The organism is Streptomyces sp. GL_140 (assembly GCF_057834465.1).
This window is the reverse complement of sequence record NZ_CM174404.1, coordinates 8,045,510-8,101,228: the sequence shown is the minus strand read 5'-3', so window position 1 is coordinate 8,101,228 and position 55,719 is coordinate 8,045,510. Positions and strand designations below refer to the sequence as shown.

The 55,719-nt window shown below is 70.5% G+C and carries 54 protein-coding genes and 3 pseudogenes (2 of these 57 only partly in view); 20 read left to right on the top strand and 37 right to left on the bottom strand.

The window, feature by feature from the left end; translation table 11 throughout:
• The 3 genes from AC3IYJ_RS37685 to AC3IYJ_RS37675 form a co-directional block, all read right to left on the bottom strand.
• A protein-coding gene (locus AC3IYJ_RS37685; protein ID WP_489399012.1) for a chaplin crosses the window boundary here: on the bottom strand, positions 1-77 show its beginning. 163 nt of this gene lie to the left of the window's left edge; only the first 77 of its 240 coding nucleotides appear in the window; the start codon lies at positions 75-77; the stop codon falls past the left edge of the window.
• A gap of 250 nt (positions 78-327) precedes the next feature.
• On the bottom strand, positions 328-1,470 hold the full coding sequence (locus AC3IYJ_RS37680; RefSeq protein ID WP_489399011.1) for a HEAT repeat domain-containing protein: 1,143 nt from the start codon (positions 1,468-1,470) through the stop codon (positions 328-330).
• Positions 1,471-1,489: 19 nt separating this feature from the next.
• Positions 1,490-1,972, bottom strand: coding sequence for a MarR family winged helix-turn-helix transcriptional regulator (locus AC3IYJ_RS37675; protein WP_489399010.1), 483 nt, complete (start codon positions 1,970-1,972; stop codon positions 1,490-1,492).
• Between the two features lie 187 nt (positions 1,973-2,159).
• Here AC3IYJ_RS37675 and AC3IYJ_RS37670 point away from each other — a divergent pair, with 187 nt between their 5' ends.
• The gene (locus AC3IYJ_RS37670) at positions 2,160-3,581 is read left to right on the top strand and encodes an MFS transporter (RefSeq protein WP_489403046.1); all 1,422 of its coding nucleotides are present in this window, start codon (positions 2,160-2,162) and stop codon (positions 3,579-3,581) included.
• 143 nt (positions 3,582-3,724) lie between these two features.
• Here AC3IYJ_RS37670 and AC3IYJ_RS37665 read toward each other — a convergent pair whose 3' ends face one another.
• The 3 genes from AC3IYJ_RS37665 to tnpA form a co-directional block, all read right to left on the bottom strand.
• Complete coding sequence (locus AC3IYJ_RS37665; protein WP_489398780.1) at positions 3,725-4,939, bottom strand: IS110 family RNA-guided transposase; 1,215 nt, start codon at positions 4,937-4,939, stop codon at positions 3,725-3,727.
• 280 nt (positions 4,940-5,219) lie between these two features.
• A complete protein-coding gene (locus tag AC3IYJ_RS37660; protein ID WP_489399009.1) occupies positions 5,220-5,588 on the bottom strand; it encodes a hypothetical protein in 369 nt (122 codons plus the stop codon).
• Positions 5,589-5,747: 159 nt separating this feature from the next.
• The gene (gene tnpA / locus AC3IYJ_RS37655; protein WP_489399008.1) at positions 5,748-6,176 is read right to left on the bottom strand and encodes an IS200/IS605 family transposase; all 429 of its coding nucleotides are present in this window, start codon (positions 6,174-6,176) and stop codon (positions 5,748-5,750) included.
• A 23-nt stretch (positions 6,177-6,199) separates the two neighbouring features.
• Here tnpA and AC3IYJ_RS37650 point away from each other — a divergent pair, with 23 nt between their 5' ends.
• Positions 6,200-7,360, top strand: a complete 1,161-nt coding sequence (locus AC3IYJ_RS37650) for an RNA-guided endonuclease InsQ/TnpB family protein (protein ID WP_489399007.1) — start codon at positions 6,200-6,202, stop codon at positions 7,358-7,360.
• Positions 7,361-7,456: 96 nt separating this feature from the next.
• On the opposite strand, the gene AC3IYJ_RS37645 is transcribed toward AC3IYJ_RS37650, so the two are convergent.
• Entirely contained in the window at positions 7,457-8,179 is a 723-nt protein-coding gene (locus tag AC3IYJ_RS37645; RefSeq protein WP_489399006.1) for an SDR family oxidoreductase, read from the bottom strand.
• Positions 8,180-8,275: 96 nt separating this feature from the next.
• Here AC3IYJ_RS37645 and AC3IYJ_RS37640 point away from each other — a divergent pair.
• Positions 8,276-9,246, top strand: a pseudogene (locus AC3IYJ_RS37640) (AraC family transcriptional regulator).
• A gap of 72 nt (positions 9,247-9,318) precedes the next feature.
• Here AC3IYJ_RS37640 and AC3IYJ_RS37635 read toward each other — a convergent pair.
• The 4 genes from AC3IYJ_RS37635 to AC3IYJ_RS37620 form a co-directional block, all read right to left on the bottom strand.
• On the bottom strand, positions 9,319-10,011 hold the full coding sequence (locus AC3IYJ_RS37635) for a response regulator transcription factor (protein ID WP_489399005.1): 693 nt from the start codon (positions 10,009-10,011) through the stop codon (positions 9,319-9,321).
• On the bottom strand, positions 10,008-11,216 hold the full coding sequence (locus tag AC3IYJ_RS37630) for a sensor histidine kinase (RefSeq protein ID WP_489403045.1): 1,209 nt from the start codon (positions 11,214-11,216) through the stop codon (positions 10,008-10,010). Before AC3IYJ_RS37630 ends, AC3IYJ_RS37635 begins: the two co-directional genes overlap by 4 nt.
• A gap of 25 nt (positions 11,217-11,241) precedes the next feature.
• Entirely contained in the window at positions 11,242-13,464 is a 2,223-nt protein-coding gene (locus tag AC3IYJ_RS37625; RefSeq protein WP_489399004.1) for an MMPL family transporter, read from the bottom strand.
• Between the two features lie 276 nt (positions 13,465-13,740).
• A complete protein-coding gene (locus AC3IYJ_RS37620) occupies positions 13,741-14,067 on the bottom strand; it encodes a hypothetical protein (protein ID WP_489399003.1) in 327 nt (108 codons plus the stop codon).
• A gap of 185 nt (positions 14,068-14,252) precedes the next feature.
• Between AC3IYJ_RS37620 and AC3IYJ_RS37615 the strand changes: the two genes are divergently transcribed.
• Positions 14,253-14,684 (top strand): VOC family protein, encoded by a 432-nt coding sequence (locus tag AC3IYJ_RS37615; RefSeq protein ID WP_489399002.1) that lies wholly within the window; start codon positions 14,253-14,255, stop codon positions 14,682-14,684.
• Between the two features lie 113 nt (positions 14,685-14,797).
• On the opposite strand, the gene AC3IYJ_RS37610 is transcribed toward AC3IYJ_RS37615, so the two are convergent.
• Complete coding sequence (locus AC3IYJ_RS37610; RefSeq protein ID WP_489399001.1) at positions 14,798-15,067, bottom strand: hypothetical protein; 270 nt, start codon at positions 15,065-15,067, stop codon at positions 14,798-14,800.
• Between the two features lie 125 nt (positions 15,068-15,192).
• Positions 15,193-16,674: a hypothetical protein gene (locus AC3IYJ_RS37605; protein ID WP_489399000.1), complete on the bottom strand. Its 1,482-nt coding sequence runs from the start codon at positions 16,672-16,674 to the stop codon at positions 15,193-15,195.
• Positions 16,675-17,109: 435 nt separating this feature from the next.
• On the opposite strand from AC3IYJ_RS37605, the gene AC3IYJ_RS37600 reads away from it, so the two are divergent.
• The gene (locus tag AC3IYJ_RS37600) at positions 17,110-17,349 is read left to right on the top strand and encodes a hypothetical protein (protein WP_489398999.1); all 240 of its coding nucleotides are present in this window, start codon (positions 17,110-17,112) and stop codon (positions 17,347-17,349) included.
• A gap of 135 nt (positions 17,350-17,484) precedes the next feature.
• On the opposite strand, the gene AC3IYJ_RS37595 is transcribed toward AC3IYJ_RS37600, so the two are convergent.
• The 6 genes and pseudogenes from AC3IYJ_RS37595 to AC3IYJ_RS37570 all read right to left on the bottom strand — a co-directional run.
• On the bottom strand, positions 17,485-18,657 hold the full coding sequence (locus AC3IYJ_RS37595; protein ID WP_489398998.1) for an FAD-dependent oxidoreductase: 1,173 nt from the start codon (positions 18,655-18,657) through the stop codon (positions 17,485-17,487).
• Between the two features lie 49 nt (positions 18,658-18,706).
• Positions 18,707-20,272 (bottom strand): MDR family MFS transporter, encoded by a 1,566-nt coding sequence (locus tag AC3IYJ_RS37590; RefSeq protein WP_489398997.1) that lies wholly within the window; start codon positions 20,270-20,272, stop codon positions 18,707-18,709.
• 221 nt (positions 20,273-20,493) lie between these two features.
• Positions 20,494-21,759 (bottom strand): MFS transporter, encoded by a 1,266-nt coding sequence (locus tag AC3IYJ_RS37585; protein WP_489403044.1) that lies wholly within the window; start codon positions 21,757-21,759, stop codon positions 20,494-20,496.
• A 17-nt stretch (positions 21,760-21,776) separates the two neighbouring features.
• Complete coding sequence (locus AC3IYJ_RS37580) at positions 21,777-22,316, bottom strand: ArsR/SmtB family transcription factor (protein ID WP_489398996.1); 540 nt, start codon at positions 22,314-22,316, stop codon at positions 21,777-21,779.
• A gap of 114 nt (positions 22,317-22,430) precedes the next feature.
• Complete coding sequence (locus AC3IYJ_RS37575) at positions 22,431-22,865, bottom strand: sensor histidine kinase (RefSeq protein WP_489398995.1); 435 nt, start codon at positions 22,863-22,865, stop codon at positions 22,431-22,433.
• Positions 22,866-23,028: 163 nt separating this feature from the next.
• Positions 23,029-23,109: pseudogene (locus AC3IYJ_RS37570) on the bottom strand (histidine kinase); the annotation flags it as partial.
• A gap of 10 nt (positions 23,110-23,119) precedes the next feature.
• Here AC3IYJ_RS37570 and AC3IYJ_RS37565 point away from each other — a divergent pair.
• Positions 23,120-23,620, top strand: a complete 501-nt coding sequence (locus AC3IYJ_RS37565) for a GDSL-type esterase/lipase family protein (RefSeq protein ID WP_489398994.1) — start codon at positions 23,120-23,122, stop codon at positions 23,618-23,620.
• Positions 23,621-23,695: 75 nt separating this feature from the next.
• Here AC3IYJ_RS37565 and AC3IYJ_RS37560 read toward each other — a convergent pair whose 3' ends face one another.
• Positions 23,696-23,908 (bottom strand): hypothetical protein, encoded by a 213-nt coding sequence (locus tag AC3IYJ_RS37560; RefSeq protein WP_489398993.1) that lies wholly within the window; start codon positions 23,906-23,908, stop codon positions 23,696-23,698.
• Between the two features lie 218 nt (positions 23,909-24,126).
• The gene (locus AC3IYJ_RS37555) at positions 24,127-24,534 is read right to left on the bottom strand and encodes a hypothetical protein (protein ID WP_489398992.1); all 408 of its coding nucleotides are present in this window, start codon (positions 24,532-24,534) and stop codon (positions 24,127-24,129) included.
• Between the two features lie 341 nt (positions 24,535-24,875).
• Between AC3IYJ_RS37555 and AC3IYJ_RS37550 the strand changes: the two genes are divergently transcribed.
• Positions 24,876-25,235, top strand: a complete 360-nt coding sequence (locus AC3IYJ_RS37550; protein WP_489398991.1) for a hypothetical protein — start codon at positions 24,876-24,878, stop codon at positions 25,233-25,235.
• A gap of 142 nt (positions 25,236-25,377) precedes the next feature.
• Here AC3IYJ_RS37550 and AC3IYJ_RS37545 read toward each other — a convergent pair whose 3' ends face one another.
• Together AC3IYJ_RS37545 and AC3IYJ_RS37540 are read right to left on the bottom strand one after the other, a co-directional pair.
• Positions 25,378-26,139 carry an isocitrate lyase/PEP mutase family protein gene (locus AC3IYJ_RS37545; RefSeq protein WP_489398990.1) on the bottom strand — a complete coding sequence of 254 codons (762 nt, stop codon included), beginning with the start codon at positions 26,137-26,139 and terminating at the stop codon, positions 25,378-25,380.
• 10 nt (positions 26,140-26,149) lie between these two features.
• The gene (locus tag AC3IYJ_RS37540) at positions 26,150-26,905 is read right to left on the bottom strand and encodes a DUF4386 domain-containing protein (RefSeq protein ID WP_489398989.1); all 756 of its coding nucleotides are present in this window, start codon (positions 26,903-26,905) and stop codon (positions 26,150-26,152) included.
• A 119-nt stretch (positions 26,906-27,024) separates the two neighbouring features.
• On the opposite strand from AC3IYJ_RS37540, the gene AC3IYJ_RS37535 reads away from it, so the two are divergent.
• Positions 27,025-27,702, top strand: a complete 678-nt coding sequence (locus AC3IYJ_RS37535; RefSeq protein WP_489398988.1) for a TetR/AcrR family transcriptional regulator C-terminal domain-containing protein — start codon at positions 27,025-27,027, stop codon at positions 27,700-27,702.
• 76 nt (positions 27,703-27,778) lie between these two features.
• On the opposite strand, the gene AC3IYJ_RS37530 is transcribed toward AC3IYJ_RS37535, so the two are convergent.
• From AC3IYJ_RS37530 to AC3IYJ_RS37505, 6 genes are all read right to left on the bottom strand, one after another.
• Entirely contained in the window at positions 27,779-28,165 is a 387-nt protein-coding gene (locus AC3IYJ_RS37530) for a DUF6334 family protein (RefSeq protein ID WP_489398987.1), read from the bottom strand.
• A 229-nt stretch (positions 28,166-28,394) separates the two neighbouring features.
• Entirely contained in the window at positions 28,395-28,799 is a 405-nt protein-coding gene (locus tag AC3IYJ_RS37525) for an aggregation-promoting factor C-terminal-like domain-containing protein (protein WP_489398986.1), read from the bottom strand.
• A gap of 444 nt (positions 28,800-29,243) precedes the next feature.
• Positions 29,244-29,489, bottom strand: coding sequence for a hypothetical protein (locus AC3IYJ_RS37520; protein ID WP_489398985.1), 246 nt, complete (start codon positions 29,487-29,489; stop codon positions 29,244-29,246).
• A gap of 127 nt (positions 29,490-29,616) precedes the next feature.
• The gene (locus AC3IYJ_RS37515; protein ID WP_489398984.1) at positions 29,617-29,901 is read right to left on the bottom strand and encodes a hypothetical protein; all 285 of its coding nucleotides are present in this window, start codon (positions 29,899-29,901) and stop codon (positions 29,617-29,619) included.
• 162 nt (positions 29,902-30,063) lie between these two features.
• Entirely contained in the window at positions 30,064-30,249 is a 186-nt protein-coding gene (locus AC3IYJ_RS37510) for a hypothetical protein (protein WP_489398983.1), read from the bottom strand.
• Positions 30,250-30,706: 457 nt separating this feature from the next.
• Positions 30,707-32,287: an IS1182 family transposase gene (locus tag AC3IYJ_RS37505; RefSeq protein WP_489398982.1), complete on the bottom strand. Its 1,581-nt coding sequence runs from the start codon at positions 32,285-32,287 to the stop codon at positions 30,707-30,709.
• A 77-nt stretch (positions 32,288-32,364) separates the two neighbouring features.
• Between AC3IYJ_RS37505 and AC3IYJ_RS37500 the strand changes: the two genes are divergently transcribed.
• Positions 32,365-32,778 carry a VOC family protein gene (locus tag AC3IYJ_RS37500; protein ID WP_489398981.1) on the top strand — a complete coding sequence of 138 codons (414 nt, stop codon included), beginning with the start codon at positions 32,365-32,367 and terminating at the stop codon, positions 32,776-32,778.
• 571 nt (positions 32,779-33,349) lie between these two features.
• Here AC3IYJ_RS37500 and AC3IYJ_RS37495 read toward each other — a convergent pair.
• Together AC3IYJ_RS37495 and AC3IYJ_RS37490 are read right to left on the bottom strand one after the other, a co-directional pair.
• A complete protein-coding gene (locus AC3IYJ_RS37495) occupies positions 33,350-34,954 on the bottom strand; it encodes an ABC-F family ATP-binding cassette domain-containing protein (protein WP_489398980.1) in 1,605 nt (534 codons plus the stop codon).
• 323 nt (positions 34,955-35,277) lie between these two features.
• Entirely contained in the window at positions 35,278-35,718 is a 441-nt protein-coding gene (locus AC3IYJ_RS37490) for a hypothetical protein (RefSeq protein ID WP_489398979.1), read from the bottom strand.
• 149 nt (positions 35,719-35,867) lie between these two features.
• Here AC3IYJ_RS37490 and AC3IYJ_RS37485 point away from each other — a divergent pair, with 149 nt between their 5' ends.
• On the top strand, positions 35,868-36,287 hold the full coding sequence (locus tag AC3IYJ_RS37485; protein WP_489398978.1) for an epoxide hydrolase N-terminal domain-containing protein: 420 nt from the start codon (positions 35,868-35,870) through the stop codon (positions 36,285-36,287).
• 24 nt (positions 36,288-36,311) lie between these two features.
• Here AC3IYJ_RS37485 and AC3IYJ_RS37480 read toward each other — a convergent pair whose 3' ends face one another.
• A complete protein-coding gene (locus AC3IYJ_RS37480; protein WP_489398977.1) occupies positions 36,312-36,719 on the bottom strand; it encodes a phosphotransferase family protein in 408 nt (135 codons plus the stop codon).
• A 76-nt stretch (positions 36,720-36,795) separates the two neighbouring features.
• Between AC3IYJ_RS37480 and AC3IYJ_RS37475 the strand changes: the two are divergent.
• Positions 36,796-36,969: pseudogene (locus AC3IYJ_RS37475) on the top strand (sugar ABC transporter ATP-binding protein); the annotation flags it as partial.
• A gap of 93 nt (positions 36,970-37,062) precedes the next feature.
• On the opposite strand, the gene AC3IYJ_RS37470 reads toward AC3IYJ_RS37475, so the two are convergent.
• Positions 37,063-38,382, bottom strand: a complete 1,320-nt coding sequence (locus tag AC3IYJ_RS37470) for an ROK family transcriptional regulator (protein WP_489398976.1) — start codon at positions 38,380-38,382, stop codon at positions 37,063-37,065.
• Between the two features lie 184 nt (positions 38,383-38,566).
• Between AC3IYJ_RS37470 and AC3IYJ_RS37465 the strand changes: the two genes are divergently transcribed.
• From AC3IYJ_RS37465 to AC3IYJ_RS37440, 6 genes are all read left to right on the top strand, one after another.
• Positions 38,567-39,883 carry an ABC transporter substrate-binding protein gene (locus tag AC3IYJ_RS37465; RefSeq protein WP_489398975.1) on the top strand — a complete coding sequence of 439 codons (1,317 nt, stop codon included), beginning with the start codon at positions 38,567-38,569 and terminating at the stop codon, positions 39,881-39,883.
• A gap of 13 nt (positions 39,884-39,896) precedes the next feature.
• Complete coding sequence (locus tag AC3IYJ_RS37460; RefSeq protein WP_489398974.1) at positions 39,897-40,892, top strand: carbohydrate ABC transporter permease; 996 nt, start codon at positions 39,897-39,899, stop codon at positions 40,890-40,892.
• Between the two features lie 31 nt (positions 40,893-40,923).
• Positions 40,924-41,763, top strand: a complete 840-nt coding sequence (locus AC3IYJ_RS37455) for a carbohydrate ABC transporter permease (protein WP_489403043.1) — start codon at positions 40,924-40,926, stop codon at positions 41,761-41,763.
• A gap of 33 nt (positions 41,764-41,796) precedes the next feature.
• Positions 41,797-43,152: a GH1 family beta-glucosidase gene (locus AC3IYJ_RS37450; protein WP_489398973.1), complete on the top strand. Its 1,356-nt coding sequence runs from the start codon at positions 41,797-41,799 to the stop codon at positions 43,150-43,152.
• A gap of 369 nt (positions 43,153-43,521) precedes the next feature.
• Complete coding sequence (locus AC3IYJ_RS37445) at positions 43,522-45,702, top strand: discoidin domain-containing protein (RefSeq protein WP_489398972.1); 2,181 nt, start codon at positions 43,522-43,524, stop codon at positions 45,700-45,702.
• 236 nt (positions 45,703-45,938) lie between these two features.
• Entirely contained in the window at positions 45,939-48,377 is a 2,439-nt protein-coding gene (locus tag AC3IYJ_RS37440) for a glycoside hydrolase family 3 C-terminal domain-containing protein (RefSeq protein ID WP_489398971.1), read from the top strand.
• 30 nt (positions 48,378-48,407) lie between these two features.
• Here the strand turns inward: AC3IYJ_RS37440 and AC3IYJ_RS37435 are convergent, their stop codons facing one another.
• On the bottom strand, positions 48,408-49,361 hold the full coding sequence (locus AC3IYJ_RS37435) for an alpha/beta hydrolase family protein (RefSeq protein WP_489398970.1): 954 nt from the start codon (positions 49,359-49,361) through the stop codon (positions 48,408-48,410).
• Positions 49,362-49,510: 149 nt separating this feature from the next.
• Here AC3IYJ_RS37435 and AC3IYJ_RS37430 point away from each other — a divergent pair, with 149 nt between their 5' ends.
• Entirely contained in the window at positions 49,511-50,107 is a 597-nt protein-coding gene (locus tag AC3IYJ_RS37430) for a TetR/AcrR family transcriptional regulator (protein WP_489398969.1), read from the top strand.
• A 48-nt stretch (positions 50,108-50,155) separates the two neighbouring features.
• Here the strand turns inward: AC3IYJ_RS37430 and AC3IYJ_RS37425 are convergent, their stop codons facing one another.
• Entirely contained in the window at positions 50,156-50,569 is a 414-nt protein-coding gene (locus AC3IYJ_RS37425; RefSeq protein ID WP_489398968.1) for a hypothetical protein, read from the bottom strand.
• 3 nt (positions 50,570-50,572) lie between these two features.
• Positions 50,573-51,202 carry a TetR/AcrR family transcriptional regulator gene (locus tag AC3IYJ_RS37420; RefSeq protein WP_489398967.1) on the bottom strand — a complete coding sequence of 210 codons (630 nt, stop codon included), beginning with the start codon at positions 51,200-51,202 and terminating at the stop codon, positions 50,573-50,575.
• A gap of 196 nt (positions 51,203-51,398) precedes the next feature.
• On the opposite strand from AC3IYJ_RS37420, the gene AC3IYJ_RS37415 reads away from it, so the two are divergent.
• On the top strand, positions 51,399-52,862 hold the full coding sequence (locus AC3IYJ_RS37415) for an MFS transporter (RefSeq protein ID WP_489398966.1): 1,464 nt from the start codon (positions 51,399-51,401) through the stop codon (positions 52,860-52,862).
• Positions 52,863-52,935: 73 nt separating this feature from the next.
• Here the strand turns inward: AC3IYJ_RS37415 and AC3IYJ_RS37410 are convergent, their stop codons facing one another.
• Complete coding sequence (locus AC3IYJ_RS37410) at positions 52,936-54,492, bottom strand: serine/threonine-protein kinase (RefSeq protein ID WP_489398965.1); 1,557 nt, start codon at positions 54,490-54,492, stop codon at positions 52,936-52,938.
• Positions 54,493-54,791: 299 nt separating this feature from the next.
• Between AC3IYJ_RS37410 and AC3IYJ_RS37405 the strand changes: the two genes are divergently transcribed.
• Positions 54,792-55,719, top strand: partial view of a calcium-binding protein gene (locus AC3IYJ_RS37405; protein WP_489398964.1) — the beginning only. The gene runs 1,118 nt beyond the window's last position; 928 of the gene's 2,046 nt are visible here — the first part of the coding sequence; the start codon lies at positions 54,792-54,794; the stop codon falls past the right edge of the window.

The following is a 55,719-nucleotide window of genomic DNA, read 5'->3' as shown; positions in this document are numbered from 1 at the left end:
GAGGCCATCGAAGCCCCACCGACGACCACGGCGCCGGCGGCGAGGGCGAGCGCGAGGCTCTTCAGAACACGCGTCATGCGAAGTCTCCTTCATGTGTGTACACATCAACCACGGCACATCGCCCAGGACCTGCCGTGCGGCCCCGAAAGGGTCCGCACTTTCCCTTTCGTCATCTGAGGCGCTTCCGGCCTGGCCGCAGGCAGATCATTCGCTCGAAGGGACCGCTCCGTGCCGCCGGTTGGCGGCATCACAGGGGCTCCCGATCCCCGGCCGCCGTGGTCATGACGGCCGATGCGGATCTACTGCGCCCCGTGCTCGGGGTGGGTGTCAGCGGCCGTCGCGGCGCCACTCGTACCGCCACACCGCGTCGAGTTCGTCCTCGCGCGGGGTGCCGGGCGGCGCCGGTGGAAGGCGGCGTTCTGCTTCCACGCACCGCTCGTCGTTGTGCAGCGCGAGACCGTAGACGGCGGTGACCTGGACCCGGCGGTCCGCGTCGTCCAGCAGGGCGGCCATGGCATCGGCGAGGGAGGGATCGCGGTCCCCGCTCTCGGCCACGGTGAGGCAGGCGGCGCACCGTACCGCCGGGTCCATGTCCGTCATCAGCACCAGCAGCGCCTCACGAACATCGTCGAGGAAGGCGGGCGCCTCGAGCCATGTGCCGAACCCGCGCGCCACCGTGCGCCTTATCCCGGCATCGGCGTGACCGGCGTAGGGGATGAGGGCCGCGCCGGCGCGCGGATCGCAGTGTTCTCCGAGCGCGACCAGCACCTCGTTGAGCACGGCGAGGTCGTCTTCCCCGGTCGACCAGTCGGTGAAGAGACCCAGGGCAGGGCCGGCGAACGCGTCCTCGTCACTGCCGTCGAAGAGGTGGGTCAGCCGTAGCACCTCGGCTCCGAACAGCCGTTTGGACGGCTCCGGATGTGTGCGCAGTGCCTCGGCAGCCGTCCAGGTCTCCGGATCACGACGGTTGGCCAGGAGCATCGTGGCACTCCCCCATGCGGCGTGGTCCTGGCTGTGGTTCAACGCGCGTGCCATCAACTCCTCGAAGGCGGTACGGATGCCGAGCAGGGCCTCCAGGTCCGTGAGGATCGCCGCGTGCCCGTCGCGAACGGTCATCCCCCCGAGTGAGCACTCGTCGACGCGGCAGTACTCGTCGTCCTGGACCCGGGTACGCAGGAGTACGTCCTGGGAGCCCGTGAGGCGCCGGAGTTCCGCTTCGACCCCCACCTCGGTCCAGCGGCGCGCGAGCTCCTTCATCCGCAGCAGCTCGGGCTCGCTCCACCTCCCCCGAATCGTGTCGTGCAGCAGCGCCTCGACCAGCGCGGGCGAGCCCGAATCCACCGCTTCGCGGAGCGACGACAGCTCGTCCGGCCTGCTCGGGCCGGGATCCGCGCCGTGCTCACCGTCCGCTGCACTGCCCGTACCTGTACCCGCACCCGCACCCGCACCCGCACCCGCACCCACGACCATGTCCCTGTCCATTGGGCGCCTACGAGTCCTGTTCCTTGAGGTGGGTGTCCATGGTGGTGTTGAGGTCGGCCATGAACGCTTCGAACTGGTTCAGGACCTGGGGCGGGTAGTTCGACATCGCCGCGTCGAGGCGGTGGGCGATCGGGTCGAAGAACTCCTCCGCTCGTTCCTGGATGTGTCCTCCGCCGCGCAGGGTGACGATGCGCCGGTCGGTGTGTTCGCGGGCGCGGGTGATGTGTCCCGCGGCTTCGAGCCGGTTCAGCAGTGCGGTGGTGGCTCCGGTGGACAGGGAGATCCGCTCGCTGAGCCGTGCCGGTGACAGGGGTGTGCCGCGCTCCTCGGCGGCGGTGATCTGGAGCAGCGCGATGGCGTCGGTGGAGTGCAGACCGAGCCAGGCGGCGAAGCGGCGGCCGAGCTCGGTGTAGTGGGTGCCGTAGATCCTCAGTGCTTCCGTCAGCCGCTCGCGTTGTTCCGCGACGTCGTCGCGCTTGGCCTCTTCCACGGGACCCTCCACCCTTGTCGTCCGCCGCGCGGTCACATCGGCATCGCAGGTTGACAACCTACCTCCATCATTTTACCTTCACCATGGAATTACTTCACCATGGAGGTATTTACTCGTGTCCGCCCCTGCCCCCACCCCCGACACCGCCGTCGAGCCCTACCGATGGCGGTGGCTGATCCTCGCGGTGATGATCACGGCCGAGATCATGGACCTCCTGGACGCCTCGATCGTCAACGTCGCCGGACCGGACCTGGAGGAATCCCTCGGCGCCGGCTCCGTGGGACTGCAATGGGTCATCGGCGGCTACGCCCTCGCGCTGGGCGCCGGACTGGTCCTCGGAGGCCGGCTCGGCGACCGTTACGGTCGGCGCCGGATGTTCCTGATGGGCCTGGCCGCCTTCACCGCCAGCTCACTGATGTGCGCGCTCGCGCCGAACATCGAGTCGCTGATCGCCTTCCGTCTGCTGCAGGGCACCGCCGGAGCGATGCTGCTGCCCCAGGGCCTGGGCCTGCTGAGGGAGAACTTCTCCGGCCCCGAGCTCACCAAGGTCTTCGCGATCTTCGGGCCCGCCCTCGGCCTGGGCGGCATCATCGGCCCGGTCCTGGGCGGCTTCCTGATCGAGGGCGACTTCTTCGGCCTCGGCTGGCGGTCGGTGTTCCTGATCAACCTGCCCATCGGTGTCGCGGCCCTGATCGTCGCCGCGAAGTTCGTACCCGACAGGGCGGGCAGCCGCACGGTGCGGGTCGACATCGCCGGCGCGGCGCTGATCGCGGCCTCGTGCGCCCTGCTCGTGCTGCCGCTGAACCAGGGCCAGGAGGACGGCTGGCCGCTGTGGACATGGCTGAGCATGGCCGCCTCGGTGATCGGCTTCGCCCTGTTCGCCCTTCAGCAGCGCCGAACGGCCGCCGCGGGCCGCGAACCGCTGGTGACCCCCGCCCTGCTCCGCAAGCCCGCCTTCACCGTTGGGCTCGGCGGCATCGCCCTGTTCTTCGGCGGGCTGATCGGCACCCAACTCGTCCTGACCCTCTACCTCCAGATCGGCCATCGCTTCACCGCGGGCGAAGCGGGCCTCGGCAACCTGCCGCTGGCGGTGGGGACCGCGATCGGCGGCGCCGTCAGCGGCGCGTTCCTCGCGAACAGGATCGGCCGCCGCGTGCTCCAGGTCGGACCGCTGATCCAGCTGGCCGGAGCGGCCGTGCTGTGGTTCGAACTCGACGGCCTCGACACCGCCGCCTTCTCCATCTGGGACATCGTCCCCGGCACCGTCGTCGCGGGCATCGGCGCCGGCATGGTGATCGCCGCCCTGTTCAGCTTCATCCTCGCCGCGGTCGAAGACCATGAGATCGGCTCCGCCTCCGGCGTCCTGACGGCGGTCCAGGCGGTCGGCGGCTCCATCGGCGTCGCGATCTTCGGCTCGGTCTTCTTCGCGCGGGCCGAGAACGGTGACTTCACCACCGGCTTCCACCATGCGCTAATCGTCCAGGCATGCCTGCTGGTGGCGTTCCTCGCCATCACCTTCCTCCTGCCCAAGGAGTCCCGCCCCGAGGAGGAGCAGCACGGCATCGCCCCCGACGCCGCCGAATCCCACGCGACCCACCTCACCGTCTGACACCGTTCCGGGAACGAGGCCAGGGGCACATCGGTGTGGAGATGGCGACGATTCTGTCCTGCTACGGCCGGGGCCGCCCCGGGGGGGTGTCTCTATGTCTTTCGTCAAGGACGTGGTGCCGGGTATGAGGCTGTTTGGGATGGTCATGGGGCGAGGGTGGCGGCGGGGACTCTGGAGTCGTAGAAGGTGCCGTCTCGGAGCATGGCGAACAGGACACTGATGCGTTGTCGGGCGAGTCGTAGGAGTGCCTGGGTGTGGGTTTTGCCGCGGGCTCTTTGCCGGTCGTAGTAAGCGCGGGAGGCTGGGTCGGCGTTCATGCAGGCGAAGGCGGAGAGGAACATGGCGCGTTTGAGCTGGCGGTTTCCGCCGCGGGGTGCGTGTTCGCCGTGGATTGAGGTCCCCGACGACTTCGTGGTGGGGGCGAGGCCGGCGTAGGAGGCGAGGTGGGCGGCGCTGGGGAAGCTGGTGCCGTCTCCGACGGTGACCAGCAGGACGGCGGCGGTCCTGACTCCGACTCCGGGCATCGAGGTCAGGACCTGGTGAAGAGGGTGGGCCTCCAGCAGGCTGCTGATCTGCGCTTCCAGCGCACGGCGCTGGTCATGGACCGTGGCGAGCGAGGCGGCCAGGGACGGGATCACGATGTCGAGGGTGCCGGTTCCCGGGACCACGACGGTCTGCTCGTCGAGGGCGTCGAAGACGTCGTCGATCAGCCGGACGGCCATGCGTGGGGCCTTGGGGCGGATGAGTTCGACGAGTCTGCGGCGGCCGGCTTTCCGCAGTGCGGCCGGGGATCCGTGACGCTCGAGGAGCCAGGTGACGGCCGGGTGGTCCAGCCGCGGTCCCAGGACTCGTTCGAGGCTGGGGTGGAACTGGGTCAGCAGGCCGCGTATCCGGTTCGAAGTGCGGGTGGCTTCGGCGGCGAGGTCCTGGTCGAAGCCGGTCAGCACCGTGAGCTCGGCGGTGATCTGGTCGGTCAGCTCCAGCGACCGCAGGACGTGCGGCATGGTTCGGGCGGCGTCCGCGATCACCGCCGCGTCCTTCGCGTCGGTTTTCGCCTCGCCTGGATACAGGTCAGCGATCCGCCGCATCGAGAGCCCGGGCAGGTAGGCGACCTCACAGCCGGCGTCGCGGGCGACGGTCAGCGGCAGAGCGCCGATCGATGCGGGCTGGTCCACGATCACCAGCACCGTGCCGAACTTGGCCTTGAGTTTGTCGAAGACGGCCCGCAGCCTGGGTTCGCTGTTGGGCATCGGCTTGTCGAAGACCTTCTTGCCCGCCGGCGTCAGCCCGTGGCCGTGGTGGGCGCTCTTGCCGACGTCCATACCCAGGAAGACGCCCACATCGCCGGTGTCTAACATCGAACCCCTCCTGGGTGGTTGACCTGGCCGGCCACGGCGTTGGCACCGTACTCGCGCATCCACGTTATGCAGACCTGCCGCCCACGTCTCTGTCCGGCATTGCGCCGGACCGGGCGGTGGCCGGGTCTCTCATCAGCGGCTCCGACGGCACCCCACGGGCCCGGCGACACCACCCCCCAGGCCATCACTTCGACAGAGGGGACACAGTCATACCGGACCCGGAGGCCAGCGGCCCCGTTGCAGGACCGCGAAAAACATAACGGGGGACGGCGGGCCGACCTCACTGTCGCGGCGCCGTCGCCTGGCTCCGGCGGTGGATCGTGTGCAGGGCGAGGGCGGCGGTGAGGACTCCCGCAGCCACGAGTCCGTTGCGCGAGCGCCACGAGAGCACCGACCAGCTGGACCGGGCGGACAGCAGCGAGCCCGTACTGAGCCAGGAGCCGGCGGAAAGCAGCGAGAGGGAAGAGGCGATCGATCCGACACAGAGGGCGGAGCCCACCGAGCCGACCGACAGTACCGAGCCGACCGATCCGATCGACAGGACAGAACCGACTGATCCGATCGACAGGATCGAGTCCTTGGAGCAGAAGGAGAGGTAGGACCTGTCGTCCCGGCACCTCGGGTTCGCCGGTGCATGCAGTTCGGTCACAGGACTCATTGTGTCCCATCGCCGCCCAACGAGGGCACTGACCAGGCTGGGTGCGCAGAACAGCTGCGCCGCAATGCCGTGTTCAGCGGGATCTTGCGAGGAACCCCGGGCCTTCAGGGCCGGGAGGAATCGCTTCTCTGGGCTGCTCTGACCTGCGGCCTAGAGCGGACGTTTCTGCTGCTCGATGTACTCCTTGATGATGCCGAGGGGCACCCCGCCGCAGGATGCCGCGAAGTATGACGGGGACCAGAAGTGTGCTCCCCACAGGTACTTGCGGATGTGGTCGGGGAACTCCTGCCGGAGCCGACGTGCGGACACTCCCTTGAGGGATCCGACCAGCCGGGACAGGGCGACCTTCGGCGGGTAGTGCACCAGGAGGTGCACGTGGTCGCGTTCGCCGTTGAACTCGACCAGTTCGGTCTCGAAGTCCGCGCACACGGCGCGCATGACTTCTTCGCAGCGTGTGAGGATCTCGTCGGTGAAGGGGCCGCGCCGGTATTTGGGTGTGAAGACCAAGTGGGCATGGAGGGTGTAAACGACGGTTCTACCCCTGCGAATGTTGGGGTTTGGCTCCCAGCGAGGTGACATAGGTCAATGCTACGGTCATGGTGATGAAGCTCGTGACGCAGGTGAAGCTGTTGCCGGAGGCCGACCAGGCCGCCGCGCTGCGCTCCACCCTGCGCATGGTCAACGAGGCTGCCAACTGGGTGTCCGGCGTGGCGTTCGAGCAGGGCGTGCCGCGTGAGTACGAGCTGCGGAAGCACACCTACGCGGAGTTGAAGTCGCGGGGGCTGGGGGCGCAGGCTGCCCAGCACGTCATCAAGAAGACCCGCGACGCCTACACCACCCTCAAGGCCAGCATCAAGGCCGGGAACTACGGCAAGCCGGGTTCGAAGCGCCGGGTCAAGGTGGAGTCGAAGCCGGTCACGTTCCGGCCGGAGGCAGCGCAGCCGTTCGACGACCGGTGCCTGTCGTGGCAGTACGACGCCGGGACGGTGTCGATCTGGACGGTGGCGGGCCGGCTGAAGAACGTCCGCTTCGTCTGCTCGGCGGACGCGCTGAAGATGCTGCGTGAGCACCGCAAGGGCGAGTCCGACCTGATCGAACGCGACGGCGTGTTCTACCTGGTCGCGGTCTGTGACATCCCGGAGAAGCCGGTCAACGAGAACCCGTCCGGGTTCGTCGGCGTCGACCTCGGCATCGTCAACATCGCCACCACCTCCACCGGCTACCGTGCCGCCGGCCGGGGGCTGAACCGGCACCGCGCCCGGCAGCTCGAACTGCGCCGCAAGCTCCAGGCCAAGGGCACCAAGTCCGCGAAGCGTCTCCTCAAGAAGCGATCGCGCAAGGAAGCCCGGCACACCGCCAACATCAACCACATCGTCTCGAAGACCATCGTCACGACCGCTGAACGCACCGGCTCCGGTATCGCCCTGGAAGACCTCACGGGCATCCGCAGCCGGGTACGGCTCCGCAAGGACCAGCGGACCCCCTTGCACTCGTGGAGCTTCCACCAACTCGGCACGTTCCTTGAGTACAAGGCGCGCCGGGCCGGGGTGCCACTGGTGTACGTCGATCCGGCGTACACCAGCCGGCAATGCTCCGAGTGCGGCCACATCGACCGGCGCAACCGCCAGTCACAAGCAACGTTCGCATGCCGGGCCTGCGGGTTTTTGGCGAACGCGGACGACAACGCGTCCCACAACATCGCCCGCAAGGGCGCAACCGTGTGGACCGCGGGGCGTGAGTCACGCGTCCCTGCCACCCCATAAGGGGTGTCTGGACGGAGGAGCCAATCCAGCAGCCAGTTGGACGCTACCTCCAAGCCCGGTCCTTTAGGGCCGGGTCAAGTTGACTGCCTGAACAGGTCAGGCCAGCGCCGCTCCTCCGTCGAGGGTGAGCACCGTGCCGGTCGCGTAGCCGTTGCTCAGGAGGTAGAGGTAGGCCGCCGCGGCCTCCTCGGGACTGCCAACGCGCTGCACGGGGAGGCCGCTTCCCTGCGCTTGGAGGAAGGCCTCCGGCTCGGGCACGGTGCTGTCCCAGAGCTCGGTGCGGATCGCGCCGAGGCGGACCGCATTGACCCGCAGCGGGGCGAGTTCGAGGGCCAGGGCCAGCGTCAGACCCTCGACGGCTGCCGTGATGCTCGCGCCGAGCGAGGCTCCGGGGACGGGCCTGGTGGCGAAGGCGCCGGAGGTGAAGGTGATCGAGCCGCCGGAACGGAGCTTCGGCGTCGCGTACTTCGCGGCGAGCAGGGCACCCCAGAAGCGGCGCTCGAAGAAGGTCCGGGACTCCTCGGAGGTGAGGTCCGCGAGCGGCTTCAGCAGCAGGGACTCCCCCGCCGTGTAGACGAGGTGGTCGAACTCGCCGATCCCGTCGAAGAAGGCGGTGAGCGCGGCCTCGTCGGCGACGTCCAGCAGGATGCCTTCGGCCGGGCCGCCGAGCTTCTTCACCGCCATGTCGACCCGGTCCTGGTTGCTGGAGGCGACGACCACGTTCGAGCCCTGAGTCACTGCTGCCTGCGCGACGGCGAATCCGATGCCGGAGGTACCACCGATGACGACGACACGCTGGGTGTCCGATGTGTTGTTCATGGCCAGGACGCTATGTGTCCCCACTGAGACAGTTAATGGCCTGAAGTCTTGATTCCTTGTCTGATCGTCTCGGTCTCAGCGCGTTATGGTCACCGCATGGACATACTCAGCGACACGCTTGCGGCCCTGCGCACCGGACGCCCGTCCGTTGTCCGCACCGACGCGCAGGCGCCGTGGGGGTGCGCTTCCAGCCCATCGCGGGAGCCGGATTTCACGTCGTCGTCGAAGGACACTGCTTCCTCCTGCCGGTCGGCGGCGATCCGATGGCCCTGGGCCCCGGCGACGTCGTGTTCCTGCGGCGCGGCACCGGTCACGCCATCTGTGACGCGGTCACCAGCGATCCGGTCGCCTTCGAACCCGACCGCGTCGACACCTCCTCGCCGATCGGACGTTTCGCCGTCGAGGGCGACGGCGCTCGCAGCGTGCTGGTGTGCGGGTCCTACCACCTCGACATCGACCGGCCGCATCCGCTGCTCGGCGACCTCCCCGAGGTCATCCACCTCCCGGCCGTCCCCGGTCGCCATCCGTCGCTGCGCTCGGCGGTCGACCAGCTCTGCGCCGAGATCCACCGGCCTCAGCCGGGTTCGGACTCGGTGGTCACAGCGCTCGTCGATCTGCTGCTCCTCTACATCCTGCGGTCCTGGTACGCCGAGTTGCCCAGGGAGCAGACGCAGGGCTGGGCCTCGGCACTGAACGACCCGTTGATCGCCCCCGCGCTGAAAGCGATCCACGACGATCCGGCGCATCCGTGGACCGTCGAATCGCTGGGGAGCCGGGCCGGGCTGTCGCGCGCCGCGTTCGCCCGGCGGTTCACCACGGTGGTCGGCGAGCCGCCGCTCAGCTATCTGACGACCTGGCGGATGGCCAGCGCGGCGCGGATGCTGCGCGAGACGGCCGACTCGCTGAGCGCCGTCGCCGAGAACGTCGGCTACACCTCGGAATTCGCCTTCGCGAAGGCCTTCAAGCGGCACTTCGGCGCCCCGCCCGGGGCGTACCGGCGCGATCGGCGGACGGCGTCGGGCACGCTGCCGGTCCCGCTGCCAGTGCCGGTACCGGTCCCGGTCTGATTCTGTTGGGCCGGAGTTCGGTCGGGACCCCGCGGGTCGAGGGCACGGGGGTCGCGCCGGCCTTCGCCGCGCTCAGTCCCCTGCGACCACCAGCCCCGACTCGTAGGCAGCGATGACGAGTTGCGCGCGGTCGCGTACGCCCAGCTTGCCCATGATCCGGCTCACGTGGGTCTTCGAGGTGAGGGGGCTCAGCGACAGGGCGTCGGCTATCTCGGTGTTGTTCAGGCCCCGGGCCACGAGGGTGAGGACCTCCCGCTCCCGTCCGGAGAGCGGGTCCAGGGCGGCGGGGGCCGAAGTGGTGCCCGGGGAGCGCAGGACGCGGGCGATCAGGCGGGCCGTCGGGCCCGGCGAGAGCAGCGATTCGCCGCCCGCCACCGTGCGGACGGCCGCGAGGAGTTCCGCCGGCCTGGTGTCCTTGACGAGGAAGCCGGAGGCGCCGGAGCGCAGCGCTTCGAGCACGTTCTCGTCGGTGTCGTACGTGGTGAGGACCAGGACCTTCACCCCGGCCAGGTCCTCGGCGGAGGCGATCATCCGGGTCGCCTCGATGCCGTCGGTGCCGGGCATCCGGATGTCCATGACGACCACGTCGGCCCGTTCGGAGTGGGCCAGTTCCACCGCTTCCCGCCCGTTGCCGGCCTGTCCGACGACCTCCATGTCGGGGGCCGACTCGATGAGCATCGCGAAGGCCGCCCGTACGAGCGTCTGGTCGTCGGCGAGCAGTACCCGTATGACCCGGTCCTGACCTTCGTGGGGTGGCGTGGTCACGCGGATGCCTCCGAGGGGCGCAGTGGCTGGGATTGCAGGTGAGGATGGGACGGCTGGGGTGGCAGTGGCAGGCTCGCCTCGACTTCGAAGCCGCCGCCGGGGCGCGGGCCCGTGGACAGGGTGCCTCCGACGCTGCGGGCCCGCTCGCCCATGCCGACGATGCCGTAGCCCGGAGCCGTGGACCCGGAGACCGGGCCCCGGCCGTCGTCGCCGACGGTGACCCGCAGGGCCCCGTCCGCCACCGCCACCCGGACCCGGACGGTGGTGCCGGGGCCCGCGTGGCGTACCGCGTTGGTCAGCGACTCCTGGACGATGCGATAGGCGGCGGCCCCCACGGTGGGCGGGATGTGGACAGCGCCGGTGTCCATGGTCAGCTCCGCCCCTGCCGTACGGACCAGGCCCGCCAGCCCCGCGAGGTCCGGCAGCGGCCCTTGCTCGTCGGCGCGGAGCACGGTCAGAGTGGTACGCAGCTCCGCGCGCGCCTCGCGGCAGGTGTCGGCTATGGAGTCCAGCGCCTCGGCGATCGCCGCCCGGTCGAGCCGCTCCGGATCGACGGTCAGGACGTGGGCGGCGACGGAGGTGCGGACGCCGATCAGCGTGATGCTGTGGGCCAGCAGGTCGTGCAGGTCGCGGGCGATCCGCAGCCGCTCCGCCGCGATCTTGCGGTCGGTGTCCTGTCCGAGGCGGGCGCGCTCCTCGGCCAGGAACTTGCGGTAGTTGCGGATGGCAACGCCGAACACGAGGGCCGCCACCAGCCAGCCGGAGGTGCGCAGCAGGTCCAGGGCGCCGTGGGCACCGAGGAACGACATGGCGCTCACCGCGAGGCCCACGACGCACGCGCCGACGGCCACCGTTCGGCGGACGGTGCCCGTGGCGGCCACGGTGTACAGGGCGAGCATCGCGGCCGGCATGGGGGCGGCGTGGGCGTTGCCGAGGATTTGGTACGGGAGGATGCAGGCGACGACCACGATCAGCGCCCCGAGCGGATGGCGCCGCCGCCACGCCAGGAACAGCACCGCGCAGGCGAGCAGCGCCCAGCCGAGCGCGTCCGGCCGCAGCGCGGTGTCGGCGTAGGCCATGGCCCAGCAGAGCACGGCGACACCGGCCGCGATCGCCGCGTCGTTCCGCGCCGATCGCGAGGCTGCCAGGGGGTCTTGATGCAGTACGCGCAGTACGCGCTCGGCCGCGCTCGGGGTGTCGATCATTTCTGCCACCCGCACATCGTCGCTCTCATCGCCGGTCGCCGACCAGTTCCAGCGCGGGTGCGGCGGCCGGGACCGGGGTGTCGCCGGGCCGGCTTGGCCACCACACCTTGCCGCCGAGCAGCACGCTGGCGCTGGTCACGAGGTAGGTGCGGACGAGGAAGGTGTCCAAGATCACTCCGACCGCTACGATCGTGCCCAGCTCCACGAACATCACCAGCGGCAGCGCGGCCAGCACCGCGAAGGTCGCCGCCAGGACGATCCCCGCCGAGGCGATCACCCCGCCGGTGGTGCGCAGCGCGGTCAGCGCGGCCTGTCGCGGATCGGCGCCGTTACGGGTTTCCTCGCGGGTGCGGTGCATGAGGAAGATGCCGTAGTCGACGCCGAGGGCGACCAGGAAGACGAAGGTCAGCAGCGGCATCCCCGGGTCCATCCCGTTGTAGCCGAACACCGGCCCGAAGAGCAGCCCGCCGATGCCGAGCGCCGCGCCCCACACCAGGACGACGGCGCCGACCAGGAGCAGTGGGGCGACCAGGCTGCGCAGCAGCAGGATCAGGACGAGCAGTACGGAGACGAGGACGAGGGGGATGACGATCAGCCGGTCGTCGGCGTTGGCGGTGGCCAGGTCGAGTTCCTGGGCGCTGGCGCCGCCCACGTGCGCTCCGTCGAGTGCGGCCCGCAGCCGTCCGATGGTGGCGCTCTCCTGCGGTGACTGCGGCACGGCCTCGGCGGTGACGGCGATCTCCGTCCAACCCCCGCCGCTGCGGCCCCGTTCGGCGCCCGCGACACCTTCGACCTCGCGGGCCGAGGCGAGGATCCGGTCGGCGTCCGCGGTGGGGGCCATGACCTCGACGGGTTCGGTGCCGCGGTCCGGGAAGGCCTCGGCGAGCGTCTGCATCGCCACGATCGACTCGGGCCTGCTGGTGAAGCCGTCCCCCTTCTGGAGCGGCCCGGGCAGGTTGAACACACCGAGCGCCAGCGCGCCGAGCAGCACGACTCCCGTCACCAGTACGGCGACCGGCCGCCTGCCCGCCGAACTTCCCATCGAGGCGAAGACGTTGAGGCGGCGCGTCCTGGGTTCGCTGCCGTACACGGGGATCAGCGGCCAGAACACCCGCCGTCCGAGCAGCACCAGGATCGCCGGCAGCAGCGTCGTCATCGCGGCCAGCGCGCACACCACGCCCACCGCGCCGACCGGGCCGAGGCCCCGGACACTGTTGAGGTCGGCGGCGAGCAAGCAGGCCAGACCGGCCACGACGGTCCCGCAGGAGGCCAGCAGGGCCGGACCGCAGCCGCGCAGTGCGCTGCGCATCGCGTCGTACGGGAGGGGGGTGCGGCGCAGTTCGTCGCGGTAGCGGGCGATGAGCAGCAGCGCGTAGTCGGTGCCCGCGCCGAAGACCAGGACCGTCATGATCCCGGCGCTCTGGCTGTTCACGGTGACCCCGAAGCCCGATGCGAGGCCGTACACGGCGGCCCGCGCGCAGACCGCGCTCACCCCGACCACCGCCAGCGGCACCAGCCAGAGCACCGGGCTGCGGTAGGTGAGGATCAGGAGCAGGGCCACCACCAGGCCGGTCGCCAGCATCAGCGTCCCGTCCACCGATCCGAAGACCTCCTTGGCGTCGACCTGGACGGCCCCTTCGCCGCCGACCCACACGCTCAGCCCGTCGGCGCCGCCGCGCACGTGGGCCCGTACGCCGTCGACGAAGGCTTTCCGCGCGGCGTCGTCCGTGCCGGGCGCGGTCGTGGACACCGCGTACATGAGGGTGGCGCCGTCCTCGGAAGGAACGCCGGGGCCGTGGAGGCGGGGGCCGAAGTCCCGGGGGTCCTTCGAAGTGGCGAGCAACGCGGGGGACTTGGCGGAGCGGGGGTCGGCCGTGGCCGCCGGGCCAGTCGTACCCGCCGGGCCCGTGACCTCCTCGACCTGACGTGCGGTGGTGCCCCGGTCCGCGGCGGTCAGACCGCCGTCACGGTGGTAGACGAGCAGCACGCTCGTCACCTCGCCGCCGGGCAGCTGGTCCTTGAGCCTGGCCACCTGTGTCGAATCGGCGCTCGACGGCAGGTAGTCCGCCGTCCGGTCCCGCTGTACGTCCGCCAGCCCGCCCGCGAACGATCCGGCGACGGCGATCACGATCACCCACAGCGCCAGCACTCCCCACGGAACGGCCTTGCGGAATCCGCCCGTTCTCCCTGCTCCCCCTGTGGTTTCCCCTGTTCTCCCCGCTTGCCCGGCTCGCACTGTCTGCCCCATCTCGGGCCCCCTCCGCATGGACTCGGCCGGGTGGCCCCGATGGCCGCCCCGCTGCTTCCAGCGTCCCGTCTCCGCAGGGCCGTTCCCTCAGGCCGGCGCAGGAGATCACGGCTACTCCCCCGGGCGTCCCGGAACCTCCCGTACTCCCGCGGGAGTAGCGCCGCGACTACGCGGGACGCGGCCGGCCACGCGGACGCCGAGGGTCCGCAGGCTCGGCGTCCTGGTCGTGCTCCGGCCCGGTGTTCAGGCGCCGGCGAGGCCGGGGGACCTGGACACTCACCGGATCGTCGCCGCGTCCCCGACGAGCAGGACGGACTCCCACTCCGTCGCACGGTGGGACTCAGCCGCGGCGAGCAGAGGCAACCCCTCGGCCGGCTGCAAGGGGTCGGCCACGTGCGCGAAGCCGAGGGCGGCGCCGATGCGCTGGGCGACAGGAAGCTGCCCCTTGAGGGCATTGGCGTAACGGCTGTACGTCTCGAACCTCTTCTCGTCCCACCGTTCCTCCCGCTGCCGCTTCCACCTCCGGCGCTCGGTCAGGCTCTGCACGGCGTAGGAGCCGAGTGAACCGACCACGACACCCAACAGAGCCGGTAATTGGTCCAACAACGACACAGTCCACTCCCCCGGCCGATTTCCTGATGCGCACGCTCAACGCTCCGCGGCCGACAACGCTCGCCCTGCGGGGTGCCGCCAGTTCTTTCTCCCATCCCGCGTTTCGGCCAGCACGCGGGCAGCCCGTGGGCGACTGTGGACCTTTCCTGCAACGTTCGTGTTCGAGGAGGCCCTTGATGAACTGGACGCTCGAAGTGGTTCTGGTCCCTGTCACCGACATGGACCGGGCGAAGGAGTTCTACGCCGACAAGGTCGGCTTCGCCGTCGACCTCGACAGCGAGGTCGCACCCGGCATCCGCATCATCCAGATGACCCCGCCCGGCTCACGCTGTTCGATCGCTCTGGAGCACGGGATGCCCCCGGCGCCCGGCACGCGCCAGATGGCACCGGGTGAGCTGCAGGGCCTGCAGCTCTGCGTCACCGACATCGAAGCGGCGAGGGAGGAGCTGAGGGTGCGCGGTGTGGAGGTGTCGCCAGTGCGTCACATCGGCGAGAAGGGCTGGGAGGACGGCAAGGGCGACTCCTGGAACTCCTTCATGACCTTCACCGACCCGGACGGCAACGGCTGGGTGGTCCAGGAAGCCCCCTCGGAGCTGTCGGAACGCTGAGGCTCCCAAGGCGCTTTGGGCGGGGTGTTCTGCTTCCGGCAGGGATTCCCGTGCAGCCGTACGGACAGCGGGGCGGGGCGGGGGGCGTGGCGGGGCCTGGCGTCAGCCGGGGCTCAACCCGCCCGGGAGAGGAACAGGGACGCGAGGACCGTGGTCGCCGACACGGCGAGCACCCAGTTCCTCGCCAGCCCCGCCCTCAGGCCACCGGACACCGCCGCGTGCGACGATCCGCCAACACCTACGGAACGGTCCTCGCGGTCCTCACGGTCCCCGCGCAGGTCTTGGCACCAGGGGCATTCCTGGCCGTGTACGAACGCGTCCCGCCACCCCTCGCCGTCGAGGGGTGCCTGCGCGAACACCGGCACCGTTGCATCGTTCTCCACGACGGGAACAACGTCCTGCCGCGCTCCATGTCACCCGCATGGCGCGAGCCGAGACCAAATCGTTGGCCGGGGAGGGTGGAGCGGGGTTACGGGGCTCCGTCCGACCGTGCCGGGCCCGGCCACCGTCAGGCCGGGCCCAGTTCCGGGTCGCGGGTGGCGCGGACCTCCCAGCGGCCCGCCCGGTCGGAGGAGCCTCCCCGGAGCCACTTGAGCAGGACGCAGGCCGCCAGGGCCACGAGCGCGGCGAGCGCGGTCGTCAGCCATGCGGCGAGCCACGACATCGGCACCATCAGCACGAGGACGACCAGCCCGTAGGACAGGAGCATGCCCCCGAGAAAGGGCCAGTGGGCCCCCGGTTCCACGGCGGTGGGCCACGGGGCGAGGCGTACCCGGCGCTCCGGGTCGGTCTCCACCGGGGTGGCGGGGGCCAGGACCCGCTCGAACTCCTGGCGGTCCATCTTCAGCCAGGCCGCCTCCCCCTCGTCGGTGACGAAGACGACCGGCTGCTCGCTGCGGATCGCACGCCAGTTCCGGGCGCCGACCAGCCAGCCCGGCCGTTCCCCCATGCGGGCCACGAGGAGGGCGAGCCCGGCGGGTTCGAGGTTCGGGTTGCCGAGCAGCGGCTCGGAACCGTCCTCCAGCTCGAAGCGCAGCTTGTGGTCCGAGCTGACCCGGATCGTGCCGTCCACCGTTCCGAACGTCGTGTGCTGGTTGCACCGGGCCGCCTTGAGCCGTGCCCGCACGGCGGGCAGCGCCTCCCCTGCGGCAACGTCGGCGCGCAGGGTCCGGCGGGTGGGGTCGCCCGGAGGGACCCGGGTGAAGAGCAGCCCCCCGAAGAACGTCAGGACCGCTCCGACACCGAGAGCGATCTGGGTGCCGAGGGGCGGGAGGGAGAAGGCGAGCGGGGAGTCCGCCTCCAGGTACCGGTCGATGTGGTTCTCGGCGTCCACGACGCCGCCGAGTTCGGGCGCGGTCGGGGCGTACAACACGAGGGCGGCCTCACCCGGGAGGCCTCGCTCCGCCTCCTCCCGCTCCAGCATGCGGCCCCAGTCGAAGTGGACTCCGACGTGCCCGTTCACCACCTCGATGCGTCTGGTGCCCCTGCTGCCGCCCTCCGGACCGGCCAGGGGCACCTCGACCGTGACGTCCGCGGTGGCCACGCTGGACTTGGTCACTCCGGTCTTCACCTTGTGGACCTCGACGACGGTGCCCCGGACCGCCACGGCGCCGGCCTTCTGTATCGCCCCGATCCGCTTCAGGTCGTCGCCGTCCGGGCGGGCGATCAGCTCGGTGGCCACCGCCAGGGCGGGGAACACCACGACCACCGTCAGCAGCAGCGGCACGAAGTCCCTGAACGGCCTCTTCCAGGGCAGCATCCCGGGCGGCGGCGGCACCGGTTCTACCTGACTCGGCGGCGAGACCGGGATCGGCCGGGAGCCCGACCACACCCACCCGGCGGCCAACACCAGGGCCACCGCCCCGAGTACGACCACGTCCGGCCGGTACACCGACATGCCCGCGTGGAACAACAGCGTCCACAGGGCCAGCACCGCGAACAGCAGTGCTCCCCCGCCCAAGTACCTGGTCACCCAGGTGCGTCTCCCCATGATCCGGAATCTAGCAACCCCTGTGCGCGGGATCGGAACCACACCCGGCAGCGCTGTCGGGGCGGCCGGTCGACCATGTGGTCACAGCTGCGCGGTGCCGCCCTCCTGGCCCGGGGCACGCACGGTTTGCCCATGTCCCGCGAACCCCCGAGATGCCCCGGGGCCGATATGTGGCTAGCGTGGATGTGCGAGAGCCGCAACTGCGGTAAGCGCCATCGGCCGCCGCTACGCGCCATGCCTGAAGGCTGACCGCGCGTGCCCGGCCCAGCGCGTCACGCGTCACGGCCTGGAGCCGTGCCTCGACGGTGGATCCCCCTGTCTCGAATCTCCGTCTCCGCCTTGTGCGCGCTCGCGCAGGTTCGCATCGATCTTGCGCGAGGAGGCCTCGGCCCCGTGCCGCGCGGTACGCGGTACGAAACGGAAAGGTTTTCGATCATGCAGGCACTGAGAGTGAAGAGGTTGTTCGCGGTGTCCGCCATCGGAGTTCTGATGGCCGGCGGCGCCGCACTCGGAGCGGCTGGCACCGCCTCGGCGGCAGTCCCCACGCAATCCGTCACCTACGTCAGCCATGGCGGAGGCTGGGACCACGACGGCTACGGACACCACGGCTGGTACGACAACGGTGACGACGACTGGGGCGGCTACAACCACGGAGGTTACGACCACGACTGCTGACGCCGACCGGGCGGACCGTCCGCCTTGGCAACGACCATCGGCTCGCCCCCGGCTCCTGGCCGGGGGCGAGCACGTCGAGTCGTGTACGGGGTGTTGGCGGGTGTTGGCGTCGGCCCCGGGAGCCGATGCGATGGCTCAGGGGGCTTCGTGGGCGGCGAAGTCGGGGAGTTCGGTGGACAGCAGTTCTTCCGCGCCTCGGTAGAGGGCCTGCTGCATTTCGGTGGAGCGGGGCAGCATGGTCTTCTCGTAGACGCGGACGGCCTCCTCGACGGTGTCGCTGTTGACCACGGCGAGGGCGAGTTCGCAGGCGTCGAGCATGGCGAGGTTGACGCCGACGCCGAGCGGGGGCATGAGGTGTGCCGCATCGCCGAGCAGGGTGACGGTGGGGTTGTGGTCCCAGGTGTGGGGGACGGGGAGGGCGTGGATGGGGCGGTCGACGTAGGGGCCGTCGTTCTCGGCGATCAAGCGGCGCAGGGCCGGTGACCAGTCGCGGTACTGGTCGAGGAGGTGGGCACGGATGGCGTCGGTGTCCTTGACGGTCAGGCCGCTCGCGGTGATCCAGTCGGCGGGGACGCGCTGGATGACGTAGACGCGGATGTGGCCGCCGCTGTTGCGCTGGGCGAACAAGCCGCGCTCGCCGTCGGCCGCGGCGGCGCTGCCCTGGCCGACGAGTGCGGCGATCTCGGGGTGGCGGGTCTCTACTTCGTGGAACCAGGCTTCGAGGAAGCTGACCCCGGTGTAACCGGGGCGGGCCGGAGAAATCGCGCGGCGGACCTTGGACCAGGCGCCGTCGGCGCCGATGACGAGGTCGGCTTCGATGGTGGTGCCGTCGGCGAAGCTCACCCGGCGGGGGCCCTCTTCCGGGCCTTCGACGGACGACAGCGTGTGCCCCCAGCGGACGGTGCCGGGCTCCAAAGAGCTCAGCAGCAGGTTGCGGAGGTCACCGCGGTCGATCTCCGGCTTGAAGCGTTCGCCCTGGTCGGGGGTGTGGTGGAAGAGGATCGCGCCCGCCGGGTCCATCTGGCGCATCTCCTGCCCTTCGGGGCGGGAGAGCCGGAAGAAGTCCTCCAGGAGCCCGGCTTCGCGCAGGGCGATCTGGCCGTTGTCCTCGTGCAGGTCCAGGGACCCGCCCTGATCTCGGGCTTCGGGACCGCTCTCGCGGTCGTGGACGGTGACGGCGATGCCGTGCCGCTGAAGGATGCGGGCGCACGTCAGACCGCCGGGGCCGGCGCCGATGATGGCGATGCGCGGGGTGTGGGCGGTCGGGGTGGTGTGGGTGGTCTGGGTGGTCTGGGTGGTCGGGGCCATGGTGGTGCTCCGTTCCTACGGTGCTGCGGTGCGGCCGTGTGCCTGGGTGTCAGTTGGCCGGGGCGGCGACGGGGGCCTCGCCGGGGGTGGCGGCCGGTGCGGGCGGGCCGGCCTTCTTCAGGGGGACTTCGATGACGAAAAGCGCGGCAGCGAAGGCGAGGGCGCAGACGACCGCGGCGGCGAGGAAGATGTGGCTGGTGCCGTCCGTGACCGCGGCGAGGTAGGCGTCCTTGGCTCCGGCGGACAGGTCCCGCAGGGCGTTCGGGGAGGCGTCGCCGCCGGCCGGCAGGGCGGGCTGGACGGCGCGGGTGAACAGCGAGCCGAACACCGCGACGCCGAGCGAGCCGCCCAGGGTGCGGAAGAGGCTGACCGAGCTCATGGCTGCCCCCATGTCGCGCAGGGAGACGCTGTTCTGCGCGATGGTGCCGGCCATCTGCATCGTGAAGCCGAGGCCGATGCCGAGGAGGACCATGTACAGGCTGGTCAGCAGGAACGAGGTGTGCGCGTCCATGGTGGCCAGCAGGCCGAGCCCGGCGACCAGGAAGAGGGTTCCGACGACGGGGAAGATCTTGTACTTGCCGGTGGCGGACATGACCTTCCCGGCGATGGTCGAGACGATCACGACGGGGATCATCATCGGCAGCATCAGCAGGCCGGAATTGGTCGCGGAGGCACCCTGGACCGTCTGCTGGAAGAGCGGCAGGTAGAGGCCCGCGCCGAACATGACCACACCGGCCGCGAGGATCATGACCATCGCGAGCGGGTAGTTGCGGTGCCCGGTGAACACGCTCAGCGGGAGCAACGGCTCACTCACGCGCTTCTCGACCAGGACGAACAGGGTCAGGCTCACGATCGCGGCAGCGCCTAGGGACAGGACCTGCCAAGAACCCCAGGCGTAGGTGCTGCCCGCCCACGTGGCGGCCAGGACGATCGTGGTGATGGAGAGGGTGAGCAGGGCAATGCCTGCCCAGTCGATCTTCGCCTCGATGCGCTCGGCGGGGACCTGCAGCTTCAGCCACAGCCACACCAGGGCGACGAGACCGAGCGGCAGGTTCACGTAGAAGGCCCAGCGCCAGTCGAAGTGGCCGGTGACGAACCCGCCGAGGAGCGGGCCGCCGATGGTGCCGATCGCCATGACGGAGGCGGTCATGCCCTGGTACTTGCCGCGCTCACGCGGCGGTACGAGGGCTCCGATCAGCGCGAACGCGCCCGCGCCGATGCCACCGGCGCCGATGCCCTGCACGACGCGGTAGGCGATCAGCTCGCCCATCGAGCCGGAGGTCCCGCACAGGGCGGATCCGACGATGAACACGGCGATGGAGGCCAGGTACATCGGCTTGCGGCCGAAGAGGTCGCCGAATTTGCCCCAGACCGGGGTGGTGACGGCGGTGACGAGCGTGTAGGCGGTGACGACCCAGGAGATGTGTTCCAGGCCGCCCAGGTCGCCGACGATCGTGGGCATCGCGGTACTGACGACCATGTTGTCGAGCATCGACAGCAGCATCGCGAGCATGACGCCGAGCAGGACCCAACGCACGTTCTTCGGTACGGCTGCGGGGCAGGCGGAGGGGAAGGAGGCAGGGCCGGTGGAGGGGAGGGAGGCAGTCGTGGACATGACTGATCACTCCTTTCGGACATGAGAGTGGGAAGCCGAGGAGCGGGCGGGGTGCTGTTCCGACGCCCGCCTCCCCAGAAGAACACAACGGCTAAATAACTGCAACCGCTAAACTTTCAAATCCGTACAACCCAGGGGTGATCCGGTCCCACTTGCACGCTTCCGGATCACTGGGGAACTCCCGTTCGCTTGGAGCTTGGCGTCGGCTCGACGACCACGGTCTAGACGGCACGCTCCTGAACGAGATCGCGGGATTCCTGCTGCTCGGGATCATCGGCCGGGGCCGCGGCACGCAGCGCCGCCTCGACCCGGCGGTTGGTGGTCATGGTCGACGTGACGGCGGTCATGGCGAGGAGGAGACCGGCGGCTGTGTAGAGCGGGGTGCGTACGTCGTAGGCGGTGGCCAGCCAGCCGCCGAGGAAGGCGCCGAACGGGGCGGCGCACATGGCGAGCATGCGGGAGGTGGAGGCGACCCGGCCCATCAGGTGGGCGGGAACGATCGTCTGACGGAGGGAGGGTGCGAGCACCATCGTGGCGCCCATGCCCGCTCCGCAGACGGCGAGCGCGAGTCCGGCGACGTACGGGTTCGGGGCGGCGGCGAGGCCCAGGATGGCGAGCCCCTCGACTGCGGCCGTGCAGGTCAGCGCGGTGCCGGTGCCGAGTCGTCGGCCGAGGAAGGAGGCGATGCCCGCGCCGAGCAGACCGCCGGTGGCCTCCGCCGTGAGGAGCAGGCCGAAGCCGAAGGCGCCGATGCCGAGACGATCGTGCGCGAAGAGGGCCAGTACGGTCTCCACGGCGACGAAGGCGATGTTCCCGACCGCGGGACGCAGCGCGAGCCCGAGCAGCAACCGATCGCGGAATACGTACGAGGCACCGGCCCGCGCCTGCCGCAGCAGCGACTCGCGGGCCTGCGGCACCGGCCGGGGCACGGCGGGCAGCGACCGTACGAGCAGGGCGGACACCGCGAACGACACCGCGTCGGCGAGCAGCGGAACCGCCCGCCCGAGCGCGAGCAGGGCACTGCCCGCGGGCGGTCCCGCGAAGCCGGACGCGGCGGTCTGGGCGCCGCGCAGGCGGGAGTTGGCGCGCTCCAGGAGCGCGGGGTCGCGGCCGAGCAGATCCGGCAGGTAGGCCGTGGCGGCCGTGTCGAAGAAGAGTCCGCCGAGGCAGAGCAGGAAGGCGACGGCCGCGAGCAGTGGAATGCTCAGCGCGTCGAGCGCGGCCGCTGCCGCTGGTATCGCGAGCAGCGCCGCACGCGCCGCGTCCGTGACCCACATGGTGCGTCGGCGGTCCCAGCGGTCCACCAGCGCGCCGCCGAGCACCCCGAAGAGCAGCCACGGCAGCGTTCCGGCGGCGGTGACGACGGCGAGCGCCATGGGATCCCGCGTCAAGGTCAACGCGAGCAGCGGCAGCGCGGCGTGTGTCACCCCGTCACCGAGCGAGGACACCGTCTGTGCGGTCCACAGCCGTCCGAACCCGGTCGGCAACTTCTTTGCCCCTGAGCTCACTTGGCCTCCTCCTCCGCCTGCTGGACCGGTGCCGGGTGGAACAGCGCGAAGACGAGTGACACGTCCGGCAGCGACGGATCGGACAGCTCCCGGTACTCGTCCGCCAGTGCCTCCAGCCGCGCTCCCAGCTCCGCGAACTGCTCCTCGGTGAGGCGCAGATGCGCCATCCGCACGTGTCGCTCGCTCTGCGCCGGTGCGGCTTCCAGGTCGGCCACCGCATGCCGCATGAGCACATCCGGGCCGCCCTCACCCGGATCCGGCAGCACGATCCCCCGCGCGGCCATCGCGTAGTACCGCTCGGTGACCCCCCGGACCTTCCGCGTCCGTACGACCTTCACCAGGCCGGCCCGCTCCAGCAGCCGTACGTGGTAGCTGGAACTCCCCTTCGCGAGGCCCACGCGCTCGGCGATCTGCGTGATCGTCGCGGGTTCGAAGCGGAGCACGGCCATGATCCGGTGACGCGTGAGGTTGGAGACGGCGCGCAGCTGCTCGTCAGTGGTGACGTGGATCGTCTCGGGAAGATCATCAGTTGACATGTCCCCAATGGTCAACACTTCTTGACCATTAGGCAAGGGGTTTGGCCCGGGTTTTCGGAATCGACTGTCCGGGAGCCCTCTGCGCCCGACAAAATCCGCTGCTGGTACCGGAGTTCAGGGGAGGCGCAGGGTGAGGGTGAGTCCGCCGTCGGCTCCGGGTCGCGCCGTCAGTACGGCGTGGTGGGTGTCGGCGATGGAGGCGGCGATGGAGAGTCCCAGGCCGTGGCCGGTGGTTGCGGTGCGGTCTCCGTCGAGGCGGTGGAAGGGCTCGAAGAGGTCGGGAACGCGGTCGGCGGGGATGCGTGGTCCGGTGTTCGTCACCGTCACGGTGGAGGCGTCGAGTCGTACGAGGACGTGGCCGCCGCGGTGGTTGTACTGGATTGCGTTGCGGATCAGGTTCGTCAGCAGGTGGCGCAGCAGGACCGGGTCGCCCGGAACGACGAGCGGGACGTCGCAGTCGGCTGTGAAGGTGTCGAGCCGCAGGCCGGACTGGGCTGCGAGCGGAGCGAGTTCGGCTGTCACGAGCCGAGTGACGGCTACGAGGTCCACGGGCTCGGTCCTCTCCAGCCCGCGGTCGCTGCGGGCCAGCAGGAGGAGTGCGTTGATGAGCTGTTCCGCTTCCCGGTTGGCGGTGAGCAGGTCCTCGCGGACTTCGGTGAGGCCCTCGGAGGGGGTCGGCTAGGCCGACCTGGAGGGTGGTGCGCTGGACGGCGAGGGGCGTCTTGAGTTCGTGGGAGGCGTTGGCGACGAAGCGGCGTTGGCTCTCGAAGGACCGCTCGAGCCGGTCGAGCATGGTGTCGAAGGTGTCGGCGAGGCGGTGGAGTTCGTCGTCGGGGCCGGCCGCCACCGCGGCGGAAGGTGACCGCCTCCAGTACGTGGCCCTCGGCGACTCCTACGCCGCCGCCCCGCTGGTCCGCCCCGCCGACCCCGCCGACCCGAAGTGCATCCGCCCGCTCGCCGACTACCCGCACGTCGCCGCCCCGGCGCTCGGCGCCGTCCTGACCGACGTGACCTGCTCGGGCGCCACCTCCGCGGACTTCAGCGCTCCCCAGTTCGACGGCACTGCGCCCCAGTACGACGCGGTCCTCGACACCGTCCACCGTCGCGCTCCGCACGCGCGGGTCTTCGTCGTCGGCTACGGCGCGTACTTCCGCGCCGGGGGCTGTTTCCCCTTCCAGCCCTACTGGGGCCAGGACGCCGACAACATCCAGGCGAAGGTCGACCAGCTGGGCGGCGTGCTGCGCGCGGCGGCCGCCCGGCACGGCGCCGCCTTCGTCGCCGTACGGGCGGACGCCGGGCACTGACGGTCGGCCCTCGGGGCCGGGGCCTGCCGAGGCCCCGGAGCCCCGCCCCCGCCCCCGCCCGGGTGCGTACCGGGATTACGGGCCGAAGTGGCGCAAGATCGCCGAGGCGGTCGGCAGGTCCTCGGGGCCCTCGGCGATCCCGGTCAGGGGCAGCACGTGGCGGTGGGTGCAGGAGCCGGACTGCTGATGGTCGATCTCCCACTCCCGGGCGGACGAAGCGGTGGCCGTGCTCGTCGCGTAGAGCGGCTGGCGACAAGCACGGCACCAGTAGAACGACCGCTCCCTCATGCCTGCGCCCCCGACCCGCACACGCACGAGGGAGGAACCGCACGCCGCCCGGCCGGTGGGCGCGATGCGCCGGCCGGATCACGGTGGAGCGGGGAGGCAGGAGTGGTCACCCTGAGGTGAAGGCTGTCGTCCATGGCTGCCGAAACGATCCCGCACCCCCCGACGTCACGGCCCTGTCCGCCATCCGCGTGCTCCGGGCGGCTCCGGGCGGCTCCGTCTCAGTCCGCTCTCCACATGCGCTCCAGCGCCTGCGCGTTCCGCGCACTGTCGTGGGCCCGTGCCGTTATCCGGGCGCGGAGCTCCTCCAGGGCCTGCGGGTCGTGGAGGAGGTGGTCTTCGACCACCGCCCAGCCCGGTGTCCCGTCGCTCTGCGGCAGGGCGATGATCTGATGGTCGGTGCGGCCGGTGATCAGGACGGCCAGCAGGGCCAGGTACTCGCGTTGCAGGCCGGGACCGAATTCGTCACCCTCCGGACCGGCCAGGACGGCGGGATGCCCGCCCGCCAGCAGGGCGCAGGTCGCATCGGCGGCACGGAGCACCGCCTCGAACCCGGGCCGTCCCAGGCGCGCCAGGACTTGCCGCAGGTAGTCGTCGAGTAAGTCCGGCCCCTCGCCTGGTGTGCTCATCGCCGCCCCTGTGCCCCGTAGCCGGGACCGACCTTACGCCTGGCCGGAAGCGCTGTCCGGCACAATGCGCACTCCGCCGCAGAGTTCTGGACCTCGTCCCCGGGGACGGTCGCGCGTTCCGGGAAGCGGATCCAGGCCCGCCGTTCCTGCTGGACGGCTCCCATCGATGAGACATCGACCGACCAAGAGCAGCATCGCAGGCCACCATTTAATGGCAAAGAAGCTTCAATTAGTTATATGTATGTATACGTATGTGCAATGTGCGACGAATCGGACTGTTAGCTGTCGGAAGCGGCATCCCAGGACATGGAGTGCCGAAGTAACGGAAAGGCCGCCAGACGATGCACCAGTCGACGTTCGCCCCGAAGTCCGCACCCGTGCCCTCGACCCGCCGCACCCCCACCACCGTGCAGGAGGCGTACTCCTTCGTCTGTCTGCAGTGCGGGCACGGCTGGGAGCGGTCCTACGTCATAGAGCACCACGACCACGGCCGCTCGGGCGAGCAGGTCGTCTACACGGTCGACGGACGCCGCGTACCCTCACCGCTCACCCGCCCCAGTTGCCCCGGCTGCGAACACGGCGTCGTGCGGATCCTGCGGTCGGGCCGCGTCCTGGGCGCGCAGTCGGCCGAGCGCAGCGCCGTGCTGCACGCTCCGTGGCAGGAGAACCTGCTCAAGACACTGCTCCCGTCGGGCCTGTAGATGCCCGGGCCACCGACCGGTCCCGGATGTCAGGCCCGGGTGTAGAAGGCCTTGAGGTCTGCCGCCGGGTCCAGGTCGATGACGCGTTCCCGTAGAACAGCCCTGGCCTGTGCCTCGGTGACGGCGCCCGTACCCTGTCGGCTCAGGGCGACCAGGGCGCGAGCATGTCCTTCATCGCGTCCGTCATCGCGAGTTGCAGCAGGGGGCCGTAGGTGATCCGGCCGACGCCGAGGCGGCGAAAGCGCTCGAGATCGTGCTTGACGGGATGGGCGGTGGAGTTCACGGGAATGGCGACGGCGCCGATCACCGCGATGAGCAGGTCGTCGTTGTCCTGGATGCGCACCGGGTAGACGCTGTCGGCGCCGGCCTGTTCCATGGCGCGCAGCCGCTCGATCGCCTCGTCGAGGACGCTGGAGGCGTCCTCCGCATGCGCGAAGAGGTCGGTGCGCCCGTTGATCCAGACCGGGATCCCCGCGTCGTCGGCCGCCGCGCGGAGGCCGGCGATGTAGCCGGCGTGCTCCTGCGTGCTGCGCACGCGTCCGCCGTCCGAGTGGACGGTGTCCTCGACGTTGAGACCGACGCCGCCGACCTCGACGAGTCCGGCGATGAGATCCGCGGGCTCCTGTCCGTACCCGGCCTCCAGGTCCACTGACACGGGGACGTCGACCGCCGCGATGATCGGCCTGACGGCGGCGAGCACCTCCTCGATGGTCTGCCCCTCGTGGTCCTCGGCTCCCCGGGATTCGGCGAGCGGATGGCTTCCGACCGTCAACGCGGGGAACCCGGCGGCGGCCGCCGTCCGCGCGGACCAGACGTCCCAGACGGTCGGCAGCACGAGCGGCTTGTATTCGGCGTGCAGCTGCTTGAGGCGTTGAGCACGCTCAACGGTGGTGCGAAGGTCCATGCCGAGGACGCTACCGCCCGGCACTCCCCCGCCCCGAACGCACCGCCGTCAGGCTCGACATGGCCTCACAGTCGGGCACCGGATCAGCCGCTTCTCCGTGCGCCCGGGACGCGGCGGCCGCGCCGGGCCCGAACCCCTTCACCAGCAGCCACCCGGCCAGTCCCAGCTCCCAGGCGAACACGGGGAGCGCGGCGGCCGAACCCGCGACGGAGAGCTGTTCGTAGGCCCCGAACATCACGGCGACGGCCGAGGCGCAGATGAGCGGCCCGCCGACCAGCCCGAGTACGGCGATGAAGCGCGGCACGAGCCGTGCGCGGTACGCGAGGAACGCGAGCAGGACGGTGTTGAGGCCGAGGGCGATGTTGGGCCCGAGCAGGAACGTCCAGTCGTGCACGGCCACCAGCGCGACATCGGCGCCGTCCGCCGCCCCCGTGTCCCGCCTCAGAGTGACCAGCGCCAGGACGGCGACGATCCCGAGGGCGATGACGGCCGCCTCCAGCAGCCGCCCGAAGGCGTACCCGAGCGCGAGTCCCTCGCCGTGGCGCCGCAGGACGGGGAACAGCGCCGCCCCGGTACCGGCCACCGCCACCACGAGCACCACCTCGCAGACCACCCCGAGCAGTGCCTTCGTGTCGGCGCCTTGTGCGAGCCGACCGTCCGCCGCACCCAGCAGTGGGCGGTACAGGACCGCCCCGGCTATCGCGGCGACCTCGGTCAGCAGGAACAGCGACCCGGCGGCCACCGCGGTTCTCCGGTCCGGACTCATCTTCTCGGTACCCCTCGCTCGATGGTGGTGTACGCCGTACACCTGGCGGCAACCATAGGTGTACGGCGTACACTCGTCAAGGAGAGGGTGTCGTCGACAAGGGAAGGGGCCCAACCGGAATGACCCGGCAGGAAGCCACGCAGGCGCAACGGATCCCCCTGAACAGGGACCGCGTCCTGAGCGCCGCCGTCACGCTCGCCGACGCCATCGGCATCGACGCGCTCAGCATGCGCAGGCTCGCGCAGGAGCTGGGCGTCGTACCGATGGCCCTCTACAAGCACGTGGCCAACAAGGAGGAGCTGCTCGACGGCATGGCCGATGCCGTCGTCGGCGAGATCGACCCGCCGGCCGCGGGCCCCGACTGGCAGAGCGTGGTCCGGGGGCGGATCCTCTCGGCCCGGCGGGTCCTGCTGCGCCACCCCTGGGCGACCCGGGTCGTCGAGTCGCGGACCGGCCCCACTCCGGCCGTGCTGGCGTACCTGGACTCGATGGCCGGGATCTTCCGCGACGGCGGCCTCTCCGCCGACCTCACGCACCACGTCATGCACGCGATGGGCAGCCGTCTGCTCGGCTTCAGTCAGGAGCTGTTCGACACCTCGGGCCCCTCCGGCCCACCGGACCCCGGGATGGCGGCACGCTACCCGCACATCGCGGAACTGGCCGCGACGGCCGCACACGACGGGGGCTCCACGGTCGGTGGCGGCTGCGACGACCAGTTCGAGTTCGAATTCGCCTTGGACCTGCTCCTGGACGGCTTCGAAAGCCTCCGCCGCCGGGGCTGGACGTCCGCGCGGTAGTCGTAGTCGTAGCCGCCACGGCCGACCCGGCCCGGCGGGCTGCTCGGGGCGGGGACCGGGCGAGACGGCGAGCCGGTCAGCTGATGTGCCAGCCGGAACCCACCGCGATGAGCTGGATTCGGCACGCTTCCCTTCCCTCGCGGGAAAAGGAGAATTGGATCCCGTCCTCGTAGCCCTGCTGGTTCTCCAGAGTCCAGATCCACTGCGCCGACGCACTCAGCGCGGCGGTCCACGGCGACTCCTCGGGCGCCTCCCCGACGCACAGGCCTTCCAACGGGTGCCCGTCGGAGCCGGAGATGCGGATCGTGTCGTCGTCGGCGTTCACCGCCAGCACCCAGGACCCGCCCTCGAAGTCCAGGATCACGGCCGGAATCATCGCCGGCGTGTCCGGGAAGCTGCCGTATCGAACGCCCAGCAGGCGTCCGGCGCCGTAGCACATCGCCCGACGCTCCTCTTGGAACATGCCCGCCCCTTCACGATTCCGACGTGCGTGCGCGATCTCCGGATGCGCGGCCGATCATTCGAACACGCCTCACACGTCGCGGGGACGGAATTTTGTCACGCGCTCACCCTGGCCCCCACCCCGCCGTGCTTCGCGCGGCCAGGGCCGGGGCTGGGCGGCCGGATACGCAAAAGCGCCCGGCCGGAAAGTCCGGGCCGAGCGTTTTGGTGTGTCTGCTGCCGCTGGTGGCTTAGTACCAGTGGTGGGTCTGCCAGAAGCTCCAGGCGCCGACGGGGCTGCCGTAGCGGGAGTTCATGTAGTCCAGGCCCCACTTGATCTGGGTGGCCGGGTTGGTCTTCCAGTCCGGGCCCGCCGAGGCCATCTTCGAGGCCGGCAGGGCCTGGACCAGGCCGTACGCGCCGGAAGAGGAGTTGGTGGCGGTGTGGTTCCAGCCGCTCTCGCGGGAAACGATGTTGTTGAAGGCGGCGAACTGGGCCGGGTCCTTGATCATCTGCTGGGCGATCGCCTTGGCGTTCATCGGGGCGGCCTGCGCGGGAACCGCGACAAGCATGGAACCGGCGACGCCCAGGGCGAGGACGGTGCCCGCGAGGGTCTTCTTCGAAGCGGCGATGCGGCGGATGACGGCGTTGGACACGGATGGACCTTCCGAAGGGGACAGGGACGGTCGCGGGCATGCCGGAGACATGCGTGAGCCACTCACGCAAAGGAGAGGGGTTCGTCGGCGGGAGCAGGAGACCGGGTGTGAACCCGGGGGATCTCCGTCCGCCCTGCGACTCATCCAGTTCTACGGGGGTCCGGCAGCCTTGGCAACGACCCCTCTTACTAGTGGTCCTCGCAGCCGGGGCGCAACGGCCCCCCTCCCACCGGGCAGGCATCCGAGCAGGTGGGGGCCGGTATGAGGGGGCGGGTAAGGGGCGTTCAAGGACTACTATCCCGCCTCGTATGTGACCTAGGTCCTGTGGGGCGGGTCACCGCACAGGGCCCCGGATCTCACCCTGCGTACCCGCCCGTACCCCTTTCGAGGGAAGGTTTACGGCCGGAGCCGGCCCCCGCATCGAAGGCCACAGGGGCCTCGCCGTCACCCGAGGTAGTTGATCTGCAGGACGGTAATCGTCTTGAGGGCGTGCCCGACGAGGATGACGGCGAAGCACTGCTCGGTGATCAGCATCCGCATGATGCCGTCGTCTTCGCCGTAGGCCTCCGTGACGCCGAGGGGATCCTGGCAGGCAGCGGCAAGGGCAAGGGTGAGGGTTTCGCCGGCCGGTCCCGGCATGGCCTCGTGGACGGCCTCGGCCGCCGGGTCGTACTTGAGGCGATGGGTCACGTCAGCTTCCAATGTCTGAGCACCAGTTTCAGGGGCACAGACCACCGGACGGCGGGCAGTGATCCTTGCGCGACTCAGCGTAGCGAGCCGCGCGGGAGGGCAGGGCCGCTTCGGGGATTTCGGGGATTCAGGCAGCGCCGCGGGTCCGGAGCCGCGCGGCGTCCGCTTGGACCCGGTCGGTCACGTCGATCCAGGAGGCGGTGGGGTCCTCGCCGCGCTCTTGGGCTGCGGCGATGTCCCGGCCTCGCCGGACGGCGGCGACGGTGTCCTTGGCCACGCGTTCCCAGCGTGCGAACACGGCGAGGAGTTCGTGGGCGGGGGCCCGGTTGATCTCGCCGAGGAAGCGTTGGGCGAGTGCGGGGTTACCGAGTGCGTCGCAGATCCGCTCGATGGTCCACGGGGTCTCGCTCACGACGGCCTCCACGGCGGAATCACGACTGGTGATTCCACCGTAGCGGAGATTCGTTGACCGGCTACCGTTTCCGCGCTGTCGCACCAGGTCGCATCCGGCGTACCGGTGCGGCTTCATTTCAGGCCTTACGGCGCGGCCAGTGTTTCGCGAAGCCCGTCCGGGTTACTGGCCGTTGTTCCCCCGCGAAGTGTGTTGGGGTGCTGTCTGCGGGGTGAGCAGGCTGATCAGGTGCGCGAGGAGTTCGTTCGTCCGCCGCTGTTCGGCTATGAGGGCTTCGAGGCGGCCGTTCGTATCGGCTTGCCCCTTCTTGGCCTGTTGCAGCAGTAGGCCTTGGTCAAACGTGGCCATGGCGATCGTCTCCCGGGGGCAGCGTCCAAGGTGGCGTCCAAGGTGGATTGAGGCACGCTACTGCTGCTACCCGAGCTTGGCAGTGGCTTTCTCGTAGTCGACGGCCTGTGCCGGCGTGAGGAGGTGGGTGACGCGGATGAGGGTGTTGCCGTGCAGGTAGCCGTATTCGGTGAGCGCCAGGATGCTGCTGTCGGTAAACGTGATCTTCGACGTGTACTGGTGGGGCCGCCCGAGGAGGTGGTTGGCATCGTTCTCGGCGGTGCCGCTCCCGCCGAGCTCGGCACTGGGTACCGCGGCGCTGATGGTGGCGAAGACGCCGGCGGCGTCGGCCGCGACCGGCTGTCCCGGGTGTTGTCGTTTCGTGATCGGAGATCGCGGTCGAGCCGGAACTGGGCTAGAAGGTTGCTGAAGATCTTGTTGTGGGGCTGTCCGGCCGTGGGCCGGGCGGCCCCTTTCGCTATGTGGTGGCTGGGGCGAGACGCCAGGTGTGGCCGGTCCGGGTGAGTCCGAGGTTGATCAGTCGGCGGAGGTTGAGGACGGCGGCGCGGTGGTGGAGCCAGATGCTGTTGGCGATGACGCCCCGGTGCGGGACTCGTCGGTTGCCTTTGCCGACGAGCCAGGCGATGGCGCGTTCGACCGGTGGCCGCCATCGGCGGTATTCGTTCTGCCAGGCCGGGTCGGTGGCCGCCTGTGCTCGGGCCGCGGCCAGCAGCTCGTGCTGGGGATGGACGTTCACGGTGCGTCCGGTCTTGGAGGCTGTGCAGCGTTCCCGCAGGGGGCAGTCGGTGCAGCCGCGCTTGAACTGGGCGGTGCGGGCGCCGTCCGCTTTGACCCGCCCGAGGTTGGCGGTGTGTCCCGCGGGGCAGGTCGCGGTGCCGGCCGCCTGGTCGATGTGGAAGTCGTCGATGGTGAAGCCGCCGGGGACGGCCCGCCGCATCGGCGGCGGCTTGATCACCAGAGTGTGGCCGGCGGCCTGCAGCTGCTCGCGCAGTTCACCGGTGCCGTAGGCGCAATCGCCGAGCACGGTTAACCCGTCGTCTTCCCCCTCCAGCAGATCGGCGGCGACGGAGGCCTCGTGATTGCCGGGACCATAGCCGCCGGTCAGGGCGACCGCGGTGAACAGCCCGGTCTCCGGCTCGAAGGACACATGCCCTTTGAAGCCGTCCTGGTGGCGGGTGCGGTTCTTGTGGATGTGACGGGCGTCGGGATCGACGGTCGATACGATCCGGTCCGGCGCTGTGCGCTTCGCGATGCGCCAGCGGCCGTCGCGGCCGTCGGAATCCTCGGCAGGCTCGACGTCCTGGCCAGCGACCAGGGCCAGCAGGCCCACCGCGTTCGCTGCCTTCTCGCCCAGTTCCTCCTCGGGCAGGTGCCCGAGGAGGTTGAAGGCGTCGGTCACCAGCGCGTCGACCAGCGCGGCGCGGGCCGCCTCATCGTTCCAGGCGATCTTCGGCTTGCCCGGATCGGTGTAGTCGTGCGCCGAGCACCACGCCGCGGCCGTCTCCTGGCCGCCGGGGACCTCGCGGATCACCCGGCGGATCGCGGAGATGATCTGGGTGACGGTGTCCTGGGTGGCCACCGCGTCATCGAGCACGGTGGAGTCCAGCGCCCGTCGCTGCTTTCCCTTGAGTACGCCGGTCGCGGCCACGACCTCTTTGACCGTGGTGAAGATCCGCATCGGATCGGCCGAAGTACGCAGACGGCGCCGAAAGTACGTCAGCAGCGACGGATCGAAGGCCATGTCATACAGGCCAAGCCCGCAGGCGGCCTTCCACCGCAGGTCACACCGCAGTTCCTGAACGGCCTCAAAGTCCGACAACCCCTGCAGACTCTGCAGCACCACCGTCGCGGCCAGCACCTGCGGCGGCAGACTCGGACGGCCGTTGGACGAGGGATACATGTCGGCGAAGGTCCCCGCCGGGAACAGTGCCTCGCGATGCTCGGCCAAGAATGCGAACACACTCCCCGCCGGGATCAACTCCCGGCAGGTCTCCCACACATCCGGCCCGACCGTCTCCCCGGCCCATTCCCCCTGCATGCCTACAAGACTGGCCCCGACTCGACCGAGCCGGGGCCAGAACCCGAGATTTTCAGCAACCTTCTAGAAGGGTCACCATGGAACTCACCCAGATACGCCTGTTGGTGTCCGACTTCCCCGCCGTCTACCGCTTCTACCGGGACGTGCTCGGGCTCAAGCCGCAGTTCGAGGCCGAGAGCGGCCCGTACGCCAAGCTCAGCCCCGACGCCGGGCACGCCGCGATCGCGCTGCAGGACCGGGCGCATATGGCCGACATGCTCGGGCAGTTGGGGGCAGAGCCGGAAGGACATCGCGCGCTGGTGGTTCTGCGGGTGGACGACCTGGACGCCACCCACGCCGAACTCACCTCACGGGGAGCCCGGTTCACCCGGGGCCCGAGCCCGATGGGCGACCGGATACGGGTCGCCCACCTGGAGGACCCGGAAGGGAATCTGATCGAGCTCCAGGAGTGGCTCGCGCTACGCGAACAGACCGGCAACGTGCCGGCGTAACGGACCGGCCGCCCAACGAGTCGCACCCTGCCCGAAAACTCCTGGAAAAGGCCCCTCGACCCCAGCCGAGAACGCCCCTTGCGCGCCTTCGGCGGGGCCTTCAGGCTGCTGCGCTCCCGGTGACGACCCGCCTGATCGGCGGTTTCGGCAAAGCCCGGGACGCGGTCGCCCAAGACCTCTCGATACATAGCCTGACCTGTGTGTTTACCTCAATTTCCCTAGAGCTGTCCTTCGGCTCCAAGTCCCGTACCCGGCTACGGAATTTCCGGCGAGCTTGCCGGCCTGGGCCTGGGTGTGGTCAACGCGTTGTCGAGCCGCCTGACGGTCGAAGTCCACCGGGACGGCCACCGCTGGACCCAGGACTACGAGAAGGGCGCCCCGATCACGGCAATCCCGAAGCGAACACCTACGTTCAAGAAGTCGTCCGCGAACACCTCACCGACTGGCTGGAGCACAACCCGGACGAAGGCGCGGCCATCGTCCGCCACATCCTGCGCGCCTCTACCTGGCAGCGGAAGGCGCGGCGGGTCGGGGGCCGCCCGGATGGCGGGGCCCCCGGCCCATCCGCGCGTCAGGCGAGGGTGACGAGGTCGGCGTAGCCGGGGTTCCAGTAGTCCTCGGCGGCGTCCGGGAGGAGCAGGACGCGTTCCGGACTCAGGGCCTCGACGGCCTCCTCGTCGTGGCTGACCATGATGACCGCGCCCGGGTAGGTGGCGACCGCGGCGAGGACCTCACCGCGGGAGACGGGGTCGAGGTTGTTGGTGGGCTCGTCGAGCAGCAGCACGTTGGCGCCCGAACTGACCAGGGTGGCGAGGGCCAGCCGGGTCTTCTCGCCACCGGACAGGACGCCGACCGGCTTGTCGGTTTCGTCTCCGGTGAAGAGGAAGGACCCGAGGAGGCCACGGGCTTCGCCGTCGGTGAGCCCTGGGGCGGCGGCTGCCAGGTTCTCGCGCACGGTGCGGTCGGGGTCCAGGGTCTCGTGTTCCTGGGCGAAGTAGCCGAGCCGCAGGCCGTGGCCGTGGACCACCCGTCCGGAATCGGGGCTCTCCTGCCCGGAGAGGATGCGCAACAGGGTCGTCTTGCCCGCGCCGTTGAGCCCGAGGACCACCAGCCGACTGCCCCGGTCGAGGGCGAGGTCCACCCCGGTGAGCACCTCCAGCGATCCGAAGGCCTTGGACAGGCCGACCGCGGCGAGCGGTACCCGGCCGCACGGGGCGGGTTCCGGCAGCCTGATGCGCGCGGTCCGCTCGGTCCGCCGGAGCGGTTCCAGGTCCGCGAGCATCCGGTCGGCCCGGCGGGCCATGCTCTTGGCCATCACCGCGGTCGCCACCCGGGCGCGCATCCTGTCCGCCTGGGTGTGCAGTGCGGCCGCCTTGCGTTCGGCGTTGGCCCGTTCGCGGGTCCGGCGCCGCTCGTCGGCGTCGCGCCGGGTCAGGTACGCGCACCAGCCGGTGTTGTGGATGTCGATCGCCGCGCGGTTCGCGTCGAGGTGGAACACCCTGTTGACGGTGTCGGCCACCAGGCCGGTGTCGTGGCTGATCACCACGAGGCCGCCGCGGTAGCCGGTCAGGAAGGTCCGCAGCCAGGCGACCGAGTCGGCGTCCAGGTGGTTGGTGGGCTCGTCCAGCAGCAGGGTGTCGTGGTCGGCGAACAAGATGCGGGCCAGTTCCACCCGGCGGCGCTGGCCGCCCGAGAGGGTGCCGAGCCGCTGGGTGAGGGCGCGCCCGCCCAGCCCGACTCCGGAGGCCACCCTGGCGGCCTCGGCTTCGGCGGAGTAGCCGCCGCGCGCCTGGAAGCGGGCCTCGGCGCGGGCGTAGACGTTCATGGCCTTCTCCAGCGCCGCCGCGGTGCTGCCGGGCACCGCCATCGCCGCCTCCGCGGTGCGCAGATCGTGCAGGGCACGGTCCAGGCGCCGGGCGGACAGGATGCGCTCGATCGCGGTCATGCCGGGTTCGGCGGCCCCGGGGTCCTGCGGCAGGTAGCCGACGGACCCGGTGCGGGTGATGGTGCCGGCGGTGGGCGATGCCTCACCGGCGAGCATCCTCGTCAGGGTGGTCTTGCCCGCGCCGTTGCGGCCGACCAGGCCGACCCGGTCGCCGGGCGAGATGGTGAAGGAGACGTCGATGAGCAGCAGGCGGGCGCCCACGCGCACGTCGACGGACATGGCGGTGATCATGGGGAAGTACGCTCCGGACTAGCGAAAAAGGACACACGGGTGGCGTAGAAGCGTGTGTCGGAGCTAGGAGATCCGGGGCATGGACATGGGTCCAGGATAACGATCTGCTGTTGTGGAGCGAGGGATTTATCCGGGCCGGCCCGCACCCGCTCGGCCCGTACCGGCTCGGCCCGTACCCGCTCGGCCGGTACCCGCTCCGCCGGTGGCTGTAGGACCACCGGCGGCCCTCACGATTTGGGGCCATGAGCGGGAAACGGGCGTCGGGGGGACGAGACGGTCGGACGACCACCTCCTCTACGCGAGTCCGCGCGGGTGATGCCCGATCAGCGGCGGCCGGTGGCCAGGACGACGAGGAACTGGCCGCCGCCCGCCTCGATGCCGGCGGTCACCGGCAGTCCCGGCACCAGTCGGGAGAACCGGTCCACCAGCCAATCCGCCGCCTCTTGGGCGTCCTTCTTGCTCGGACAACGCCCCACCACCTCGCGGCCCCCCTTGCGCTCCAGCCTGTCGGCGACAGCGATCAGCGGCGCGGGTTCGACCACGTACAGGCGCTCGGGCCAGGCGATGACCACCTTGACCGCACCCTTACGGGTATTGCATCCGCGGTGGGCGAGCCGCTCGGCGACCTTGGCCTTCCGGTCCGCGGTCCGGCTGTCGACACTGGGCCCCCGCGGGTCGTTCACCGACTCGTCGGGGTCGACCGGCTCGTCACACACCCAGCATCGCCAGCCGTCACGCTCGGCCACATCATCAAGAAGACTCATCCCAGCAAACTAGCCTGCCCGGCCGCACCACCCGCGCACCAGGTCCCGGCAACACCGCGGCGCGGAGTTCCTCGAGACCGGTGAGCACCACTTACGGACCGGGCTGTCTCCGGGTACCCGTGGGATCCCAGCCCTAGGTCGTCTGGCTTGTGGCCGAGAGCGATGAGAAGGTGCGGCCGTTCCGCATCGAGGTGCCGCAGAAGCAACTGGACGAGCTGGCCCGCAGGCTGGACGAGACCGCGTTGGCCCGACGGGAGTCCGGGGGCGGGTGGAGTCAGGGGATCCCGCTCGACTACACGCGCGAGCTGGCCGACTACTGGCGCACCAAGTACGACTGGCACCGCGCACGGCGGCGACATCGGCAGCGAGGTCACCTACGAGCTCGGGCAGATCGACTCCGAGCACGTCGTCGCCCTGCACCTGGCCCAGCTCGTCTTCGCCAACGTCAAAGCGCGGAACGCGAACATCGTCCGCTGGACCGAACTCGCCCGCGGCGGCCACTTCATCGCCATGGCACAGCCGACATCCTCGTCGGCGACCTCCGCGAACCCTTCCGCCCCTACCGCTAGGCCGTAGCCCTGCGTGCGTGCCGCTCATCCGGCGCCCTGTCGCAGGAGATCCAGTGCGGCCCGCAGGTCGGCGGCGGCCAGGGAGGTGAGGGGTGCCCTCGCCTCCGGGTCGTAGCCGCGGGGGACGCCTTCGACCAGGGCGATCAGGGCCAGGTAGGCGCGGTACATCGCGATCCGCAGGCGCTCGTCGGCCGTGAGTGGGCCGGGGCGGTAGCCGGACAGGAAGGCCCGGTCCCGGGTGATGTCGTCGAAGAGGGCGGTGGACACCAGGTCTGCGAGCGGGTCCCCCCAGAAGGAGCGTTCGCCGTCGAGGACTCCGATGATCTCAAGGCGCCCGGCCCGCTCCGCGAGCAGGATGTTGCCTTCCCACAGGTCGAAGTGGACCAGGACGGGCTCGGTCACCTGGTCGAGGAGCCGGCCCCGGGAGCGCACGAGGCCGAGGACCTCGTCGGGGTCGACCGGCAGTCGGGGCCGGAACCGGCGGGGGCCGGACGGGGGTGTCGCCGCGGACCGGCCGGGGGTGGTGCGCAGCGACCTCGTGGTGCGCACGGGACCGTATGTACGGGTGCGGGTGGGGGCTCAGATTCCGCTGCTGGTGGACCTGGCGCAGCTCTACGTCTTCGATCACGCGGGGCGTCGGGTGTCTCCGGCCGGGGACGGGCTGGCCCCTCTGGAGAGGTAGCGCCCTGGCGGCGGCCGGCGGCAGTCGCTGTCAGCCGATGGCGGTCGGCCCACCTCGCGGGTTGCGGGGTGGGCCGGGGCGGGGGCCGGGGGTTCAGTGTGCTGCCCGCTCCTGCAGCGTGGTTCGCCATGCCGGAAGCGGTTCCTCGCGTTCGGGTTCCGTGCGGTGGCCGCCGTGGGCGAAGAAGTCGGCGAGGGGCAGGATTCCCGCGCCGACGGTGACGGCGTCGGGGCCGAAGGTTCCGAGGTCGATGCGGACGTTGGCCGCCGGGTACGACAGGGCGTAGGAGGTGGCGTAGGACCGTACGGAGTTCAGGAAGCGGGTGCCGAGCTGCAGGCCGGCCCAGCCGCCGACGAGGATGCGTTCGGGCTGGAAGAGGTTGATCAGGTCGGAGAATCCCGCGCCGAGGTACTCGGCGGTCTCCTCCAGGACGGCCAGGGCCGTCGCGTCGGCCCCGGGGGTGGCCCCGTCTGGGCCCGGTGCCGGGTAGGCGGCGGCGAGCATCGCGGTCAGGGCGGTCTCCTCGTCGGTGTCGGCCGGCGGGCGCCCACCGGCCTCGGCCCAGCGTTCGAGAAGGGCTTCGGCCCCGGCGTACGCCTCCAGGCAGCCCTGGGCCCCGCAGCGGCAGCGGCGCCCTCGGACGCGCACGGTCAGGTGGCCCCACTCGATGGCGCGGCCGGTCCGGGTGTCGTCGCTGACGACGCAGGCGCCGACACCTGAGCCGAAGAGCACGACGACGGCGTTGCGCGCTCCACGGCCGGCGCCGAACCACATTTCGGCCTGGCCGAGGGTTTTGGCCCCGTTGTCGATGTAGTACGGAACGGTTTCGGGCAGCAGGTGGGAGTCGCGCAGCATCCGCTCCAGGGGGACGGCATCCCAGCCGATGGTCTGACCGTGGACGACGGCGCCGTCCGCAGTCCTGGCGACGATGCCGGGAACACCGATGCCGACGCCGAGGAGCCGTTCGGGTGCGATTCCGGCCCTGTGCAGGACCTCGGCGATGCCCTCTCGGAGGTGTTGCACGACGACGGCGACGTCGTAGCGGTCGATGCGGCGGGGTCCCGCCGCCTCCAGGGGTCGCTCCACGCGTGCGAGCTCGGTCAGGGTCAGGTCGAAGAGCTCGATGCGGATACGGGTCTCGCCGACGTCGACTCCGATCATGTAGCCGCTGGTCGGGCTGACCCGGAGCAGGGTCCGGGGGCGCCCGCCGGCCGACTCCACGCTCCCGGCTTCCTCCACCAGGCCGTCGCCGACCAGCTCCGCGACCACGTTGCTGATCGAACCGGAACTCAGCCCCGTGGCGGGACCCAGCGAGAAGCGGCTCAACGGGCCGTCGAAGTACAACCGTTGCAGAACAGCGGTTCGGTTCTCCCGCCGCAGGTCACGCACTGTCCGGCCACTACGCACTCGCACTCTGTCCCCTGTCATCGATGCCCATACCTGCAAGATACCTGCGTGAACGCTCTTGACGAGTCCTTCGCTTGAGGTTTAACTCACATCCTAAATTAAGCCATGTGGTTTCGGGGGCGAACCGCGGAACGTCCGTCCCCCACCCCACAGTCGGCATCCCGTTCCTTCCTGAAAGGCCCATGGAGCCATGCGCAGAATCAGAGTCGCAGCGGTCGGCGCCGTCACCCTCTCCCTCGTCCTCGGGGCGGCCGCCTGCGGCGGCGGCTCCACCAGCGGGGTCGGGTCCAACGAGCAGCCGAAGACGCTGACCTACTGGGCCTCCAACCAGGGCTCCAGCCTGGAGGTCGACAAGCAGGTCCTCCAGCCCGAGCTCGACAAGTTCGAGAAGCAGACGGGCATCAAGGTCAAGCTCGAGGTCGTGCCGTGGGGCGACCTGCTCAACCGGATCCTGACCGCGACCACCTCCGGCCAGGGCCCCGACGTCCTGAACATCGGAAACACCTGGAGCGCCTCGCTGCAGGCCAGTGGCGCGCTGCTCCCGTGGGACGGCAAGAACTTCGAGAAGATCGGCGGCAAGGACCGGTTCGTGGAGTCGGCGCTGGGCTCCACCGGCGTCCCGGGTCAGGACCCGGCTGCCGTCCCGCTGTACTCCATGGCCTACGCGCTCTACTACAACAAGAAGGCGTTCGCCGACGCGGGTGTCACCAAGCCGCCGACCACCTGGGACGAGCTGATCGCCACCGGCAAGCAGCTGACCAAGGACGGCAAGGCCGGGTTCGGTGTCGAGGGCTCCAACCTGTCGAACAACATCCACCAGGTCTTCGTCCTGGGCAAGCAGCACGGCGCGAACTTCTTCACCGCCGACGGCAAGGCCGACTTCACCTCCGACGGTGCGGTCAAGGCCGTGAAGCAGTACGTCGACCTGATGGCCGACGCGCAGATCGTCGCCAAGGGCAACGCCGAGTACTCCCAGAACCAGTCGCTGAGCGACTTCGCCAAGGGCAAGACCGCCATGGTGCTGTGGCAGACCGCGTCGGCCACCTTCGCCGCACAGGGCATGAAGGAGGACGAGTGGGGTGTTGTCCCCGCACCGGTGCAGTCCGGTGCGCCGGGACAGGGCGCCAACACCAACTCCATGGTCGCCGGCATCAACATGGCCGTCTTCAAGAACACCAAGAACATCGACGGCGCCACGAAGTTCGTGAACTTCATGACCGGTGACGAGGAGCAGAAGGTCCTCAACAAGGCCTACGGCTCCATCCCGCCGGTGAAGTCCGCGCAGGCGGACCCCGCCTTCAACACCCCCGGTCTCGCCGTCCTTCGCGACACCCTCGCCAAGAGCGCCGCCGCCCTCCCGCAGGTCCCCGAGGAGTCCCAGTTCGAGACGGTGGTGGGCACCGCGGTCAAGGAGCTCTTCGCCGACGCGGCGGCCGGCCGGCCGGTGACGCCGGAGTCGGTGAAGGCCAAGCTCGAGAAGGCCCAGCAGCAGATGCCCAAGAAGTAGGCACGGATACCTGATGACCACCACCGCTCCCCCGCGTACGGGCAAGCGGGCGGTACGGAAGAACCAGACCGGAGCGGCGCCCCGCACACGCCGCTCCGGGCGGCTCCGCCGCATCTCCCTTCCCTACCTGCTCCTGCTCCCCGCACTCGTCCTCGAGCTCCTGGTCCACCTGGTCCCGATGCTCATCGGCATCGTCGTCAGCTTCAAGGAGCTCACCCAGTTCTACCTCCGGGACTGGGGCAACGCGCCCTGGGCCGGCCTGGACAACTACTCCCTGACAGTCGACTTCGACGCACCGGTCGGCCAGGCACTGCTGAGTTCCTTCTTCACCACGTGCCTGTTCACCTTCTTCTCCGTAGGACTGTGCTGGCTGATCGGCACGGCGGCCGCGATCTTCATGCAGGAGACGTTCAAGGGCCGGGGCATCCTGCGCACCATCTTCCTGGTGCCGTACGCACTGCCCGTCTACGCCGCCGTCATCACCTGGGCCTTCATGTTCCAACGTGACAACGGCCTGGTGAACCACGTGATCCACGACCAGCTCGGCCTCACCGACAGCCCGACGTTCTGGCTCATCGGTGACAACAGCTTCATCACCCTGCTGGTCGTGTCGGTCTGGAAGGGCTGGCCCTTCGCCTTCCTCATCATGATGGCCGGCCTGCAGAACATCCCCCGCGAGATCTACGAGGCCGCGGCCCTCGACGGAGCGGGCGTCTGGCAGCAGATCCGCCGCATCACGCTCCCCTCGCTGCGCCCGGTCAACCAGGTCCTGATCCTGGTGCTGTTCCTGTGGACGTTCAACGACTTCAACACGCCGTTCGTCCTGTTCGGGAAATCGGCCCCGGCGGCGGCCGACCTCATCTCCATCCACATCTACCAGTCCTCGTTCCAGACCTGGAACTTCGGCACCGGCTCCGCGATGTCCGTCCTGCTGCTGCTGTTCCTGCTCGTGGTGACCGGGCTCTACCTCCTGATCACCTCCCGAGGAAGGAGCGCCGCCGATGTCTGAGCACACTCGGGCAGTACGGTCCCGGTCGCCCATGGCGCCCCCCAAGTCGTTCCTCGTGAGCCGGCTGGTCTTCCTGACGCTGCTGACCGGCTTCGTCCTGCTGCCGGTGTACGTCATGATCTCCAGCTCGCTGAAGCCGCTGCAGGACGTGTCGGGGAAGTTCCAGTGGATCCCCTCGGGCCTGACCGTCCAGCCGTACTTCGACATCTGGAAGACCGTCCCCCTCGGCGACTACTTCATGAACTCGCTGATCGTGGCCGGGGCGGCGACCGTCTTCTCCGTCGTCATCGCGATCTTCGCGGCCTACGCCGTCAGCCGCTACTCCTTCCGGGGCAAGCGGATCTTCACCGTCACGGTGCTGTCGACGCAGATGTTCCCCGGCATCCTCTTCCTGCTGCCGCTGTTCCTCATCTACGTCAACATCGGCAACGCCACCGGGATCGCGCTCTTCGGCTCGCGCGCCGGGCTGATCCTCACCTACCTGACGTTCTCGCTGCCGTTCTCGATCTGGATGCTGATCGGATACTTCGACTCGGTCCCCAGGGACCTCGACGAAGCTGCCAAGGTCGACGGCTGCGGCCCGCTCGGCGCGCTCTTCCGCGTCATCGTGCCCGCCGCGATCCCCGGCATCGTCGCCGTCGCCGTCTACGCCTTCATGACGGCCTGGGGCGAAGTGCTGTTCGCCTCGGTCATGACCAACGACGCCACCCGCACCCTCGCGGTGGGTCTGCAGGGCTACTCGACCCAGAACGACGTGTACTGGAACCAGGTGATGGCCGCTTCGCTCGTCGTGAGCGTGCCCGTCGTCGGCGGCTTCCTCCTCCTCCAGCGCTACCTCGTCACCGGACTGACCGCCGGCGCGGTCAAGTAGCCCCCTCCCGCATTGATCTTCGAAAGGTTTGCTGTGTCGGACTCCATTGACCTCGGCGCCTTCCCCCAGGACTTCGCCTGGGGCACGGCCACTTCCGCGTATCAGATAGAGGGGGCCGTCAAGGAGGACGGCCGCGGGCCGTCCATCTGGGACACGTTCTCCCACACCCCCGGCAAGGTCGACAACGGCGACACCGGTGACGAAGCCTGCGACCACTACCACCGCTGGCCGCAGGACATCTCCCTCATGAAGCAGCTGGGCACCAATGCCTACCGCATGTCGATCGCCTGGCCGCGCATCGTCCCCGACGGCTCCGGACCGGTCAACACCCGGGGCCTCGACTTCTACGACAAGGTGATCGACGGGCTCCTGGAAGCCGGCATCACCCCCTCGGTGACGCTCTACCACTGGGACCTCCCCCAGGCCCTCCAGGACCGCGGCGGCTGGACCGTCCGCGAGACCGCCGAACACCTGGCCGCGTACACCTCCATCGTCGCGGAGCGTCTGGGCGACCGGGTCACCCAGTGGGCCACCCTCAACGAACCGCTCTGCTCCGGCTGGATCGGCCACCTGGAAGGCCGCATGGCCCCCGGCCTGACCGACCTGACCGCCGCCGTCCTGGCCTCCTACCACCTCCTGCTGGGCCACGGCCTGGCCACCCAGGCCATCCGTGCCGCAGCACCCGGCGCGCAGATCGGCCTCGTCACCAACCACTCCACGGTGGTACCCGCCTCCGAGGACCCCGAGGACGTCGCCGCCGCCGTCCGCATGGACGGCCACACCAACCGCTGGTGGCTCGACCCGGTCTACGGCCGCGGCTTCCCCACCGACATGCGGGCCCTGTACGGCGTGGACCTCCCCGAACGCCCCGGCGACCTGGACACCATCGCCGCACCCCTCGACTGGCACGGCCTCAACTACTACTTCCCCGCCACCGTCACCAACGACGCCCTCGGACCGGTCCCCCACGCCCGCGAGGTCCGCCTCCCGGACGTACCGCGCACCGGCCTGGACTGGCAGATCGACGCGAACGGCATCGAATCCCTGCTGCTGCGCCTCACCAACGACTACGGCGTGCGCAAGCTCTACGTCACCGAGAACGGCTCCGCGTTCCCCGACACCGTCGGCCCCGACGGTGCGATCGACGACCCCGGGCGCACCGCCTACCTCGAGCAGCATCTGGCAGCCTGTGCCCGCGCCGCGCGCCAGGGCGCTCCACTGGCCGGCTACTTCGCCTGGTCCCTCCTGGACAACTTCGAGTGGGCCTACGGCTACGACAAGCGCTTCGGTCTCGTCCACGTCGACTACGCGACCCAGCAGCGCACCGTGAAGACCAGCGGCCACCGCTACGCGGACATCGTCCGCAGCCACTGCCTGCTCCACCCGTAATCCACCGGCCGGCCCCGTACCGGCCCGATCCTCTGCTCCCCGCCGACACAGTCGGCAGCCTCCGCTCACACAGAACGCCCGGCTGGGATTCCCAGCCGGGCGTCTGGCTGTGCCCGTGGGGCACCTCGCCTCGCTACTTAATGAAAGATAAAAGAAAAGCCGTCCCGCTCCTTGACCGGCCGATCGCGTTACAGGCAAGGTCTGGAGAGCGCTCTCCCCGCGCACCACCCGACCGGCCCGGAGTTCCCGGCCGGAGCGAGGCCCGAGCACCCGCGGGCCGTTTCCGCAGACACCGAGAGCGCCGTCCCACGGCGGGACGCTCCCGCGGAAGGGCCGGTCATTCCACCGCCATTGACATCAGGAGCCGCAATGTTCCCCCCTCCCTCCGCGAACACCCCACCCCGCCGCCGCTCGCGCGGCGCGGCCGCCCTCGTCGCACTCGGGGCGCTCTTCGCGTCCTCGCTCACCCTTGTCACCGCCCCCACCGCGGTGGCCGCCGACTCCCTGCTCTCCCAGGGAAAGACGGCCACCGCCTCTTCGAACGAGGGCGAGGCCTATTCCGCGGCCGCCGCGTTCGACGGCAACCTCACCGGCACCCGCTGGGCCAGCCAGTGGCGTGACGCCGAATGGATCCAGGTCGACCTCGGCGCGAGCCGCAACCTCAGCCGTGTCGTCCTCACTTGGGAGGCCGCGTTCGGCAGGAACTACGAGATCCAGGTTTCGGACGACGGAACGAACTGGCGCACCGCCAAGTCCGTCACCGGCAGCGACGGCGGCACCGACGAGATCGCCGTCTCCGGCAGCGGACGCTACGTACGGATGAACGGCCTCGCCCGTTCCGGTGGTTACGGCTACTCCCTCTGGGAGTTCCAGGTCTACGGCTCGGCCCAGGACGTGCCCCCGGGCCCCGGCGGCGCGGTGCGCGTGGCGGGTTCCCAGGGCAACTGGCAGCTGACGGTCGGCGGACAGCCGTACACCGTCAAGGGCCTGACGTGGGGTCCGTCCTTCGCCGACGCCCCGAAGTACATGCCCGACGTGAAGTCCATGGGTGTCAACACCATCCGCACCTGGGGCACGGACGCGTCGAGCAAGCCCCTGCTCGACACGGCCGCGGCCAACGGGATCCGCGTCATCAACGGATTCTGGCTGCAGCCCGGCGGCGGTCCCGGCTCGGGCGGTTGCGTCAACTACGTGACCGACGCCGCCTACAAGAGCAACATGCTGACCGAGTTCGCGAAGTGGGTCGACACCTACAAGTCGCACCCGGCCACGCTCATGTGGAACGTCGGCAACGAATCCGTCCTCGGCCTGCAGAACTGCTACAGCGGCACCGAACTCGAGGCACAGCGCAACGCCTACACGACGTTCGTCAACGACGTCGCCAAGAAGATCCACACCATCGACCCGGACCACCCGGTCACCTCGACCGACGCCTGGACGGGCGCCTGGCCGTACTACAAGCGCAACGCCCCCGACCTCGACCTGTATTCGATGAACTCCTACGGCGACATCTGCCGGGTGCGCCAGGACTGGGAGCAGGGCGGCTACAACAAGCCGTACATCATCACCGAGACGGGACCGGCCGGCGAGTGGGAGGTGGCGAACGACGCCAACGGCATCCCCGACCAGAAGACCGACGTCCAGACCGCCGAGGGATACGCCAACGCCTGGAACTGCATCACCGCCCACCAGGGCGTGGCCCTGGGCGCCACGATGTTCCACTACGGCATCGAGCACGACTTCGGCGGCATCTGGTTCAACCTGCTGCCCGACGGGCTCAAGAGGCTCTCGTACTACGCGGTGAAGAAGGCCTACACCGGGTCGACGGCGGGCGACAACACGCCGCCGGTCATCAGCAACATGGTGGTCAACCAGGCCTCGAAGGCCCCGGCGGGCGGCGAGTTCACCGTCAGCGCCAACGTCCAGGACCCGCAGAACGACCCGCTGACGTACAAGATCTTCCTCAGCGGGAACTACGCGAACGGCGACAAGCGGCTGGTCGAGGCGCAGTGGCGCTCCACGGGCAACGGGACCTTCGCGGTCACCGCGCCCGAGAAGCTCGGCGTCTGGAAGGTCTACATCCAGGCCGAGGACGGCCACGGAAACGCGGGCATCGAGACCAGGTCCGTCAAGGTGGTCACCCCTCCGGTGAGCGGCACGAACCTGGCGCTGAACAAGCCGACGACCGCCTCCTCCTTCCAGGCCCAGTACGGCGGTTGCCCCTGCACGCCGGCCAACGCGACCGACGGCAAGGCCGACACCCGCTGGGCCAGCGACTGGAGCGACCCGCAGTGGATCCAGGTGGACCTCGGCGGCTCCACCGCGATCCGCACCCTGCAGCTGGTCTGGGACCCCGCCTACGCCAAGTCCTACGAGGTGCAGGTCTCCGACGACGGCGCCAACTGGCGCACCGTCAACTCCACCACGAACGGCAACGGTGACGTCGACACGATCAACGTGTCGGCGACCGCCCGCTACGTGCGGCTGAACCTGACGGCACGCGGCACCGCCTGGGGCTACTCCCTCTACGAGTTCGGCGTCTACAGCTGACCCGGTGACGGTGGGGCCCTGTCGCCCCGCCCACTGAACTCGGAGTACCGGCTGTCCTGACCCAGCCGGCCCTCCGTAAGGGCCCGGTTCGCCCCTCGGAACAGCGGGGCGGGCCGGGCCTTCCCTTTTGCCAGGAACTCGGACTCAAGGGGGACTTGACGGTCCGCACGGCACAGAACAGAGTTGGGAGAGCGCTCTCCCAGAGGCGAGGAGCGGGTTACGTGAATGGGGTGGGGATGAGCGAGGACATGCTCGATCGACTGCTGGAGAAGCTCGATCTGGCGCAGAAGGTTCGGCTGCTGTCCGGGGCGACGACGTGGCGGACCGCCGGCGAACAGGCCATCGGCCTGCGCGAGATGGTCACCTCCGACGGCCCCGCCGGGGTGCGGGGAGAGGCCTGGGACGAGCGGCTCACCTCCGCGCTGCTGCCCTCGGCGTCCGCGATCGGCGCACTGTGGGACGAGGAGCTCGTCGAGCGGCTGGGGGGCCTGCTCGCGTCGGAAGCGGTCCGCAAGGGCGTGGACGTCGTCCTGGCGCCGACCCTCAACATGCATCGCACTCCACTGGGCGGCCGGCACTTCGAGTGCTTCTCGGAGGATCCCGTCCTGACGGGCCGCACGGGCGCGGCGCTCGTCCGGGGCATCCAGGCGGCGGGGGTAGCGGCCACGGCCAAGCACTACGTCGCCAACGACTCCGAGACGGGGCGGATGCACGTGGACGTACGGGCTTCCGAGCGGGTGCTGCGCGAGGTGTACCTGGCCCCGTTCGAGGCCGCTGTCGAAGCGGGGGTGTGGCTGGTGATGGCCGGCTACAACGGCGTCAACGGCGCGACCATGACCGCCAATCCGCTGCTCGCCGAACCCCTCAAGGGCGATTGGGGGTTCGACGGGGTGGTGGTCTCCGACTGGGGCGCCCTGCGCTCTGCCAGAGAACCGGCTCTTGCCGCACTCGACCTGGCGATGCCCGGCCCACAGGGCCCGTGGGGGGCCTCCCTCGTCCAGGACGTGGAGGACGGCCACGTCCCGGAGCGGGCCGTCGACGAGAAGGTTCGGCGCCTGCTGCGGCTGGCCGGACGCGTGGGGGCACTCGAATCGAACCGGGGCCAGAGGACCCCGGCGTTCGGGCCGGACGACGCGCGTACGCTGCTGCGCCGTACCGTGGCCGCGGGATCCGTGCTGCTGAGCAATCGCGAGGTGCTGCCGCTCGACCCGTCCTCCTTGTCGAAGGTCGCCGTCATCGGTGTGCACGCCGGCTCCCCGCGGGTGCAGGGCGGTGGCAGCGCGGGGGTCTTCCCCCCGCACGTGGTCACCCCCCTCGACGGCATTCGCGCCCGGCTCGACGGCCTGGCCCGGGTCGTACACGTACCGGGTCCGGGGCTGGGCGTTCCCCCGGCACCTCTCGGCGCCGACTGGTGCAGCGACCCGCGATCCGGGGAGCCCGGCGTACTGCTGCGCGTCCTGGACGGGTCGGGCCGTGAGCTTCACGCGGAACACAGGCTGTCCGGGCGGCAGTTGGAGCCGCCGGTGGTGCCCGCCGCGCGGACGGTGGAGATCAGCGCGCTCGTACGGCCGACGACGACGGGTGAATGGACCTTCGGCGTGGCCGGCTTCGGCCGCATGGAGCTCGCGCTCGGCGGGCGGACCGTTCTGGACGGTGAGTTCCCGTGCACCACCGACGACCCGGCCGTCGTCCATGTGAACCCGCCCCTCCACACGGTGCGGGCGACCGTGGACACGACGGAACCCGTTCTTCTGACGGCCCGGCGCGAACTGGTCCCCGGAGCCGGGCGCGCCACGATCGTCGCCGCGGCGCCGCCGGAGCCCGAGGCTGCGGCCGCGCTCGCCGAGGCCGTCCGGGCGGCCCGCGAAGCGGACGCCGTGATCGTGGTCGTCGGCACCACCGAACACACCGAGACCGAGGGCCACGACCGCGGCGACCTCTCCCTGGGCGGCCACCAGGACGAGCTGGTCCGCGCCGTTGCGGCCGCCAACCGCCGCACGGTCGCCGTGGTCAACAGCGGCGGCCCGGTCGAACTGCCCTGGCGCGACGAGGTGGGCGCGGTGCTGCTCAGCTGGTTCCCCGGGCAGGAGGCGGGCGCCGGGCTCGCCGACGTCCTGTTCGGGCTCGCCGAGCCGGGCGGCCGTCTCCCCACCACCTGGGCCGCGTCACTGGCCGACGCACCCGCCGGCCGCGTACAGCCCGTCGACGGTCGGCTCACCTACGACGACGGCGTGCACATCGGACACCGGGCCTGGCTCCTCACCGGCACGGAACCCGCCTACTGGTTCGGCCACGGCCTGGGCTACACCACGTGGGAGTACGAGGCCGTCGACGCCCCGGCAGAAGCCGCGGAAGGTTCCCCGTTCACGATCCGCGTACAGGTGCGCAACACGGGCACGCGGCCCGGCCGGGAGGTCGTGCAGGTGTACCTCGCCCGTCCGGAGTCCGCCGTCGTGCGCCCGGTCCGGTGGTTCGCCGGCTACGCCGCGGTCCACGCGGAACCCGGCGCTTCGGTGACCGCCGCAGTGGAGGTTCCGGCCCGCGCGCTGCGGCACTGGTCCGAAGCCGAGCGGGCCTGGCACACGGAGCCCGGGACCTACCGGGTCATGGTGGGCCGGTCCGCCGGCGACCTGGCGTGGAGGGGGGCGCTGCCCCTCCGGAGCCGGGCGAGGTGAGCGCCGGCTCCGGGTAACCCCGGGGCGCAGCTACTTCGATTCGATGCGGCCCACCGCGTCGGCGCCGGCCGTCAGGGCGTCGCGGGCCGTCCGCCAGGCGTGGTCGTCGAGGTGGAGCTCGGTGGCAAGGTAGGCCGCGGTGAGGTGGCCGAGGGCGGCGACGCGCTCGGGGTTCTCGTCGGTGGTCTCGGCGGCGTCGTATCCCGCGATGCCGCCCAGGCCGTGTTCCGCGTCGAAGAGGGTGAGCAGGCTCTTGGGGCCGGGGGCGAGGGTGTAGGGGTCGACGTGCCAGTCCGGGCCCATGTCGGTGAAGTGCCGGGAGTCGTCCTTGTCTCCCGCGACGACCAGCGCGGGAGTGACCATCGTGGAGAAGTCGACGGTCCGGAATTCCGGCATCTGCTCGATCCTGGACGCGTGGATGACATCGCCGCGGCCCGGTGCGGCGAGCACCACGCCCGCCTTGATCCGGGGCTCCAGAAGACTCACCGTCTCTCCCGTGCCGGGGTCGGTGATCCGGGCGCCGAGCAGCAGGTTGGCGGTGAAGCCGCCGAGCGAGTGCCCGGCGACCGCGATCCTTTCGTGGTCGATGCGCCCGGCGAGGTACGGAACCACGTCTTCGATCACGTCGAGCCGGTCGATGACGTGCGTCATGTCCTCGGCGCGAGAGCGCCAGAAGAGGGGCGCGCCGGGCGCGTCCGCGAGCTGGTGGGCCAGCGTCCTGGAGGAGAGGTGGGTGGGCTGGACGACGACGAACCCGGCCGCGGCCCAGAGACCCGCGATCGGGGCGTAGCCGTTCAGCGAGGAGAGGTTGTTCGAGCCCCCGTGGCCGTGGGAGAGCAGGATCACGGGCAGGCCCGTTCCGGTGGCGGGCGCGGTGACGCGGACCTGGAGGTCCACGGGCCGCCCGGGCACGGACAGTACGACCGGGCTGAAGGACATCACCGGGGCGGGCGAGGTGGCGAGGGAGGCAGCGGATGCGTTCATGACGGGATCCTTTCCGGGGCCCCGCCGCCCGGTGAATGGGCAAGGCGGTCCGGGGCGGGCCGCGTAGGCTACCTTTAAGTGGAGCGCGGCTCCATTTAGTATGTGGAGCGCTGCTCCGCTTTGTCAACCGGTGTCGGAAGGAACGCACCATGCCCGCCGAGAACCCCGCCGGAACACCGCCGGCCAGGAGCAAGCGCTCCGACGCCCTGCGCAATCAGCAGGCGGTGCTCACCGCAGCCGCCAAGGTGTTCCTCACCTCCGGAGTCGACGCGCCGATCCGGGAGATCTCGGCCGAGGCGGGCGTCGGGATGGCCACCATCTACCGGCACTTCCCGACCCGGGCCGACCTCGTGACCGCCGTCTACAACCACCAGATCGAAGCGCTCGCCGAGGCCGGCCCCACCCTGCTGGCCGCTGCCGGGACCCCGTACGACGCTCTGAGCCGGTGGATCGACCTCTTCGTCGACTTCCTCGTCACCAAGCACGGCCTCGCCGACGCCCTGCAGTCCGACAGCGACCGCTTCGCCGACCTGCACGCCCACTTCCTCAACCGCCTTGCACCCGTCGCCGCCCAACTGGTCGACGCCGCGGTCGCCGGCGGCGACATCCAACCCGGCACGCAGTCCTACGAACTCATGCGCGGCATCGGCAACCTCTGCATCGGGCGCGACAGCGACCCCCGCTACGACCCCCGCCGACTGATCGCACTGCTCCTGAGGGGACTCCGCCAACCCGCCTCGCCCTGACGCCCGGAACTCCCGGCCACGGCAGCCGCGCGGGTCGGGCCTCGCCGATCACTCAGGCAGCGGGTCCCGATTCGTAGCCGGTCGGTCCGCGACGGCGGTTCCGGCGGGCCAGGTGCCGTGTTCGACGAGGTGGGCCACGGCCTTGCCGGCGGAGTCGAAGTCGACGGTGTCCTGGTCCGCGTAGCTGTCGGACTGCCCGTTGGACAGTACGTACCCGCCGGAGGAGCCTTCGGCGCGGGGGTCCACGAGGTGCGTGCCCGGGTCGCCTTCCGCGTTCAGCAGCATCACCATCGCGCGTTCACCATTGGTGACAACGCCCAGGAGCCGCCCCGTGTCGCTCTCGAACCAGGTCTCCGGGTTGCCCCAGTCCCATCGGTGCCGAAGCAAGTACCGGGCCTCGTCCCCGGAGTAGGTGCGGCCGACAGAGCCCCGCAGGTGCCAACGGTCATTGATGGTCCGCACGGCTCAGCCACTCACCGGGGGTTGCGGCCTGCGCAGGAGCGGGGGTGCCGGGTTGGGCAGGGGGCTGGCCGCCGTGGGGTTGAGGCCGTCCAGGACCAGGGTCATGTAGCGCCGCCAGCCGTCCTCGGCCGGATCCATGGTCCACAGCACGCTGACCAGCATGCTCATGATCCGCTTCAGATCGTCGGGCACGAGGTCGCCGCGGATCACCCCGGCCTGCTGACCCCGCGTCACCAGCGGGTCGAGCGCGTCGAAGAAGCGGGCGCTGATCTCCGCGGAGAACACGCCGGCGTTGCGGGCCGCCGTCAGCACGTGATGTTCGTCGGCCGCCGACGTCAGCGCGGCTTCGATCACGACGGTCAGTCCGCGGCGCGGGTCCTCGTCGGCGAGTGCGCGATCGACGGCGGGCAGGACGTCCTGGGTGAACTGCTGGTCGAGTACTGCTCGAAGGAGGGCGGCCTTGTCCGGGAAGCGGCGGAAGAGGGTGGCGATCCCCACGCCGGCCCGCCGGGCGATCTCGTCGAGCGGTGCGTCGGGCCCCGCCTCGGCATATACGTCGCGCGCTGCCCTGACGATCTTCTCGATGTTGCGCGCGGCGTCGGCTCGCAGAGGTTTGGGGGTGTCGGTCGGCACGCTGCCGACAATAGCAACTGATAGTCGACGATCGGATCCGGTTGACATGCCGTGCACCCCGAACTGATAGTTGACTACTGCTTGTGGTGTGCACCGACCGCGCACATCCACTCGCTGCCGGACAGTCCCCTCCGTACCTCGCGCACCCGCGCCGTCCGGCCGGCCGGGCCTTCGACCTACGCCTCTAGGACTTTCCATGCCACAGTCCCCCACGGCCGCCACCCACACGGGCAAGGTGATCGCGACGCTCGCACTCGCGGGGGTCGCCGCGGCAGTCATGCAGACCTTGGTCACTCCGCTGCTGACCGACCTGCCGCGCATCCTCCACACCTCCCACTCCAACGCCGCCTGGGTCGTGACCGCCACCCTGCTCGTCGCGGGCGTGTGCGTCCCCATCAGCGGGCGGCTCGGCGACATGGTCGGCAAGCGCCGCATGCTCCTGGCCTGTTGTGTGCCGCTGATCGCCGGATCGGTGGTGTGCGCCCTGTCCGTCGGCGTCGTCCCGATGATCGTGGGGCGCGGCCTGCAAGGCATCGGCATGGGCATGATCCCGCTGGGCATCGCCCTGCTCCGCGACATCCTCCCGGCCGAGAAACTCAGTTCCTCCATCGCCCTGGTGAGCGCCTCCATGGGCATCGGCGGCGGCATAGGCCTGCCGCTCTCCGCCGCCGTCGCGCAGTACGCGAACTGGCGCTTCCTGTTCTGGGGAGCCGCGGCGCTCGCGACCGTCGTCGCCGTCATGATCGTGGCCTTCGTACCGGCCATCCCCGCCGGCGCCAGGGGCCAGCGCTTCGACGTGGTCGGCGCGCTGGGCCTGGCGGCTGGCCTGGTGTGCCTGCTGCTCTCCGTGTCGAAGGGGGCCGACTGGGGCTGGGGCTCCGCCACCACCCTCGGTCTGATCTCCGCCGCCGTCGTGGTCCTCGCCGCCTGGGGGTGGTTCGAATGGCGCACCACGGACCCGCTCGTCGACCTGCGCACCACGGTTCGTCCGCGCGTCCTGCTGACCAACCTCGCCTCGGTCTTCATCGGCTTCGGGATGTACGCGAGCATGCTGGTGGTCCCGCAGCTGCTCCAGTTCCCCGAATCCACCGGCTACGGCCTGGGCCAGTCGATGATGGCGGCCGGGATGTGGATGCTCCCCGGCGGGCTGATGATGATGGCCGTCTCCCCCCTCGGGGGCAGGCTCACCAATGCCCGCGGGCCCAAGGTCACGCTCGTCTGCGGGGCGCTCGTGCTGGCCGCGGGCTACGGCGTGGCGCTCCTGCTGGCCTCGACCGCCGTAGGGCTGATGGCCGCCGCCATGGTCATCAACAGTGGCGTCGCCCTCGCCTACGGAGCCATGCCCGCCCTGGTCATGAGCGCGGTGCCGCCGGCGGAGACCGGCGCCGCGAACGGTTTCAACGCCCTCATGCGCTCCTTGGGCACCTCCTTCGGCGCCGCCGTCGTCGGTGTCGTCCTGGCCAGGATGACCACCACGGCCGACGGCATCACCTTCACCTCCGAAACCGGCTTCCGGACCGGCCTGCTGATGGGCGGCGGCTTCGCCCTGCTGTCCGGGGCCGTCGCCGCCCTCATCCCGGCGCCCCGGCCGCAGCGCCTCGAACTGCGGGAGTCCTCGGGCCCCTCGGCCGAGACCGCCCACACCTCCGTCGGCAAGTAGCGTCCCGCTCGACGAGGTACGGCCCCTCTGCCACCGGGTCGACCGGCAGCTGCGCGGCGGCCGGCCCCGGGGTTCAGCGGCTACGGGTCAGGGTGGCGGGGGCGCCCGCCGACTGGGCCCCTTCCGCCTCCAGGGTCAGCCGGTCGGGCTCCGGCATGGTCAGCACGTAGAGATTGCCCTTGGGGCACTCGATGGTGGCCGCGGGGTCGGTCGGATGGCTGGTCGCCGCCGCGAAGACCGCCCTGCCCCCGGACATCTGCCGCAGTTCCAGGGCCTCCGTGCACCCCAGGTTCCGTCCGGTGGCGGTTTCCTTCACCTCGCTGACCTGCCGGCCCACGAGGTCGCCCACTCTCCCCTTGTTCAACGTGACCGTGACCGAGAACCGGCCCGTCCTCGCCCGGGAGACTCCGTCCGCGTCCGGCGTCCCGGGCCCGACGCCGGTCCACGTACCGATCCACGAATCCGGCACCGCCGCCGCGTGCGGGGCAGTGGAACCGTCTCCGCCAGTACCCCCGGATCCACCCCAGGGAACCTTGATCGCGAGCACGACGGCAGCGGCGAGGACCACCGCGCCGGCGGCCGCGCCCAACACCAGGGGCCGATGCCGCAGCCCGCCGCCGACGGGGTGGCTCGGCAAAGTTCCCGGAGCCGCCCGAGGGGGCGCCGACGTCATCCCGACGGACAGGGCGGGCGGTTGCGGCGGGGCGGGCGGAAGAGCGGGCGGATGGGAGGCGGCCAGGGTCCGACGCAGTTCGGTCTCCCGGAGGCCTACGTCCGCCACCAGGGCCGACGGCAGGGCCTCGCTCCACTGCTCCGCCGCGGCACCGACCCCCGCCAGCACCTCCTCGGCGGTCGGGCGCCGCTCCGGCTCCTTGGCGAGGCACTCCCCCAGCAGGGGTACGAGCCCCTGCGGAACGCCTTCGAGGCGGGGCTCCTCGTGCACGATCCGGTAGAGGAGGCCGGGGAGTTCCAGCTCCTCGCCGGGGGCCAGGAAGGGGCTTCGGCCGGTCGCCGCGTACACGAGCACCGCGGCGAGCGAGAAGACGTCGGCGGGCGCTTCGGCCACGGCTCCGATCGCCTGCTCCGGCGCGAGGTAGCCGGGCGTACCCATGACCGCGCCCGTCTGGGTGTAGCGCGGGTCGCGCACGGCGCGGGCGATGCCGAAGTCGATGAGGAAGGGCCGCTCCGGACCGAGCAGCACGTTCGCCGGTTTGATGTCCCGGTGGACCACACCCGCCGCCCGTACGGCCACGAGCGCGGCCGACAGTTCCCGGGCCAGGCACCACACGGCCGGCGTGGCCAGCGTCCCGTGCCGGCGCACCCAGTCGGCCAGCGACGGCGCGGCGACGTACTCCGTCGCCAGCCACTGCGGGGACGCCCCGGGAGCGCTGAAGTCCACCACCGAGACCGTCCACGCGGAGCGCACACGGTCGTTGGCGCGTATCTCCCGGGCGAAGCGGTCGGCGAAGTCCGGATCCCGGCTCAGGTCCCGGTGGACGGTCTTCAGGGCCAGCGGCCGGCCGGATGCCGTCCGGGCCAGGAACACCTCGCCCATCCCGCCCTCGCCGAGCCGTGCCAGCAGTCGGTACCCGCCGATCTCCGGCGGATCACCGGGTCGCAACGGCTCCACCAACTCCCCCTGTCTCCACAACTGTTGACCGGAGACGCGGTGCGCCGATCAGCCGGTGGGATCACCCTAACCCCTGGCCGCACCGCGGCCGCCCGGCCGGGTCCGGCCCCCAGCGGCGGGTGCGACCGCGCGGGGTCCAGAGCGCGACCGCTGCCCGCGCGCTCCCCCGCCGGGGTGGTTCCCAGGGGGCCAGTGGGCGCAGTACGGCACGTCTCGTTGGGCCGGGTACGGCACCGGCGCGAGGCTGTGCGCTGCCCACCGCACGCTACGACGCCGCGAAGACGGAGGTCCGTACGCCCATGACCCGTACACCCCCCAGACCAGCCCACCGACGCCGCAGGCCCGGCGGGAGGGCCGGGACGCTGGCCGCGCTCGGGCTCGTACTCGTACTGGCACTGCCCGGGACCGCGCTGGCGGCCCCCGGAGACCTCGATCCCGGCTTCGGGCCCGACGGCCGGGTGACCACCGCCTTCCCCGGGAGCGCCGAAGGCCACGACATCGCGCGACAGGCCGACGGGAAGCTGATCGTGGCGGGCGGCTCGACCGACGTCGGCTTCGCGCTCGCCCGATACAACACCAACGGCAGCCCCGACACCACCTTCGGCGGCGACGGCACGGTGACCGACGACTTCGGCGGCGGCAGCCACATCGCCAACGCGGTGGCGGTCCAGCCCTCGGACGGGAAGATCGTCGTGGCGGGGACCACCGAGGTGATCGCGGAGGAGGGCGGCGGGTGCTGCTTCTTCTCGGTGGCCCGTTACAACACCGACGGCAGCCCCGACACGGACTTCGGCAACGGCGGCGTGGTGCGGGTCGAGGAGTTCGGCGGGTCCGCGGACGGCGCGGACGTGGCGGTGCAGCCCGACGGCAGGATCATCGCCGCGGGCAAGGGAGGCGGCGGCGGTTTCGCGCTGGTCCGCCTCAACTCCAACGGCACTCTGGACCCGAGTCTCGGGGGTGACGGCGCGGTGGTCGCGGGCTTCACTCCCGGCTCGCCCCAGGACGCCGGAGGCATCGCCCGCGCAATGGCGCTCCAGCCGGACGGCAAGATCCTCGCGGTCGGCTACGTGGGCAACACCGCCTTCGACATCGGCGTGGCCCGCTACCTTCCCAACGGCAGCCTCGACACCACCTTCAGCGGTGACGGCATGGTGACCGCCGACTTCGGAGGCACCGAGTTCGGCAACGCCGTGGCGGTGCAGCCGGACGGCAAGATCCTCGCCGCGG

Bases quoted from the DNA above. Each gene is read 5' to 3' on its own strand.
- AC3IYJ_RS37665 (WP_489398780.1), bottom strand. From the start codon at position 4,939: ATGTTAGACACCGGCGATGTGGGCGTCTTCCTGGGTATGGACGTCGGC.
- tnpA (WP_489399008.1), bottom strand. From the start codon at position 6,176: ATGTCACCTCGCTGGGAGCCAAACCCCAACATTCGCAGGGGTAGAACC.
- AC3IYJ_RS37645 (WP_489399006.1), bottom strand. From the start codon at position 8,179: ATGAACAACACATCGGACACCCAGCGTGTCGTCGTCATCGGTGGTACC.
- AC3IYJ_RS37630 (WP_489403045.1), bottom strand. From the start codon at position 11,216: ATGATCGACACCCCGAGCGCGGCCGAGCGCGTACTGCGCGTACTGCAT.
- AC3IYJ_RS37595 (WP_489398998.1), bottom strand. From the start codon at position 18,657: ATGGCCCCGACCACCCAGACCACCCAGACCACCCACACCACCCCGACC.
- AC3IYJ_RS37605 (WP_489399000.1), bottom strand. From the start codon at position 16,674: ATGGGGAGACGCACCTGGGTGACCAGGTACTTGGGCGGGGGAGCACTG.
- AC3IYJ_RS37650 (WP_489399007.1), top strand. From the start codon at position 6,200: ATGAAGCTCGTGACGCAGGTGAAGCTGTTGCCGGAGGCCGACCAGGCC.
- AC3IYJ_RS37590 (WP_489398997.1), bottom strand. From the start codon at position 20,272: ATGTCCACGACTGCCTCCCTCCCCTCCACCGGCCCTGCCTCCTTCCCC.
- AC3IYJ_RS37490 (WP_489398979.1), bottom strand. From the start codon at position 35,718: ATGAGTCTTCTTGATGATGTGGCCGAGCGTGACGGCTGGCGATGCTGG.
- AC3IYJ_RS37440 (WP_489398971.1), top strand. From the start codon at position 45,939: ATGAGCGAGGACATGCTCGATCGACTGCTGGAGAAGCTCGATCTGGCG.
- AC3IYJ_RS37550 (WP_489398991.1), top strand. From the start codon at position 24,876: ATGCACCAGTCGACGTTCGCCCCGAAGTCCGCACCCGTGCCCTCGACC.
- AC3IYJ_RS37670 (WP_489403046.1), top strand. From the start codon at position 2,160: ATGATCACGGCCGAGATCATGGACCTCCTGGACGCCTCGATCGTCAAC.
- AC3IYJ_RS37540 (WP_489398989.1), bottom strand. From the start codon at position 26,905: ATGAGTCCGGACCGGAGAACCGCGGTGGCCGCCGGGTCGCTGTTCCTG.
- AC3IYJ_RS37435 (WP_489398970.1), bottom strand. From the start codon at position 49,361: ATGAACGCATCCGCTGCCTCCCTCGCCACCTCGCCCGCCCCGGTGATG.
- AC3IYJ_RS37580 (WP_489398996.1), bottom strand. From the start codon at position 22,316: ATGTCAACTGATGATCTTCCCGAGACGATCCACGTCACCACTGACGAG.
- AC3IYJ_RS37415 (WP_489398966.1), top strand. From the start codon at position 51,399: ATGCCACAGTCCCCCACGGCCGCCACCCACACGGGCAAGGTGATCGCG.
- AC3IYJ_RS37545 (WP_489398990.1), bottom strand. From the start codon at position 26,139: ATGGACCTTCGCACCACCGTTGAGCGTGCTCAACGCCTCAAGCAGCTG.
- AC3IYJ_RS37615 (WP_489399002.1), top strand. From the start codon at position 14,253: ATGAACTGGACGCTCGAAGTGGTTCTGGTCCCTGTCACCGACATGGAC.
- AC3IYJ_RS37555 (WP_489398992.1), bottom strand. From the start codon at position 24,534: ATGAGCACACCAGGCGAGGGGCCGGACTTACTCGACGACTACCTGCGG.
- AC3IYJ_RS37600 (WP_489398999.1), top strand. From the start codon at position 17,110: ATGCAGGCACTGAGAGTGAAGAGGTTGTTCGCGGTGTCCGCCATCGGA.
- AC3IYJ_RS37560 (WP_489398993.1), bottom strand. From the start codon at position 23,908: ATGAGGGAGCGGTCGTTCTACTGGTGCCGTGCTTGTCGCCAGCCGCTC.
- AC3IYJ_RS37460 (WP_489398974.1), top strand. From the start codon at position 39,897: ATGACCACCACCGCTCCCCCGCGTACGGGCAAGCGGGCGGTACGGAAG.
- AC3IYJ_RS37430 (WP_489398969.1), top strand. From the start codon at position 49,511: ATGCCCGCCGAGAACCCCGCCGGAACACCGCCGGCCAGGAGCAAGCGC.
- AC3IYJ_RS37510 (WP_489398983.1), bottom strand. From the start codon at position 30,249: ATGGCCACGTTTGACCAAGGCCTACTGCTGCAACAGGCCAAGAAGGGG.
- AC3IYJ_RS37680 (WP_489399011.1), bottom strand. From the start codon at position 1,470: ATGGTCGTGGGTGCGGGTGCGGGTGCGGGTGCGGGTGCGGGTACAGGT.
- AC3IYJ_RS37455 (WP_489403043.1), top strand. From the start codon at position 40,924: ATGGCGCCCCCCAAGTCGTTCCTCGTGAGCCGGCTGGTCTTCCTGACG.
- AC3IYJ_RS37625 (WP_489399004.1), bottom strand. From the start codon at position 13,464: ATGGGGCAGACAGTGCGAGCCGGGCAAGCGGGGAGAACAGGGGAAACC.
- AC3IYJ_RS37500 (WP_489398981.1), top strand. From the start codon at position 32,365: ATGGAACTCACCCAGATACGCCTGTTGGTGTCCGACTTCCCCGCCGTC.
- AC3IYJ_RS37505 (WP_489398982.1), bottom strand. From the start codon at position 32,287: ATGCAGGGGGAATGGGCCGGGGAGACGGTCGGGCCGGATGTGTGGGAG.
- AC3IYJ_RS37495 (WP_489398980.1), bottom strand. From the start codon at position 34,954: ATGATCACCGCCATGTCCGTCGACGTGCGCGTGGGCGCCCGCCTGCTG.
- AC3IYJ_RS37530 (WP_489398987.1), bottom strand. From the start codon at position 28,165: ATGTTCCAAGAGGAGCGTCGGGCGATGTGCTACGGCGCCGGACGCCTG.
- AC3IYJ_RS37535 (WP_489398988.1), top strand. From the start codon at position 27,025: ATGACCCGGCAGGAAGCCACGCAGGCGCAACGGATCCCCCTGAACAGG.
- AC3IYJ_RS37445 (WP_489398972.1), top strand. From the start codon at position 43,522: ATGTTCCCCCCTCCCTCCGCGAACACCCCACCCCGCCGCCGCTCGCGC.
- AC3IYJ_RS37465 (WP_489398975.1), top strand. From the start codon at position 38,567: ATGCGCAGAATCAGAGTCGCAGCGGTCGGCGCCGTCACCCTCTCCCTC.